Annotated in this window: 53 protein-coding genes and 2 tRNA genes (2 of these 55 only partly in view); 41 read left to right on the plus strand and 14 right to left on the minus strand. The window is 56.2% G+C overall.

Annotation, left to right across the window (positions count from 1 at the left end; all coding sequences use genetic code 11):
- The 8 genes from AOB54_04770 to AOB54_04805 form a co-directional block, all read left to right on the plus strand.
- A protein-coding gene (locus tag AOB54_04770) for a ribulose-bisphosphate carboxylase large subunit (GenBank protein ID WVN42688.1) crosses the window boundary here: on the plus strand, positions 1-825 show its 3' portion. Its footprint begins 657 nt before the window's first position; the window shows 825 of its 1,482 coding nt (coding positions 658-1,482); the start codon falls outside the window, past its left edge; its stop codon occupies positions 823-825.
- A 54-nt stretch (positions 826-879) separates the two neighbouring features.
- Positions 880-1,302, plus strand: a complete 423-nt coding sequence (locus tag AOB54_04775) for a ribulose bisphosphate carboxylase small subunit (protein WVN42689.1) — start codon at positions 880-882, stop codon at positions 1,300-1,302.
- A 100-nt stretch (positions 1,303-1,402) separates the two neighbouring features.
- Positions 1,403-2,332, plus strand: coding sequence for a CbbX protein (gene cbbX / locus AOB54_04780; GenBank protein ID WVN42690.1), 930 nt, complete (start codon positions 1,403-1,405; stop codon positions 2,330-2,332).
- A gap of 4 nt (positions 2,333-2,336) precedes the next feature.
- Positions 2,337-3,395, plus strand: a complete 1,059-nt coding sequence (locus AOB54_04785) for a class 1 fructose-bisphosphatase (GenBank protein WVN42691.1) — start codon at positions 2,337-2,339, stop codon at positions 3,393-3,395.
- A 14-nt stretch (positions 3,396-3,409) separates the two neighbouring features.
- Positions 3,410-4,282, plus strand: a complete 873-nt coding sequence (locus AOB54_04790; protein WVN42692.1) for a phosphoribulokinase — start codon at positions 3,410-3,412, stop codon at positions 4,280-4,282.
- 26 nt (positions 4,283-4,308) lie between these two features.
- A complete protein-coding gene (gph, locus tag AOB54_04795) occupies positions 4,309-4,971 on the plus strand; it encodes a phosphoglycolate phosphatase (protein WVN42693.1) in 663 nt (220 codons plus the stop codon).
- Positions 4,968-6,149: a phosphoglycerate kinase gene (locus tag AOB54_04800; GenBank protein WVN42694.1), complete on the plus strand. Its 1,182-nt coding sequence runs from the start codon at positions 4,968-4,970 to the stop codon at positions 6,147-6,149. The genes gph and AOB54_04800 overlap by 4 nt, the downstream gene beginning before the upstream one ends.
- A complete protein-coding gene (locus AOB54_04805; GenBank protein WVN42695.1) occupies positions 6,139-6,834 on the plus strand; it encodes an HAD-IA family hydrolase in 696 nt (231 codons plus the stop codon). Before AOB54_04800 ends, AOB54_04805 begins: the two co-directional genes overlap by 11 nt.
- Before the next feature lie 56 nt (positions 6,835-6,890).
- On the opposite strand, the gene AOB54_04810 is transcribed toward AOB54_04805, so the two are convergent.
- Both AOB54_04810 and AOB54_04815 read right to left on the minus strand, forming a co-directional pair.
- Positions 6,891-8,261 carry a DUF3422 domain-containing protein gene (locus AOB54_04810; GenBank protein ID WVN42696.1) on the minus strand — a complete coding sequence of 457 codons (1,371 nt, stop codon included), beginning with the start codon at positions 8,259-8,261 and terminating at the stop codon, positions 6,891-6,893.
- 2 nt (positions 8,262-8,263) lie between these two features.
- Entirely contained in the window at positions 8,264-8,680 is a 417-nt protein-coding gene (locus AOB54_04815; GenBank protein WVN42697.1) for a thioredoxin fold domain-containing protein, read from the minus strand.
- 186 nt (positions 8,681-8,866) lie between these two features.
- Between AOB54_04815 and AOB54_04820 the strand changes: the two genes are divergently transcribed.
- From AOB54_04820 to AOB54_04860, 9 genes are all read left to right on the plus strand, one after another.
- Positions 8,867-9,241, plus strand: a complete 375-nt coding sequence (locus tag AOB54_04820) for a metalloregulator ArsR/SmtB family transcription factor (GenBank protein ID WVN42698.1) — start codon at positions 8,867-8,869, stop codon at positions 9,239-9,241.
- Positions 9,242-9,316: 75 nt separating this feature from the next.
- Positions 9,317-10,672 (plus strand): sulfite dehydrogenase, encoded by a 1,356-nt coding sequence (soxC, locus tag AOB54_04825; protein WVN42699.1) that lies wholly within the window; start codon positions 9,317-9,319, stop codon positions 10,670-10,672.
- Positions 10,656-11,816, plus strand: a complete 1,161-nt coding sequence (locus AOB54_04830; GenBank protein WVN42700.1) for a c-type cytochrome — start codon at positions 10,656-10,658, stop codon at positions 11,814-11,816. Before soxC ends, AOB54_04830 begins: the two co-directional genes overlap by 17 nt.
- A 40-nt stretch (positions 11,817-11,856) precedes the next feature.
- Entirely contained in the window at positions 11,857-12,324 is a 468-nt protein-coding gene (gene soxY / locus AOB54_04835) for a thiosulfate oxidation carrier protein SoxY (protein WVN42701.1), read from the plus strand.
- 62 nt (positions 12,325-12,386) lie between these two features.
- Entirely contained in the window at positions 12,387-12,695 is a 309-nt protein-coding gene (gene soxZ, locus AOB54_04840; protein ID WVN42702.1) for a thiosulfate oxidation carrier complex protein SoxZ, read from the plus strand.
- Between the two features lie 180 nt (positions 12,696-12,875).
- Positions 12,876-13,610 (plus strand): sulfur oxidation c-type cytochrome SoxA, encoded by a 735-nt coding sequence (soxA, locus tag AOB54_04845; protein ID WVN42764.1) that lies wholly within the window; start codon positions 12,876-12,878, stop codon positions 13,608-13,610.
- Positions 13,611-13,626: 16 nt separating this feature from the next.
- A complete protein-coding gene (soxX, locus tag AOB54_04850) occupies positions 13,627-14,250 on the plus strand; it encodes a sulfur oxidation c-type cytochrome SoxX (GenBank protein WVN42703.1) in 624 nt (207 codons plus the stop codon).
- Between the two features lie 71 nt (positions 14,251-14,321).
- A complete protein-coding gene (soxB, locus tag AOB54_04855) occupies positions 14,322-16,040 on the plus strand; it encodes a thiosulfohydrolase SoxB (GenBank protein ID WVN42704.1) in 1,719 nt (572 codons plus the stop codon).
- A 49-nt stretch (positions 16,041-16,089) separates the two neighbouring features.
- Positions 16,090-16,431 carry a cytochrome c gene (locus tag AOB54_04860; protein WVN42705.1) on the plus strand — a complete coding sequence of 114 codons (342 nt, stop codon included), beginning with the start codon at positions 16,090-16,092 and terminating at the stop codon, positions 16,429-16,431.
- 79 nt (positions 16,432-16,510) lie between these two features.
- On the opposite strand, the gene AOB54_04865 is transcribed toward AOB54_04860, so the two are convergent.
- Positions 16,511-17,200, minus strand: a complete 690-nt coding sequence (locus tag AOB54_04865; GenBank protein WVN42706.1) for an arylesterase — start codon at positions 17,198-17,200, stop codon at positions 16,511-16,513.
- Between the two features lie 80 nt (positions 17,201-17,280).
- Between AOB54_04865 and AOB54_04870 the strand changes: the two genes are divergently transcribed.
- The 3 genes from AOB54_04870 (at position 17,281) to AOB54_04880 (ending at position 23,549) form a co-directional block, all read left to right on the plus strand.
- Positions 17,281-17,862: an ABC transporter ATP-binding protein gene (locus AOB54_04870; GenBank protein WVN42765.1), complete on the plus strand. Its 582-nt coding sequence runs from the start codon at positions 17,281-17,283 to the stop codon at positions 17,860-17,862.
- Between the two features lie 7 nt (positions 17,863-17,869).
- Positions 17,870-21,850: a phosphoribosylformylglycinamidine synthase gene (gene purL / locus AOB54_04875; GenBank protein WVN42707.1), complete on the plus strand. Its 3,981-nt coding sequence runs from the start codon at positions 17,870-17,872 to the stop codon at positions 21,848-21,850.
- A 76-nt stretch (positions 21,851-21,926) separates the two neighbouring features.
- Entirely contained in the window at positions 21,927-23,549 is a 1,623-nt protein-coding gene (locus tag AOB54_04880) for an ABC-F family ATPase (GenBank protein ID WVN42708.1), read from the plus strand.
- On the opposite strand, the gene AOB54_04885 is transcribed toward AOB54_04880, so the two are convergent.
- Genes AOB54_04885 through AOB54_04900 form a run of 4 tightly spaced genes read right to left on the minus strand, consistent with a single transcriptional unit; the run spans position 23,546 to position 25,656 of the window.
- Entirely contained in the window at positions 23,546-24,490 is a 945-nt protein-coding gene (locus tag AOB54_04885) for a prenyltransferase (GenBank protein WVN42709.1), read from the minus strand. The two genes, AOB54_04880 and AOB54_04885, sit on opposite strands and share 4 nt — an antisense overlap.
- Before the next feature lie 3 nt (positions 24,491-24,493).
- Positions 24,494-25,105: a molybdenum cofactor guanylyltransferase MobA gene (gene mobA / locus AOB54_04890; GenBank protein WVN42710.1), complete on the minus strand. Its 612-nt coding sequence runs from the start codon at positions 25,103-25,105 to the stop codon at positions 24,494-24,496.
- Between the two features lie 10 nt (positions 25,106-25,115).
- Positions 25,116-25,394, minus strand: a complete 279-nt coding sequence (locus tag AOB54_04895; GenBank protein WVN42711.1) for a (2Fe-2S) ferredoxin domain-containing protein — start codon at positions 25,392-25,394, stop codon at positions 25,116-25,118.
- 10 nt (positions 25,395-25,404) lie between these two features.
- On the minus strand, positions 25,405-25,656 hold the full coding sequence (locus AOB54_04900; protein WVN42712.1) for a hypothetical protein: 252 nt from the start codon (positions 25,654-25,656) through the stop codon (positions 25,405-25,407).
- Between the two features lie 118 nt (positions 25,657-25,774).
- Here AOB54_04900 and AOB54_04905 point away from each other — a divergent pair, with 118 nt between their 5' ends.
- From AOB54_04905 to phnE, 5 genes are all read left to right on the plus strand, one after another.
- A complete protein-coding gene (locus tag AOB54_04905; protein ID WVN42713.1) occupies positions 25,775-27,196 on the plus strand; it encodes a multicopper oxidase family protein in 1,422 nt (473 codons plus the stop codon).
- Between the two features lie 88 nt (positions 27,197-27,284).
- On the plus strand, positions 27,285-28,148 hold the full coding sequence (locus AOB54_04910) for a putative selenate ABC transporter substrate-binding protein (GenBank protein WVN42714.1): 864 nt from the start codon (positions 27,285-27,287) through the stop codon (positions 28,146-28,148).
- A gap of 10 nt (positions 28,149-28,158) precedes the next feature.
- Positions 28,159-29,013 carry an ATP-binding cassette domain-containing protein gene (locus tag AOB54_04915; GenBank protein WVN42766.1) on the plus strand — a complete coding sequence of 285 codons (855 nt, stop codon included), beginning with the start codon at positions 28,159-28,161 and terminating at the stop codon, positions 29,011-29,013.
- A gap of 2 nt (positions 29,014-29,015) precedes the next feature.
- Positions 29,016-29,849 carry an ABC transporter permease gene (locus AOB54_04920; protein WVN42767.1) on the plus strand — a complete coding sequence of 278 codons (834 nt, stop codon included), beginning with the start codon at positions 29,016-29,018 and terminating at the stop codon, positions 29,847-29,849.
- Between the two features lie 97 nt (positions 29,850-29,946).
- A complete protein-coding gene (phnE, locus tag AOB54_04925; GenBank protein WVN42768.1) occupies positions 29,947-30,723 on the plus strand; it encodes a phosphonate ABC transporter, permease protein PhnE in 777 nt (258 codons plus the stop codon).
- Positions 30,724-30,781: 58 nt separating this feature from the next.
- Here the strand turns inward: phnE and glp are convergent, their stop codons facing one another.
- On the minus strand, positions 30,782-32,059 hold the full coding sequence (glp, locus tag AOB54_04930; GenBank protein WVN42715.1) for a gephyrin-like molybdotransferase Glp: 1,278 nt from the start codon (positions 32,057-32,059) through the stop codon (positions 30,782-30,784).
- A 286-nt stretch (positions 32,060-32,345) separates the two neighbouring features.
- Here glp and fdnG point away from each other — a divergent pair, with 286 nt between their 5' ends.
- From fdnG to AOB54_04975, 9 genes are all read left to right on the plus strand, one after another.
- Complete coding sequence (fdnG, locus tag AOB54_04935; protein ID WVN42769.1) at positions 32,346-35,390, plus strand: formate dehydrogenase-N subunit alpha; 3,045 nt, start codon at positions 32,346-32,348, stop codon at positions 35,388-35,390.
- Between the two features lie 11 nt (positions 35,391-35,401).
- Positions 35,402-36,271 carry a formate dehydrogenase subunit beta gene (fdxH, locus tag AOB54_04940; protein WVN42716.1) on the plus strand — a complete coding sequence of 290 codons (870 nt, stop codon included), beginning with the start codon at positions 35,402-35,404 and terminating at the stop codon, positions 36,269-36,271.
- Positions 36,272-36,274: 3 nt separating this feature from the next.
- Positions 36,275-36,901, plus strand: a complete 627-nt coding sequence (locus tag AOB54_04945; GenBank protein ID WVN42717.1) for a formate dehydrogenase subunit gamma — start codon at positions 36,275-36,277, stop codon at positions 36,899-36,901.
- Between the two features lie 101 nt (positions 36,902-37,002).
- Positions 37,003-37,947, plus strand: coding sequence for a formate dehydrogenase accessory protein FdhE (gene fdhE, locus AOB54_04950; protein WVN42718.1), 945 nt, complete (start codon positions 37,003-37,005; stop codon positions 37,945-37,947).
- Positions 37,948-37,949: 2 nt separating this feature from the next.
- Positions 37,950-39,386, plus strand: coding sequence for an L-seryl-tRNA(Sec) selenium transferase (selA, locus tag AOB54_04955; protein ID WVN42719.1), 1,437 nt, complete (start codon positions 37,950-37,952; stop codon positions 39,384-39,386).
- Complete coding sequence (selB, locus tag AOB54_04960; protein ID WVN42720.1) at positions 39,383-41,287, plus strand: selenocysteine-specific translation elongation factor; 1,905 nt, start codon at positions 39,383-39,385, stop codon at positions 41,285-41,287. The genes selA and selB overlap by 4 nt, the downstream gene beginning before the upstream one ends.
- 1 nt (position 41,288) lies before the next feature.
- Positions 41,289-41,384, plus strand: a tRNA-Sec gene (locus AOB54_04965).
- Between the two features lie 20 nt (positions 41,385-41,404).
- On the plus strand, positions 41,405-41,887 hold the full coding sequence (locus tag AOB54_04970) for a hypothetical protein (protein WVN42721.1): 483 nt from the start codon (positions 41,405-41,407) through the stop codon (positions 41,885-41,887).
- A 50-nt stretch (positions 41,888-41,937) separates the two neighbouring features.
- On the plus strand, positions 41,938-42,315 hold the full coding sequence (locus tag AOB54_04975) for a DsrE family protein (GenBank protein ID WVN42722.1): 378 nt from the start codon (positions 41,938-41,940) through the stop codon (positions 42,313-42,315).
- 56 nt (positions 42,316-42,371) lie between these two features.
- Here AOB54_04975 and serB read toward each other — a convergent pair whose 3' ends face one another.
- Both serB and mfd read right to left on the minus strand, forming a co-directional pair.
- Entirely contained in the window at positions 42,372-43,256 is an 885-nt protein-coding gene (serB, locus tag AOB54_04980; GenBank protein ID WVN42723.1) for a phosphoserine phosphatase SerB, read from the minus strand.
- Between the two features lie 8 nt (positions 43,257-43,264).
- On the minus strand, positions 43,265-46,825 hold the full coding sequence (gene mfd, locus AOB54_04985; GenBank protein WVN42724.1) for a transcription-repair coupling factor: 3,561 nt from the start codon (positions 46,823-46,825) through the stop codon (positions 43,265-43,267).
- A 36-nt stretch (positions 46,826-46,861) separates the two neighbouring features.
- Between mfd and ispF the strand changes: the two genes are divergently transcribed.
- Genes ispF through AOB54_05000 form a run of 3 tightly spaced genes read left to right on the plus strand, consistent with a single transcriptional unit; the run spans position 46,862 to position 49,903 of the window.
- Complete coding sequence (ispF, locus tag AOB54_04990; protein WVN42725.1) at positions 46,862-48,193, plus strand: 2-C-methyl-D-erythritol 2,4-cyclodiphosphate synthase; 1,332 nt, start codon at positions 46,862-46,864, stop codon at positions 48,191-48,193.
- Positions 48,190-49,446: a tRNA (adenosine(37)-N6)-threonylcarbamoyltransferase complex dimerization subunit type 1 TsaB gene (gene tsaB / locus AOB54_04995; protein WVN42726.1), complete on the plus strand. Its 1,257-nt coding sequence runs from the start codon at positions 48,190-48,192 to the stop codon at positions 49,444-49,446. Before ispF ends, tsaB begins: the two co-directional genes overlap by 4 nt.
- Entirely contained in the window at positions 49,439-49,903 is a 465-nt protein-coding gene (locus tag AOB54_05000) for a hypothetical protein (GenBank protein WVN42727.1), read from the plus strand. Before tsaB ends, AOB54_05000 begins: the two co-directional genes overlap by 8 nt.
- A 50-nt stretch (positions 49,904-49,953) precedes the next feature.
- On the opposite strand, the gene lplT is transcribed toward AOB54_05000, so the two are convergent.
- Complete coding sequence (gene lplT, locus AOB54_05005; GenBank protein WVN42728.1) at positions 49,954-51,222, minus strand: lysophospholipid transporter LplT; 1,269 nt, start codon at positions 51,220-51,222, stop codon at positions 49,954-49,956.
- A gap of 57 nt (positions 51,223-51,279) precedes the next feature.
- Here lplT and alr point away from each other — a divergent pair, with 57 nt between their 5' ends.
- Both alr and radA read left to right on the plus strand, forming a co-directional pair.
- A complete protein-coding gene (gene alr / locus AOB54_05010) occupies positions 51,280-52,389 on the plus strand; it encodes an alanine racemase (protein WVN40880.1) in 1,110 nt (369 codons plus the stop codon).
- Positions 52,390-52,391: 2 nt separating this feature from the next.
- Entirely contained in the window at positions 52,392-53,771 is a 1,380-nt protein-coding gene (gene radA / locus AOB54_05015) for a DNA repair protein RadA (GenBank protein ID WVN40881.1), read from the plus strand.
- Here radA and AOB54_05020 read toward each other — a convergent pair.
- Genes AOB54_05020 through AOB54_05030 form a run of 3 tightly spaced genes read right to left on the minus strand, consistent with a single transcriptional unit; the run spans position 53,722 to position 56,855 of the window.
- Positions 53,722-55,113 (minus strand): FAD-dependent oxidoreductase, encoded by a 1,392-nt coding sequence (locus AOB54_05020; GenBank protein WVN40882.1) that lies wholly within the window; start codon positions 55,111-55,113, stop codon positions 53,722-53,724. The genes radA and AOB54_05020 overlap by 50 nt on opposite strands.
- Positions 55,110-55,961, minus strand: coding sequence for a presqualene diphosphate synthase HpnD (gene hpnD, locus AOB54_05025; GenBank protein ID WVN40883.1), 852 nt, complete (start codon positions 55,959-55,961; stop codon positions 55,110-55,112). Before hpnD ends, AOB54_05020 begins: the two co-directional genes overlap by 4 nt.
- Positions 55,962-55,976: 15 nt before the next feature.
- A complete protein-coding gene (locus AOB54_05030; protein ID WVN40884.1) occupies positions 55,977-56,855 on the minus strand; it encodes a squalene/phytoene synthase family protein in 879 nt (292 codons plus the stop codon).
- Between the two features lie 61 nt (positions 56,856-56,916).
- Between AOB54_05030 and AOB54_05035 the strand changes: the two genes are divergently transcribed.
- Both AOB54_05035 and tig read left to right on the plus strand, forming a co-directional pair.
- Positions 56,917-57,001: transfer RNA gene (locus AOB54_05035), tRNA-Leu, on the plus strand.
- An 81-nt stretch (positions 57,002-57,082) separates the two neighbouring features.
- Positions 57,083-57,384 carry the 5' end (the start) of a trigger factor gene (gene tig, locus AOB54_05040; GenBank protein ID WVN40885.1) on the plus strand. 1,027 nt of this gene lie beyond the right edge of the window, so only the first 302 of its 1,329 coding nucleotides appear in the window; the start codon lies at positions 57,083-57,085; its stop codon lies off the right edge, out of view.

Raw genomic sequence — 57,384 nt, forward strand, 5'->3', positions numbered from 1 at the left:
CCCTTTATGCATTGGCGTGATCGTTTTCTGTTTTGTATGGATGCGGTCAACAAATCCCAGGCCAACTCGGGCGAGGTCAAAGGTCACTATCTAAACGTAACAGCCGCCACCATGGAAGACATGTATGAGCGGGCAGAGTTTGCGAAGTCTTTGGGTTCGGTGGTGATCATGATCGACCTGATTGTGGGCTGGACCTGTATTCAGTCCATGAGCAACTGGTGCCGTAAAAACGACATGATTTTGCACCTGCACCGTGCTGGCCATGGCACGTATACCCGTCAGCGTAACCACGGCATTTCGTTCCGTGTGATTGCCAAGTGGCTGCGCTTGGCTGGAGTGGACCAAATGCACACCGGTACTGCCGTGGGTAAGCTCGAGGGCGACCCCAAAACCGTGCAGGGCTTTTACAACGTCTGCCGCGACACCTATACCAAGCAGGATCTCTCGCGGGGGCTCTTCTTCGATCAAGACTGGTGTGACCTGAAAAAAGTTATGCCGGTGGCATCGGGTGGTATTCACGTGGGCCAGATGCATCAGCTGATCTCGCTCTTTGGTGACGATGTGATTCTGCAGTTTGGCGGCGGCACGATTGGCCACCCAGCCGGCATTCAGGCGGGTGCAATTGCCAACCGTGTGGGCTTGGAAGCCATGATCAAGGCCCGCAACGAAGGCCGTGACATTGATAACGAGGGTCCTGAGATTCTTCGTGCTGCAGCGAAGTGGTGTAAGCCGCTTGAGCAAGCACTCGAGACTTGGAAGGGCGTGGAGTTTAACTACACGTCGACCGATGCGCCTGACTTTGCCACCACGCCAACCGCGTCGTGATGCAAGTCATGCACCGATCCTGGCTCACCTGACCAACCCTATTCGGAGAACACCATGAAAGTTACCCAAGGCCAATTTTCTTTTTTGCCCGATCTCACCGACGACGAAATTCGACTGCAAGTCGATTACGCCTTGAGCAAAGGTTGGGCCCTGTCCATTGAGTGGACCGACGACCCCCACCCACGTAATGTCTATTGGAATATGTGGGGCCTGCCCATGTTCACCATCAAAGACGGTGCCGCTGTGATTTATGAGCTCACCGCCTGCCGCAAGGCCAACCCAAACGTCTACATCAAGGTCAATGCCTTTGATAACACCCGTGGGGTTGAGTCGATGTGCATGAGTTTTATCGTTCAGCGCCCAGCAAATGAGCCAGGTTTTGGCCTGGTTCGACAGGAAACGGACTCCCGCGTGATTCGCTACACCACCCATTCTTATGCCACCGACAAGCCGGCAGGGGAGCGTTACCGCGGTTAACGAAGCGGGTGCCGGGGCCTGCGCGGTCAGCGCCCTGGTTTCTGTTCTAATGACTTGAATCGGTGACTGGCCAATAGCGTAGAGGATTCGCGGAGAGCTTATGTCGAACAATGAAGCGTCGTTGCAGGCGGACCAACCGGGTCAGCCGGTGGATTCTGTCGACCTAAACGCGATCCTGCAGCAGTCCAATGTCTTTGAAATTCTGGATCAGTTGGATTCAGAGTTAATTGGGCTGGCACCGGTAAAACGCCGGATTCGAGAAATTGCTTCGTTTTTGGTCATCTCCAAGGCCAGAGAACAAATGGGCATCGAGGCCGCATCGCCAAGTCTGCACATGTGCTTTACCGGAAACCCGGGCACCGGCAAAACAACGGTCGCCATGCGTATGGCCGAGATCTTGCACCGGCTTGGCTATGTGCGAAAAGGCCATGTGGTGAGCGTGACCCGCGACGATCTGGTGGGCCAGTACATTGGTCACACCGCACCCAAAACCAAGGAAGTGCTGAAAAAAGCGATGGGTGGGGTGCTCTTTATCGACGAGGCCTATTATCTGTATCGGCCAGAAAATGAGCGGGACTACGGCCAAGAAGCCATTGAGATTTTGCTCCAGGTCATGGAAAACAACCGAGACGATCTGGTGGTGATTCTGGCGGGTTACAAAGACCGCATGGACACATTCTTTAAATCCAATCCCGGCATGTCGTCACGCATTGCCCATCACATCGATTTCCCAGACTACACCGACGGCGAGTTGCTGCAGATCGCGGACAAGATGGTGGCGCAGATGCATTACCTGTTCGAGCCTGCCGCCCGTGACGCCATGGCGCGCTACATCGAGCTGCGCAAAACCCAGCCGCATTTTGCCAATGCCCGGTCAATTCGCAATGCATTGGATCGGGCACGTCTGCGTCAGGCCAATCGCGTCTTTGAGCTTGCCTCCAAGCCGGGCCATCTGGCCACTCGGCAAGAACTTTCCACCATCACAGCGGCAGATGTCTTGGCGTCCCGCGTTTTCAAAGGGGGTTTATAAAACCATGCATCTCGGTCGAACCACATTATCAAAATTCTTAATTCAGGAAACTGACGGCACCGAAGGCGCCCGCGATCTTGCCGCCTTGCTGATCGACGTAGCCGCTGCCGTAAAGGCGATCTCAGCCATGACGGCCAAGGGCGCCTTAGCTGGTGTTCTGGGCAGTCTTGAGAGTGAAAATGTCCAAGGCGAGGTCCAGAAAAAACTCGACGTCTTGTCAAACACCGCCTTTGTGAACACCTTTCAGATGGGCGGGCTGGTTGCTGGGCTTGCCTCGGAAGAGATGGACGATCCGATCACGGTCGCACGCAAAAGCGGCGGCTTTCTGACGGTGTTTGACCCATTGGACGGATCATCCAACATCGATGTCAATGTGTCGGTGGGCTCTATCTTTTCAATCCTGCGCGCACCGAAAGACCGCCCGCCGGAATTGACTGACTATCTTCAGCCGGGCTCGCAACAGTTGGCCGCTGGCTATGCCATTTATGGGCCATCAACCATGCTGGTCTTAACGGTGGGCAAGGGCACCCACGGGTTTACGCTCGACCGCGAGGTGGGCAATTTCATTTTGACCCATCCCAATATTCAAGTGCCACCAGACACCAGCGAATTCGCCATCAACACCAGCAATGAGCGTTTCTGGGAGCCCCCGGTGCAGCGTTATGTTGCCGAGTGCAAGGCCGGAAAGACCGATGTGCGCGGGCGGGATTTCAACATGCGTTGGATTGCCAGCATGGTGGCGGAAGTCCACCGCATCCTGATGCGCGGGGGCATCTTCATGTACCCCAAAGACACCAAAGACCCCGGCAAACCTGGCCGGCTGCGCCTGATGTACGAGGCCAACCCCATGGGCATGGTGATTGAGCATGCGGGTGGCTTTGCAAGCACGGGCCGCCAACGTATTTTGAGCGTGGTGCCTGACACCATTCACCAGCGGATTCCGGTCATTCTGGGGTCACGTAACGAAGTCGAACGTATCGAGCGTTATCACCAGGAATTCGATACGGGCACAGATAAAGCCTACACATCACCACTCTTTAAAGAGCGTTCACTGTTTCAGTAAAAAGGGAAAACAACATGTCCGTTAAGTACCCAATCGTTGCAATCACCGGATCGTCCGGTGCAGGCACCACCACGGTGATGAGCAGCTTCAAGCATATTTTCCGTCGCGATGGCATCTCTGCCCAGATTCTCGAGGGTGATTCGATGCATCGTTATGACCGCATGGCCATGCGGGCCGAGATGAAGCGGCAGACCGAATCGGGCAATAACAATTTCAGCCACTTTGGGCCCGAGGCCAATCTCTTGGCCGAGCTCGAAGAAATCTTCAAAGTCTTTGGTGCTACGGGCAAAGGCAAGGTTCGAAAATATATTCACGACGCGGCCGAGGGGGCCGAATACAAACAAGAGCCTGGCACCTTTACGCCATGGCAAGACATGATTCCCAACGCCGATGTGCTTTTTTATGAGGGCCTGCACGGCGGTTATGTGGGGCCCGAGGCCAATGTGGCCAAGCATGTTGATTTGTTGGTGGGTGTGGTGCCGATTATTAACCTGGAGTGGATCCAGAAACTGCATCGGGACAAAAACATGCGTGGCTATTCGCAAGAGGCCGTGGTTGACACCATTTTGCGCCGCATGCCCGATTACATTAATCACATCTGCCCACAGTTTTCCCGCACCCACGTCAATTTCCAGCGGGTGCCAACGGTGGACACCTCCAATCCATTTATCGCCAATGACATTCCCAGCCCCGATGAGAGCATGGTGGTGATTCGGTTTGCCAACCCCAAAGGCATTGATTTCCCTTACTTGCTGTCCATGCTGCACAACTCCATGATGACGCGGCCTAATACCCTGGTCATCCCAGGCGGCAAGATGGGCCTGGCCATGCAGTTGATCTTTACACCGATGATTCTGCGGCTGATGGATCGGAAACGCCGGGCATAATTGGGCTTTTCGACAGGAGTCTGCGCATGGCGTTGGTGATGTTTGATTTAGACGGCACGCTTTTGGATACGGCCGGTGAAATCGCGGAATCCACGAACAGAACACTTGCTGACTACAAAAAACCAACGGTCAGCGCCCAGCAGGTCCGCGACTGGATTGGCCATGGCACCGGCTGGCTGATGCGCCGGGCCTGGACAGAAGTGGCCGGCGAACCAGACGCTGCCCAGTGGCCGGTGGTGATGTCGACCTTCATTGCCCACTATTACGACTGCGCCGGCACCGACAGCCAGCCTTATCCCGATGTGCTCACTACCCTGGCCGAGCTAAAGCGCTTGGGGGTCAAACGGGCCATTGTGACCAACAAGGAAAGTCGCTTCACCACGCGAATCTTGGAGCGCCATGGTCTGGCCGATCTGTTTGATGCGGTGATCTCTGGGGATACCTATCCGGTGAAAAAGCCGGACCCCACGGTTATTTACAATTGCATTCATGATCTGGGTGAAAGCAGCGCAGAGAGTCTTTTTGTTGGCGACTCGTCGATTGACATCGCTACCGCCAAGGCTGCTGGCGTCACCTGTTGGGCGGTGCCTTATGGCTACAACATGGGTCAGCCGATAGAGAAGTCCGCGCCGGATCGCATCGTGCCAACGATTAAAGACGTACCGAATTACTTTAAGGGGCTTGCATGAAGTTTTTAAGAATGACCGATCTTCCCTTGGCAGGAAAAAAAGTATTTATTCGTGCCGATTTAAATGTGCCGCAAGACGATGCCGGCAACATTACCGACGACACACGTATTCGCGCTTCGGTGCCTGCGATTGAGCATGCGCTCAAGCAGGGCGCCGCCGTGATGGTGACCTCGCATCTGGGCCGGCCAACCGAGGGTGAATTCAAACCCGAAGATTCTCTGGCGCCGATTGCTGCGCGGCTTGCCCAGATTCTGAATCGCAAAGTGCCGTTGATCTCGAACTGGGTCGATGGTGGGTTTTCAGTTCAACCCGGTGAAGTGGTTCTGCTTGAAAACTGCCGGGTGAACAAAGGCGAGAAGAAAAACGACGAGACGCTGGCCAAAAAGATTGCGGCACTGTGTGACATTTATGTCAACGATGCCTTTGGCACCGCGCATCGCGCCGAGGCCACCACCCACGGCGTTGCGAAATTCGCACCAGTCGCCTGTGCAGGGCCACTGATGGCAGCAGAGCTCGATGCACTTGCTGCGGCATTGCACGCACCAAAGCGGCCGTTGGTCGCGATCGTGGCGGGCTCCAAGGTCTCCACCAAACTGACCATTCTCAAGTCGCTCGCTTCCAAGGTGGATCAACTGATTGTGGGGGGCGGGATTGCCAATACCTTCCTGTTGGCCAAGGGCTTTCCGATTGGTAAATCTTTGGCAGAACCAGATTTGGTCAACGAGGCAAAAGAGATTATCGCCATGATGGAGGTCCGTGGCGCCGAGGTGCCGATTCCTGAAGACGTGGTGGTGGCCAACGAATTCTCGGCCCAGGCCCGTGCAAACAAAGTGGCCGCCAATGCGGTAGCAGCCGATGACATGATTCTGGATATTGGTCCCAAAACAGCTTCCCGTCTTGCGACCATTATTTCTAATGCCGGCACGATTGTTTGGAATGGCCCAGTGGGTGTGTTTGAGATCCCGCAGTTTGCGGGCGGCACCAAAATGTTGGCCGCAGCCATTGCCCATTCGCCGGCCTTCTCGATTGCGGGCGGCGGCGACACCTTGGCCGCCATTTCGAAGTTTGATATTGCCGCGCAGATTGGTTACATCTCAACAGGTGGCGGTGCCTTCTTAGAGTTCCTCGAGGGCAAGGTGCTTCCTGCGGTGGAAGTGCTGGAGTCGCGTGGCGCTTGATTGGTCCCTGTATCGTGCCGTTTTATTTGATGTAGACGGCACGATCGCCGAGACCGAGGGCGAAGGCCATCTGCCGGCCTTTAATCAAGTCTTTCAAGAATTCGGTCTTTCCTGGCGCTGGAGTGCCAGCGATTACGCGCAGTTACTGTCGATTACGGGCGGTGCGGAGCGCATGCTGGCCTTTGCCCGCAGCATTAACGATCCAATGCTTCAGAGTGCGTCTGGGCAGGCCAAAATTTCGCAGATGCATCAGCGCAAAAATGTGCTTTATGCCGAGCGGCTGAATTCGGGGCTGCTGCGTCCACGGCCCGGCTTTGTCGAGCTTGTTCAAAAAATTCTTGCGGCCAATCTGGATTGGGCAGTGGTCACCACCACCAGCCGCGCCAACTGGGACTCCTTATGGACAAAGGTCATCTGCCCGGTTGCTACATTGCCGCCACCAAGCGTGGCGATTTGTGGTGAAGATGTGAGTCTGAAAAAACCGGACCCAGAGGCGTATCGTCTCGCGCTAACCAGGCTGGGCCTGCGCCCAGAGCAGGCTCTTGCCATCGAAGACTCACCGAACGGATTGATGGCGGCGCGTGGTGCTGGCATTGATACCGTGATGGTACGCAGTCAATTTTTTGCAGAGGCCGACGCCACCGGTGCAAAGCACGTTGTGAGCGAGCTTACCGAGCTGCTCTGATCCACTGAAGTGACAGCGCTTACAAGAGAACACAACCATGCAGTAAAACGGCTGACTTAAATGGGCGGCTGGCGCTTGCGTCGTGCTGTGAGATAGGCATAGAGGCCAATGGCAATCACCGGGACCGACACCAGGCCGACAATTTCGGGATCGGCTGCTGCAACGCCGACTTCCTTTAGACCCTTTGCTACATATTGCAGCAGGCTTGTGGCGTAATAGGTCATCACAATGATCGATAGGCCTTCCACCGTCTGCTGAAGCCGCAGTTGTAACTTGGCGCGACGGTCCATGCTGGCCAGCAGGGCCTGTTGTTGTGATTCGTTAACAAATTCAATGCGGGTTTTCAGGATCTGGGTGGTGCGCGAAATGCGATCCGACAGATTGCCCAAGCGACGCACGGTCCAGCGGCAGGTGCGCATGGCCGGCTCAAAGCGGCGATCCATAAAAGTGTTGAGCATCTGCACCCCTGGAATGGTGGTCTCGTGCATCTCGGCAAGCGAGCGCTTCACCAGTTCGTGGTAGGCCTCGGCTGCGGTAAACCGCAGGCCGTTGGCCGAGATCCAGCCTTCTACTTGTGCAGCAAGCGCTGAGACATCGCCCAGCAATTGCGCATCAATACTTAAATCAATCGCGGTGTTTTTCTGGGCGGCTGCGATTTTTTCCGAGACTTTGGCCAGCTCCATTTCGGCAGCCCGCAATGGTCCTGCAAGTGCCTTGGCGTTGGGCAGTGCGAGTAAGGCCATCATGCGATAGGTTTCTACATCGATCAGGCGTTGAATAGCGCGGCCGGCCTGACGGCTGCCGATATCCACACCACGCACAATCATCTGCACAAAACCGGCGTCGTCCAACATCAAATCGGTCCACAGCTGGGCGTTTTGGTTGGATGTGATCACGCTGCCCACCACGGTGTTGCCCCGAAAACGTTTGGCGACTTCATAGGCATCGGGGTAGGGCGGCGCATTTTCCAACACAATATCCACGGCCATGATGCGCTGGCCGGTGAGCTCATTTAGGCTTTGGCCGGCTGTTTTTTCCATCAATTGGCCGGCACGCTCGAGCACCTCGGTTCGGCTGGCAAATGATGTTGCGCTGGTCTGCTGTGCGAACAATGTGATAACCACAAACTCACCATGCATTTCCCACTTCAGCAGGATTCGGCTGGGCTCTGGCGCAAGCTCCAAGACACGGATGGATTGGTTATGGGCGGTTCCCTGGTGGACGACAAAGCCTGCGCTTGCTTTATCGATCCAGGTGGTGTGCTGACGGCGGCTAATCGCATCCAGCACAAAGACCTGGCTAATCACGCGTTCATTGGACCAAAGCGCAATTGGTGGGCGCGCATGGATCTCGTTGTGGAGGGCGTAACGCTGGGGGTGGTCCGAGCGAATGTCTTGGCTTGATCCGGTGGCTGGGGTAGTGGTCATGGTTAGGGTTTCAATTTAAGTCGAGTCTGCGCGGATTGAATCTTTTCTTCAAGGTAAACCGCGTAATAATCCCGCGATGCATAGCCCACCAAGGGCTCGCTGGTCGGTTTTGCGTCGAAGTCGAGCATGACTAAAGTGGGCGTGAGTTTTAACTGATATCGACTGCCCCATTCTTTAACGGTCAATCGGGTGCCGTTGGGAAAATCAATGGGAGCGCGGCTATCCACGTCAAATTCCACCACCATCAGCCGTGGCGTCGCGTTGGAACGCATCCTTGGGCTGAGCTGCTCTTTTTTAATCGCAATGCAAAAGGGGCAGTGCTCCGATGTGTAGAGTGCCGCGATCATGATCTGCTCGGTCTTGGCCTTGGTAATGGCCTTGCTGATGTCGGCTGCAGCGAAATAAATGTCTTGGGCCAAGCTTGCGTCCTTGGGTGGTCGAATTTGCGTGAATCTAATTGAGTCTAACGTGCGCGTTTTACGGGGCGATATCTAGCGCCCATTTGGGGCGCCCAAAGCTTACTGACTTTTTGGTCAAAAAGTCTTGTGCGCCGCGTCACGACTGGTTCTTGACTATATGCTTACATAAGCATATTGTCGCGAACCATGGGAGCTATTAAAACAACGCAGGGGTCGATCAACCCCTTTGATCCAGCCCGCGCGGCAATGCCGCCAATAGACGCTGCAGATCCTGCCTTATCTGCGGTTTTTGAAAAGGCATCGGCGTACTTTTCTTTGCTTTCAGAGCCTTCGCGACTGCGGATCATCCAGGCCATCTGTCACACCGAGTGTTCGGTCCAGGAAGTTGTCGAGCAGACCGGCCTGCCACAGCCCAATGTCTCGCGTCATTTGGCGCTGCTGCATCGTTCGGGTGTTTTGTCTCGCCGCCGTGCTGGCACATCGGTTTTTTACAAGGTCTCTGATTCGACATTGACTGATTTGTGTCGTCTGGTTTGTGTACGCATGGCAGGGGGGCAGTAATTGCCCGGAAACACGGTTTCATCAGGTTTTTAAAAGAGTTCAACAAGTCAACACCACAACTCTGGGGAGGGTTGGATGTCTAACGAAGTAAAAAAATCAGGCCGCCTGATCAAGGCTCCTGAAAACTTCCTGACCAAGGAAGATGTGAAAAACCCGGCGCTGATGCGGCGCAAGTTTCTGGCGGCATCGGTCTCTTCGGCGGCAGCCTCCATGGCAGCCCTGGGGCTGGCGAGTGGTTCACGCAGTGCCCAGGCCGCTGTCGGCCAGGGTGACCCCAATATTTTGAATCTGCCGGCGCATTCCACGGGCCTGGGGATGCCGGTTGCGGCCAACCCTTATGGCATGCCGTCGCAATACGAAAAAGGATTGCAGCGCCGCGAGAGCCCTGGTCTAACGCGTGTGTCAGCGGCATCAGTGGCCTTTACTCCCTTGCAAGGCACCTTTGGCATCATCACGCCAAGCGGTCTGCATTTTGAACGTCATCACCAAGGCTGGTGGGATATCGATCCCAGTAAACACCGGTTGATGGTGATGGGCATGGTGAAGAACCCCAAGGTCTACACCATGGATGACATCATGCGTCTGCCATCGGTCTCGCGTATTCATTTTATTGAGTGCGGCGCGAATACCGCCATGGAGTGGGGCAATGTGGCCGTGCCCACGGTGCAATATTCCCACGGCATGGTGTCGTGCAGTGAATTCACCGGCGTGCCGCTGAAAGTGTTGTTGGACGACTGTGGCATCGACATGAAGCAGGCCAAATTTATTTTGGCCGAGGGCGCCGACGGATCGGGCATGACCCGCACCATTCCATTGGATCGTGCCCTAGATGATGTCATCGTGGCCTATGGCATGAATGGCGAAATGCTGCGCCCAGAAAACGGTTATCCCTTGCGTCTTGTGGTGCCGGGTATTCAGGGGGTGTCGTGGGTGAAGTGGCTGCGTCGTATTGAAGTGGGTGACCAGAAGTGGGCCGCCAAAGACGAGGCCATTCATTACATTGATCTCATGCCCGACGGTCTGCATCGTCAATACACGGGAATCCAGGAAACCAAGTCGGTCATCACCACGCCATCGGGTGGGCAGACCCTGCTTGATAAGGGGTTCTACAACATCAGTGGCCTGGCATGGTCGGGCCGCGGCAAGATTAAGCGTGTTGATGTGTCGGTGGATGGTGGCCGAAACTGGCGCACCGCGCGGCTTGAGACGCCGGTGCTCACCAAGGCCTTTACTCGTTTCAATATCGACTGGGTCTGGGATGGCGGACCCGCCATTTTGCAATCCCGTGCGCAAGACGACACGGGTTACGTACAGCCCAAACTGAATCAATTACGTGAAGTCCGTGGCACACGTTCGATCTATCACCAGAACGCGATTCAGTCATGGAAAGTTGCCGAAAACGGGGAGGTGAGCAATGTTCAGGTTTACTAAATCAGCCAGGCTCATGTCGTCGTCGGCGCTTGCCGCAGTCATGGTGTCAGGCGCCCTGTTATCGGGTGCTGCATTGGCCCAGGGAAAGCCCAATCTGGCTGGTATTGGCCGCACCGCAACGCCTGCTGAGATCAAGGCATGGGATATTGATGTTCGTCCAGACTTTAAGGGCTTGCCTGCAGGCTCGGGGTCTGTGGCCAAGGGCCAAGATGTCTGGGAGGCCAAGTGCGCTTCCTGCCATGGCGTGTTTGGTGAGAGCACTGAAGTCTTCACGCCGATTATTGGCGGCACGACGAAAAAAGATATTGAGACTGGCCGTGTGGCCAATCTGACCCGGCTGGACTTTCCCCAGCGTACGACCATGATGAAAGTCGCCACTGTGTCGACGCTGTGGGACTACATCAACCGTGCCATGCCCTGGACGAACCCGAAGACCCTGACCACTGAAGAAGTCTATTCGGTGGTGGCCTACATTCTGAATTTGGCTGAAGTCGTGCCCGAGAATTTTGTCCTGTCGGATAAAAATATCGCGGAAGTCCAAAAACGAATGCCCAACCGCAATGGCATGACGGAAAAGCATGGGCTCTGGGATGTAAAAGGCAAGCCTGATGTGCAAAACACGTTGTGCATGAAGGACTGCCCAACCACGATGAAGGTCTCATCAAGTCTGCCAGCCTCGGCGCGTGACGCCCACGGCAACTTAATGGAGCAACATCGTCCGATTGGTCCGGCACGTGCGATTGACACCTCTAAACCAGGCGCCACGCCAGGGCCGACTTCGGCAGCACCCGCAGCACCCGCAGTCTCTGCAGCACCAGCTGCTACTGCCGTGGCTGCTGCACCGCCAGCAGCCACACCGGCTGCTGGCGGTGCAAAGCCCGCTGCGGGCCCAAGTGGTGCCGATATCGCTAAGCGTAATAACTGTGTGGCCTGTCATGCACCGGCGGCCAAACTAGTGGGCCCATCGTGGGCAGATATTTCGAAGAAGTACAAAGGGGATGCGAAAGCGCCCGCCATGCTGGCCCAAAAGGTTAAAAATGGTGGCGTGGGCACATGGGGACCAATACCAATGCCCGCCAACTCCGCAGTGAAGGACAATGAACTAGCTGCCGTTGTGCAGTGGGTTCTTGATGGTGCCAAGTAACCACTCGGCATTGATTTTTTAGACAAGAGGAGAAGTCACAATGAGTATTTCACGTCGTTCCGTGCTCAAGGCGGGTGGTGGTGCAGCGGTCTATACGGCCCTGGCATCGATGGGTTTTTTTGCAGCCAATCCCGCGCTGGCTGCCTGGAAAAAAGATTGGTTCGATACCAAGACCATGCCTGACACCTTAAAGGCCATGGGCATCGCATCGGCGCCCAACAGTGCCGATATCGTGATCACATCGCCGGATATCGCTGAAAACGGTGCCGTGGTGCCGGTTGGCATTGCATCAAAACTGCCCAAGACCGAAATGATTGCGCTCTTGGTGGAAAAGAACCCCACCATGATGGCTGGTTTTTATGAGTTCACTGCTGACTCTCTTCCTGATGTGTCCATGCGTGTGAAGATGGGCCAGAGCTCAGATGTGATTGCGATCGTGAAGGCCGACGGCAAGTTCTTCATGGCCAAGAAAGAAATCAAAGTCACCCTGGGTGGTTGCGGCGGCTAATTGGCCCCTTGCCCAACTCAGAATCACAGAACCGAACAAAGAAATAAGTTAAGGAGAATTAAATGGCAGATCCAATGCGTATCCGTGCCCGTGCTGCTGATGGTGTCGTTGACGCCCGTGTCTTGATGGCCCATGAAATGGAAACTGGTCAGCGTAAAGATTCCGCTGGCAAACTCATCCCCGCGTGGTTTATTCAGGAAGTCACCTGCCAGCTTAATGGCAAGACCGTGATGTCGGCCCAGTGGGGTGCTGCAATTTCTAAAAACCCCTTCCTGCAATTCAAGGCCAAGGGCAAAGCCGGTGACAAGATCACGGTGACCTGGGTTGACAACCGGGGTGAGAAGCGTACCGACGAGGCAACGGTTGCCTAATGTTGGGTGAATCCGTCGGTTGAATTCGACGGATGTGTGAAGGGTGCCTTGGCTGTGCCAGGCACCCGATGATTTTCTAAAACAGCTGTATCAAAAGTTTAGGAGACGAACATGTTTCAGTCAAAAGTGAAACGGCTCATGCTCGCATCTGTCCTTGGCGCATCTTTTGCCTTGCCTGCCATGGCCCAGACCGATGCTGAAAAAGCGATTGATCGCTACCGTGAGTTGGTGGCCGATGGCAACCCCGCAGAACTCTGGGAAGCCAAGGGGGAAGACCTGTGGAAGAAAAAGCGTGGGCCGAAAAATGCTTCGCTTGAAAAGTGTGACTTGGGCCTTGGGCCTGGTGTGGTGAAGGGTGCCTATGTCTCCTTACCCCGTTACTTCGAAGACACCAAAAAGGTGCAAGACCTTGAAACTCGACTGGTAACTTGCATGGACCAGCATCAGGGCATTAAAGCCAAAGCGGCAGTCTATGATCGTGATGATCACAAAGACATCATCTCGCTGGTGGCTTGGATTGCATCGGAATCCCGTGGTATGCCAGTCAATGTGCCGGTTTCTCATCCCGAGGAAAAGCGGATGTATGAAATGGGCAAGCGGATTTTCTTTTACCGTGCCGGCCCCTATGACTTTGCCTGCGCCACCTGCCACGCCGAAGATGGCAAGCGGATTCGCCTGCAGGGCCTGCCGAACTTGACTCAGAATGAGCCAGCAGGAAAAGCCTTCACATCATGGCCGGCCTATCGTGTGTCGAACTCCCAGCTCTGGCCCATGCAAAAACGATTGGAAGACTGCTTCCGTCAGCAGCGATTCCCCTATGTGGAGTTTGGCTCGGATGTGACCATCGCCCTGTCCAGCTACATGGGTGTCACTGGTAAAGGCCAAAAATCTCTGGCCCCCACCATCAAGCGCTAATCAGGGAGACCAACACATGAAAAAATCAACATTGATGATTGCGGGTCTTTCGGTCGTACTCGCAGGCTGCGCCACCGTGTATAGCACTGCTGAACTCGATAAGATGGCCAGCGATGCAGTCGCACGCTCGTTTTCCGAAAAAGGCATTGCTAAAAAAGATCGTATCAAGCAAGACGATCTGAACCTGGCCTGCTCTCAGGCCGATCTCACCAAGACACCGCTATCGGGGGACATGACCCGCAAACTTGAGCAGGCGGAATTCTCCACGATCAAGTACCCCGCAGACGGCAAGTTCTTGGGCGATTGGAAACAGGGGGAGCGACTTGCCCAAGATGGTCGCGGCAGCACCTATAGCGACAAGGCCGGCACGCCTAATGGGGGGAACTGTTACAACTGCCACCAGATCAGCAAGGAAGAAATTTCCCACGGCACACTCGGTCCAACGCTTTATAACTACGGCAAGCTGCGTGGCAACAGTGAAGCGGTGGTGAAGTACACCTGGGGCAAGATTTATAACGCCAAGGCGTTTAATGCCTGCACCAATATGCCCCGTTTTGGGCATCAGGGCATTTTGACCGAAGACCAGATGAAACATCTGATGGCGCTGCTCTTGGATCCAGAATCACCCGTCAACAAGTAATTTAATCGGGGGCTCGGCAGGGTGCCGGGCCCTTTTTTTAATTCGATTTATGCATCTATAGGATTAAGCACATGCAACTCGATCGTCGCGAATTTTTGAATGTCATGGCAGCAGGTTCGGCCTGTGGAATGTTTGGCTCTTGGGCGTCTGCTGCGAACGCCGCCACCAAAGGCGAAAAGATCTATGACATTCCAAAGTACGGCAACGTGAGTTTCTTGCACTTCACCGACTGCCACGCTCAGCTCACACCGATTTATTTTCGTGAGCCCAATGTCAACATTGGCCTGGGGGTGATGAATGGCCGCCCTCCGCATTTTGTTGGTGAAGAATTTTTAAAGTTCCACAAGGTTCCTGCGAACACCGCTTTGTCGCACGCCTTCACGTATCTTGATTTTGAAAAGTCTGCCAAGGCCTACGGCAAGGTGGGCGGCTTTGCCCACCTGGCCACCCTGGTGAAAAAAATGCGGTCAGACCGGCCCAATGCATTTTTGTTTGACGGCGGTGACACTTGGCAGGGATCGGCCACAGCGCTGTGGACCAATGGCCAAGACATGGTCGACGCCTGCAAATTGTTGGGCGTGAATATGATGAGTCCCCACTGGGAATTCACACTCGGCGCCAAGCGCGTTGAAGAGATTGTGAAAAAAGATTTCGCGGGCAATATTGAATTCCTGGCCCAAAACGTGAAAACCACCGATTTTGGTGATCAGGTATTCAAACCATATGTGATTCGTGAGCAAAACGGCATTCCGGTGGCGGTGATTGGCCAGGCCTTTCCCTACACTCCGATTGCCAACCCGCGTTACATGGTGCCGGATTGGACCTTTGGTATCCAAGACGACAACATGCAAAAGATCGTGGACGAAGTCCGTAAAAAAGGCGCCAAGGTGGTGGTGGTGATCTCCCACAACGGTATGGACGTGGATTTGAAAATGGCGTCTCGTGTGCGTGGTATTGATGCGATCTTTGGCGGCCATACCCACGACGGTGTGCCCCAGCCTGTGATTGTGGAAAACCCAGGCGGCAAGACCCTGGTGACCAATGCAGGTTCTAATTCCAAATTCTTGGGTGTGATGGATTTTGATGTGCGCGACGGAAAAGTGGCAGGCTTTAAGTACTCACTGCTGCCCGTGTTTGCCAACATGCTGCCCGCCGATAAAGACATGCAGGCCTTGATTGACAAAGTCCGTGCACCGTATAAGGCCAAGCTTGAAGAGAAGCTCGCCGTGACCGATGGACTGCTTTATCGCCGTGGCAACTTTAACGGCACCTTTGACCAATTGATCTGTGACGCACTGATGGAAGTGAAGGGCGCCGAAATCGCCTTCTCGCCAGGATTCCGTTGGGGAACCAGTATCTTGTCGGGCCAGGCCATTACCCGTGAGCACGTGATGGATCAAACCGCGATCACTTATCCCTACACCACGGTAACCGACATGACGGGTGAGTTCATTAAAACTGTCTTGGAAGACGTTTGCGATAACCTGTTTAACCCCGATCCCTATTATCAGCAGGGCGGCGACATGGTCCGTGTGGGTGGCCTGACCTATGCCTGCGAGCCGGGTGCCAAGCAGGGCAGCCGCATCACTGACATGCGCTTAAATGGCAAGCCGATTGATGCCAAGAAAACCTACAAGGTTGCGGGCTGGGCACCGGTTGCAGAAGGGGCCAAGGGCGAGCCGATTTGGGAAGTGGTCGAAACGTGGCTTAAAGCTAAAAAGCGGATTACACCGCGCAAACTCAATGTGCCGCGTTTGATTGGCGTTGAGAAGTATTCGGGCATTGCCTAAACCGCTGACTAGACCGATCATTGTCCAGAACCGCGAAAAAGGGGGGCGCATGAATAACGGTGTATTAAAACGCTTGGGGGCCGGTGGTCTGGCCGCAGCCTTGTGCCTGGGCAGTGCCATGGCGCAGGCCAATCCCTTTCCAAAGGGAAATGCAGCAACGGGTAAGGCACTGCATGATCCCCGTTGTGTGTCCTGCCACAACAGCATGTTTCCGGACAAAAACGGCACCCAACTCTATTCCGACGAGATGTTTCGCAAATCTACAAACATTGCCCAGCTGCGGGGCATGATTGAGTTTTGTAATAACCGCACCCAGGCGGGGTGGTTTGAAGAAGAAATTCAGCACGTGGGTCGTTATCTCAACGACAGCTACTACAAGTTCAAGCAGTAGATCGGCAGTAACAGCAGGGGGAGACATCAGCGGCCGTGAAAACGGCCGTTGGTGTTTTCAGGGCCGACTCAGGGCCGACTCAGGGTCGACTCAAGGCAGACTCACTGGCCATAGTGCCGTTAAGCACGGGTCTTAGGGCCAGCCAGACATTCTGAAAGAGCCGGGGCTGGGCTTTTTCGTTGGGGTGAATCTCATCGGCCTGAAACATGGCCCGATCCTCGGCGATTCCGTCGAGCAAGAAAGGCACCAGTGGTGCGTTACGGGACTTGGCCAGATCGGTAAAGAGGCCCTGGAACCGCTGGGTGTAATCACGGCCATAGTTTGGCGGAACCTGGATACCGACCAAGACCGTCTTGGCGCCGATGCTGCTTGCAGCCTGCATCATTTTGTCCAGATTGCCACGGGTCTCGCGAATCGGAAGCCCGCGCAGGCCGTCATTGGCGCCAAGCTCAAGAATCAAAATGCTGGGCTTGTATTTCTTTAGCAGCGTGGGAAGTCGGGTAAGGCCGCCCGCCGTGGTCTCACCCGAGATGCTGGCGTTCATGACGGTGTGGGGGAACCCTTCTTTTTTCAGTTGGTCTTCCATGAGTCTCACCCAGCCGCTACCGCGCTTTAGGCCATACTCTGCAGATAAGCTGTCGCCAAAGACCAAGATGCGCGGAGATTGTTCGGGGCTGGTCTGTTGGGCGAAGCTGGCTTGGGCCATGACTAGGCCAAGCAGCAGGGGCAACAGCGGGGCAACGATTTTTCGAAAGAAGGAAGAGTTCATTGATAGCGATTCAGGCGAAATCCATTACAAAGACGGTTTCTGACAGCGCAGGTTCCATTGATATTTTGCGAGATGTCTCGATGTCGCTTGACGCAGGCGGCTCACTGGCCATTTTAGGTGCTTCTGGCAGCGGTAAATCGACTTTATTGGGCATTCTGGCGGGCTTAGACACGCCAACTTCGGGCGAAGTCTTCTGGTTTGGTGAGCGTATTGATCAGTTGGCTGAAGATGTCAGGGCGGCCCGCCGAAATGGCGTCTTGGGTTTCGTCTTCCAATCGTTTCAGCTTCTGGGCCACCTGAATGCCCTTGAAAACGTGATGCTGCCGCTGGAGCTTGTTGGGGTGCGGGATGCCGCAAAGCGTGCCGCCGATATGCTGGACCAGGTGGGCATGGGCAGCCGCAAGACCCATTTCCCCAAGACACTGTCGGGCGGAGAGCAGCAGCGGGTGGCGCTGGCGCGGGCCTTTGTCACACAGCCCAAACTGATCTTTGCCGATGAGCCAACGGGCAGCCTGGATGCCGCCAATGGGGAACTCATCACCAAGCTGCTGTTTGAGCTGCGATCCCGTCATGGCACCACAGTGGTTCTGGTGACCCATGCGGCCGAGCTGGCCGAGCGCTGCGACCATATTCTGCGGCTGGCCGGGGGGCGCACCGTATAATCTAGGGATGGCCTCTTTGTTGTTGTTTGCGGGCGAAAACGCCCTGTCTCCCTTTCGTGTTTCCCGACTTCTCACCCGGATCCAGGCTCTCGCCCCGAAGGTCAAAAGTCTGACATCGCATTGGGTGTATCTTGTTCGCCCGGCAGACCCAAGCGCGGCTGCGGCGTTGTCGTCTGACAGCCGGCTTGGCGCGATTTTAAATACCAGTGGTCCGGTGCAACCAGCCGCAGCGGGCGCGTTGCGCATCTGGGTAGTGCCCCGCCGCGGAACGCTATCACCTTGGTCCACCAAGGCCACTGAGATTTTGTTTTCCTGTGGTCTGACCAATGTTGAGCGGGTCGAGCGCGGCATGGTGGTGGATATCGCCCTGGCCACCCAAGACACCGCGTTGATTGCCAAGATTGCAGACTGCCTGCATGACCGCATGACCGAATCCTGGTTTCACCAAGATCTTCCGCAAGACATCTTAGACCCCAAGCAGTCGTCGTCCTTAAACACAATCGCCTTGGGCGGTGATTTAGATAGTGCCCGTGCTGCACTTTCCCAGGCCAACACCAATCTGGGCCTGGCCTTATCCGACGACGAAGTGGAATACCTGGCGCTGGCCTATCGCGATTTGGGCCGAGACCCGACCGATGTTGAATTGCTCATGTTTGCCCAGGCGAATTCCGAGCATTGCCGGCACAAAATTTTTAATGCCGATTTCACGGTTGATGGTGTTGCGCAGACGGAATCACTCTTTAAGATGATTCGCCACACCCATGCGGTAACGCCACAGCACACCGTGATGGCCTATGCCGATAACGCCGCCATTTTGCATTCGGCCCAGGCCGCACGCTTTCGTCCTCAGGCCGGCAAACCATCGGCCTATCAGGGCCAGTCGCAGACCGTGCACACGGTGCTCAAAGCCGAGACTCATAATCACCCAACCGCGATCTCACCCTTTCCGGGAGCGGCCACAGGTTCGGGCGGCGAGATTCGAGACGAGGGCGCCACGGGCCGTGGGGCCGAGCCACGTGCGGGACTGACAGGCTTTACTGTTTCAAACTTAGATTTTTCTGAAGCCCCCCATCAACCATCGCGAATTGCATCACCACTGCAGATCATGATCGATGGTCCGCTGGGTGGTGCTGCGTTTAATAACGAATTTGGTCGGCCCAATATCCTGGGTTATTTCCGTAGCTTCGAGATGCAGGTCGGTGGACAGCGTTGGGGGTATCACAAGCCCATCATGCTGGCCGGTGGTGTTGGTGTCATCTCAAATGATCAGACTCAAAAGCTCGGCATTCCTGTGGGCAGTCTGTTGATTCAGCTTGGTGGCCCTGGCATGCGTATTGGCATGGGCGGTGGCGCAGCCTCGTCGATTCAAACGGGTGCTAATCAAGAAACCTTAGATTTCGACTCTGTGCAGCGGGGTAACCCCGAAATGCAGCGCCGCGCCCAAGAGGTGATCGATGCCTGTACTGCAATGGGTAGTCAGAATCCAATTCTCTCGATTCACGATGTCGGCGCAGGCGGCCTATCCAATGCATTTCCCGAACTCGTGCACGGCGCTGATCGTGGCGGTGAATTTGACTTGGCCAATGTTCTGTTAGATGAGACCGGCATGTCGCCTGCAGAGATCTGGTGCAATGAGTCTCAAGAGCGCTATGTGTTGGCGATTGCACCGGAATCCTTGCCGCTTTTTCAGGCGATTTGTGAGCGCGAGCGTTGTCCCTTTGCGGTGGTGGGCACGGCAACAGATGACGACCGTTTGCTGGTGTCCGACACGCGTGCGGAGTCGGCCTTATCCAGCACAGCGCCAGTGGATATGCCCCTGTCAACGCTTTTGGGCAAGCCCCCCAAGATGCATCGTCTGGCGCAGCGTAAAACAATCGCGGCATCGGAATTTGATTTTTCAGGCTGCCAACTTGCCGATTTGATTGAGCGTGTCATCGCTCATCCAACGGTGGCCAACAAGCAGTTTCTCATTACCATTGGTGATCGCACGGTGGGCGGCATGACGGCCCGTGACCAGATGGTGGGGCCCTGGCAGACACCGGTTGCCGATGTGGGCGTCACGCTCTGGGATTTTGATGGGCTTGGTGGGCAGGCCATCGCCATGGGTGAGCGTTCCCCGCTGGCCGTGATCAATGCCAAGGCTGCCTCGCGCATGGCGGTGGGTGAAGCCCTGACCAATCTAAGTGCTGCCGCCTTAGGGCCGCTGGAAACAGTCAAGCTTTCGGCCAACTGGATGGCCGCCTGTGGTGAGCCTGGCCAGGATGCAGCGCTCTTTGATGCGGTCCATGCGCTGGCCAAGGAAATTTGCCCGGATCTATCACTCTCAATACCCGTGGGTAAAGATTCCCTGTCCATGCGCACGGTCTGGCAAGACGCCCAGGGCACACAGTCAGTGATCTCACCCGTGTCGTTGAATTTGACAGCGGTGGCCCCAGTAGACGATGTCCGCAAGACCTGGACACCGGAACTAAACCGTGATGCCAGCGACACCGTTTTGATTCTGATCGACTTGGGGCAGGGCAGGAATCGCCTGGCCGGATCTGTCTTGGCGCAGACCGTCGACCAATATGGCCAACAGACCCCCGATGTGGATTCAACTGATTTGTTGGCGGGTTTCTATCAGGCCATGCGTGATTTGCATGCGACCGATTATGTGTTGGCCTACCATGACCGCTCTGATGGCGGGTTGATGGCCGCGGTGGCCGAGATGGCTTTTGCCGCCCGGTGTGGGGTCACACTCAATATCGATTTGCTTACCATTGACCCAGTGGCAGCAGATTGGGGCGATTTTAAAATTCGGCCCGAACAAGTCTCGGTTCAGCGTGACGAGCTAACGATTGCCGCACTCTTTTCAGAAGAGCTGGGTGCCGTGATTCAGGTTGAAAAATCGAATCGATCGGCGGTGATGGATATCTTGCGCCAGCATGGGCTTGCAAAAACATCGTTTGAAATCGGCACGGTGAATCCGCGCGACAACATTGAAATTTATCGTGACGCCAGATGCATTTATCAGCAGTCACGAAAGGCCCTGCAACGGACCTGGTCCCAGGTCAGCTTTGAGATCGCCAAGCGCAGAGACGACCCTGAGTCAGTTGCCCAAGAGTTTGAGGCAATTGATTCTGCAGCAGCGCCTGTGACGCGATTGCCTGCTGGCTTTGATGCCTTGGTGCGATCGAGTCAGTCAGCACCCAGGGTTGGGGCAAGGCCAAAGATTGCCGTGATTCGCGAGCAGGGCGTGAACGGCCAAGTGGAAATGGCGGCCGCGTTTGATCGTGCCGGGTTTGAGGCCTGGGATGTGCACATGAGCGATTTGCTGTCGGGCCGGGTGCGTCTGGCGGATTTTGCCGGCCTTGCTGCCTGTGGCGGTTTCTCTTTTGGTGATGTGCTGGGGGCAGGCCAGGGGTGGGCAAAATCGATTTTGTTTCATGCTGAGTTGCGCGAACAGTTCGAGAAGTTTTTCGCCGATCCCACACGGTTTGCTCTTGGCGTCTGTAACGGCTGCCAGATGATGAGTAGCCTAAAAGAAATTGTGCCGGGCGCTACCCACTGGCCTGCCTTTATGCGTAATCGGTCAGAGCAGTTTGAAGCCCGGCTGTCCCAGGTCGAGATCCTGGATTCCAATTCGATCTTCTTTGATGGCATGTCGGGCGCAGTGTTGCCAGTGGTGGTCTCGCATGGCGAAGGCCGTGCGGTTTTTGCTCACTCGCAAACAGCACCAAACCCATCTGCCGTGAATGCCGTGATGCGTTATGTGGATACCGCAGCCCAGGCGACAGAGCGCTATCCCGCCAATCCGAACGGTTCGGCCGGTGGGCTTACCGGCTTTACCAATCACGATGGGCGGATCACGCTCATGATGCCGCACCCAGAGCGCGTGTTTCGTTCGGTGCAGATGTCGTGGGCCCCAGATTCACTGCGGTCGTTTGGCGATGATTCGCCCTGGATGCAGATGTTCCGTAACGCCTATCGCTGGTCAAAGGCATCCTGATTCTTGAACCTTGCTGGCCCACTTAATGGGCCAGCGTTTCACTCTTTAACGTTGTTACTCGGAGTTTCGTCTGACCATGTTGTCTACTGCCAATATCACCATGCAATTCGGCGCCAAGCCGCTTTTCGAAAACGTTTCGGCCAAATTCGATAACGGCAACCGTTATGGTTTGATCGGTGCCAACGGCTGCGGCAAGTCGACCTTTATGAAAATTCTTGGTGGTGATCTTGAGCCGTCGGGCGGCAATGTCATGAAAGAGCCCCATGTTCGGCTGGGTAAACTGCGCCAGGACCAGTTCGCCTATGAAGATGTCCGTGTGTTGGATGTCGTCATGATGGGCCATGAGGAGATGTGGGCCGCCATGACCGAGCGTGATGCGATTTACGCCAACCCCGAGGCCACGGAAGACGACTACATGAAGGCGGCCGATCTGGAAGCCAAGTTTGCCGAATATGATGGCTACACGGCAGAGGCTCGCGCCGGTGAATTGCTCTTGGGTGTGGGTATTCCCATTGAGCAGCACAATGGCCCCATGCGCGACGTTGCCCCAGGCTGGAAGCTTCGGGTCTTGTTGGCGCAGGCACTCTTTTCAAACCCAGATGTGCTGTTGTTAGACGAGCCCACCAACAACTTGGACATCCACTCGATTCAGTGGCTTGAAGACATTCTGAACGAGCGTGACAGCACCATGATTATTATTTCCCACGACCGGCACTTTCTGAATTCGGTCTGTACCCACATGGCGGACCTGGACTACGGCGAGCTGCGGATTTACCCCGGCAACTACGACGACTTCATGCTGGCGGCCACCGAGTCCCGTGCCCGGCTCATGGCGGCCAATGCCAAGAGCAAAGAGCGGGTCGCTGACCTGCAAGACTTTGTGCGCCGTTTTTCGGCCAACAAATCCAAGGCCAAGCAGGCCACCTCACGCCGTAAGCTGATTGAAAAACTCCAGGGCGAGGCTGTGGAAGTCCGCCCATCGTCGCGTCAAAACCCATTTATTCGATTTGAGCAGGCCAAGCAGCTCTATCGACTCGCCGTGCATGTGCAGAGCATTTCTAAGACATTTGAGGGCCGAGATAAACCGGTGATCGATAAGTTCTCCATGATGGTCGAGGCGGGCGAGAAGATTGCCATTGTGGGGGCCAATGGTGCCGGTAAATCCACCTTGCTGCGTTGTATCGCAGGGGCCGCTGTGAGCGGCATGGACCCCGACAGTGGTGAGAACAAGTGGGCAGAAAACGCCAACATCGGCTACATGCAGCAAGACGTGTATTCTGATTTTGAAACCCAGATGACACTCACTGACTGGATCAGTCAGTTCAAAAAAGAAGAAGATGACGATCAGTCGGTGCGATCAGTTCTTGGCCGGCTTTTATTTTCTGGCGACGATGTGGGCAAACAGGTGAGCGTGCTATCCGGTGGTGAGAAGCACCGCATGACCTTTGGCCGCCTGATGTTTGGCCGGCACAACGTGTTAATGCTCGATGAGCCCACCAATCACCTGGACATGGAATCGATTGAGTCACTGCAGATGGCGCTTGAAAAATATCAGGGCACGCTCTTTGTGGTCTCCCATGACCGTGAGTTTGTGAATGCCGTGGCCACCCGTATTCTGGAAGTGCGCGGTGACGGCACGATCACCGACTTCAAGGGCACTTACGACGAATACCTGACGAGCCAGGGCCTAGATACTTAAGCGCCCAGCACTAGCCCAACCGATACGCCCAGTCCATACAGGTGGGCGGCAAGAATGGTCTGCTTGATGGCAGCGGTCATGCGTTGACGATGCCGCGATGTTGGGTTGCCAATCTGTTCAGGGACAATGCCCATCAGGTTTTTAATCGCCTGCGTGGAGACCGGCAGGGCGATAAATCCGATCAGGCAGAAAACACTTAATTGATTGGTCGAAATGCCGATCAAAATCAGCGCATGGGCCGATAAGGCCATGCCGGCATACCACCACCAGAGTTGATGGGCGGGCGTGGTCACGGCAAGGGTCATTTTGCCCACGCTCTGATCCGCTGCGATGTCTGGAATCTGATTGGCATAAAGAATATTGGCCACCATCAGGCCATAGGCCAGGCCAAGCAGCCAGGCTGGCGTAGAGATGGTGGTGTTCTCTAACAAGGTGGTGCCAATCACAATCAGTGCCCAGGCTGCAGCAATGGCCACTTCCCCCAGGGCCCCACGGCTCATCAGTGCCAATGGTTTTACCGAATAGGCCCAGCCAATCAATAAACCGACAATGCCGATCCAAGTTAGATGCCAGGCCTGCAGGATGGAAAGCAACAGCGCACCCGCCGCGACGCATAGTCCGATGGTGATCAGGCTGAGTGTTTTAACTTGTTCCAGACTAAGCACTTGATTTTGAATGATGCGGCTGCCACCAGTAAAGGGCGATATTCGGCTGGTGTTGCGTTCATCTGTGCCGCTAATGGCATCCACCGCATCGTTAATGATGTTGGCACTGGCCTGGCCCACGACGGCGATGACGATGGCAATCACCACCGCCCAAAGCTTAACGTTGCCAGAGCCGGCATAGGTGATGGCCGCGCCCACGATGCAGCCAAGCGCAGAGACAGATAAAAAAGCCGGGCGGGATGCTTGAATGTAACGAGAAAGAAGCGATGCAGACATGCGTTAGTGGGTATTGGAGAGGTCGTGAGGGGTGTTGATGTTTTGAAAGGCAAGCGCATGGTCAACGGCCACGGCAGTAGCGCCAATCTGGTCGAACCAGTGATTTAGTTTGCGTTGGCCACTTCGCAGGTAGTCTTCCAACATGGGTTTTGCGGTTTTTGGAAGCAGCGTAAACACTGGGTGGCCCTGGACATAGGCCGCACCGCAGGCCCGTTGCGCGCGAGCACTGTCGGGTTGTTGGGTTGATTTGACGAGTGTGCTGACGATGTCCGTGGGAAAGTGGGGGCAGTCGCAGGGCACCACCATGAGCCAATCGGTTTGCATGGCACCCAATCCAGCCAGAATTCCGGCAAGGGGGCCTTCGAAATTGGGCTGATGTTCCCGAAAACCCATGTCTTGAATGATCTTAAGCCCACGGTTCGCATAGTGCTGAGTATTGCGGTTCGCGCTGATGATCACTGTATGCACCTGGGGCCGTAATCGCTCTACTGCAATATCGACCAAGGCTCGGCCCTGAAAGTCGATCAGTCCCTTGTCTGCGCCGCCCATGCGCTGGCCAGCACCGCCACACAAAATCAGGCCTGAGATATTTTCTTTCGAGCGCGGTGCCAGCATGGAATGAGCACTAAGCCCCTAATTGCAGTTCATCAATCAGCGCGACCGCATCGGCTGCGGTGTTGAGCACATGCCAGCTGCCCCTGGGATAGACCACGACATTGGGCCCCTGATCGCACTTAGCGAAGCAGCCCGCCTTGGTGGCCATGATGCCGCCCTCATGGTCGAGGCCCCGATCGCGGAGTTCGTTTTTTAGGGTTTTCAGAAGCCCAAAGGAACCGCGCTTGGCACAGCAGTCGCCGTCCTCGCGTTCATTGGTGCAGATAAAAATATGATGTTGATAGCGCATGAGGGCGGCGTTAGTCGATTTTTAGGATTTTTTTAGCCGAGCCCAACACCAGCATGGCCTCGCCGTGTTTTTCCTCTTTGTGCAGCTGCTCGGCCTCTTGGCGAAGTGCGCGGACTTTTGCCAGGCTTGCTGGGTCTAGCTTTGGTTTGGCCGCCAGGGCCTGGTCAATCTTATACATCTCGAGCGGGCAGCTATGCGCTGCAGCAAATGACGGGGCGATAACCAGCAGGGCTGCCAGGGAAAGTCGCGCTAGCGGTTGCATTTGTTGCGGGTCTCCGGAAATATTACGGCTGTGTTGATGATACCCGCTGCCCCAAGCGTTCTGGTCTGCACCGGTTAGTCTTGGCCCATATCAGTTGAACCCGTCACCCGCCGACCTTATGAACCGTCGTGGTCTTATCAAAACAGGTTTAACAATCGCCGCTGCGGCGACTGTTCCGCCATTGGCCTGGTCGGCACGCCCGGCGGGCCGAATACGTGAGCACACCTTTATTGCCCAGCCAGCAAGGCTTCAATTGCTGGGAAGTGACTACCCCTACACCGATGTCTGGGCCTTTAATAATTTATTGCCCGGCCCAGTCTTGCGCGCAACGCAAGGCGACACCGTACGGGTGAAATTTCGCAATCGCCTGGCCCAACCGTCGACCATTCACTGGCATGGCATTCGTCTTCCCAACGCCATGGATGGGGTGCCTGGCATTACACAGGCCGCAGTTAAATCGGGCGAAGACTTTCTTTACGAATTTGCGCTGCCCGATGCCGGTACATTTTGGTACCACCCGCATGTGTCCACCTATGAACAAGTGGGCCGGGGTCTGTTCGGCACGATCATTGTGGATGAGAAGATCCCGCCCGATGTGGATCAAGACGTCACCTGGGTCATCTCGGATGTAAAACTCACCAAAGAGGCCGCGATTGCGCCGGGTTTTCAAAGCCTGCACGATGCCGCCCACGCAGGCCGGCTTGGCAATATTGTGTTGGTCAATGGTCAGCGATCTCCAGCGGATCTGAGTGTGCGTGCTGGTGAGCGCGTGCGTCTGCGGATTTTAAATGCGGCAAGCGCCCGCATTTTCCGCCTGAAGTTTCATGGTCACCAGCCGCTGGTCGTTGCCTTTGATGGCCATCCATGCCCACCGTTTCCGCTGACAGAATCAATTCTGTTTTCACCGGGCAATCGTCTGGATTTAATCCTCGACTGCAGCGCTGCACCCAACACTGTCTTTGAAGTGGAAGATGAATTCTTTCCGGCCATGCGCAATAAGATTGCGCGCATTCAGTACAGCAGCCGCTCACCGCAGGCTCTGCGTGCGCCGTTTCAGGGGCTGCCGCCGAATCTGCTCTACGAGCCTGTATTGGCGGGTGCCGAGTCGGTAAAGCTGGTGCTTGAGGGCGGGGCGTTGTCGAACAAGGCCACCCGTGAAAATATCTGGCTGGTCAATGGCAAGGGCAATGATCATGGCTCCCACATGGATGCCCATGGTGCTGCGCCAAAGCCGCTGTATGTCTTTGAGAGGGGTTGCACAGTCCGTTGCTTGATTGATAACAAGACCGCCTGGTTTCATCCCATGCACTTTCATGGGGTCGTGCTGCGTGAGCGGCTTGCCAATGGCCAGTGGGGCCCGTTTAAGGATTCCACCCTGGTCTGGCCATTCAAAACCCAGGAAATCGCCTTTGTGGCCGAGAGCCCTGGCGACTGGATGATTCACTGCCATGTGTCGGAGCATCATCATGCAGGCTTGATGGGCACATTCCGGGTGGCGGATCTCTGCAAGACCCCTGCGTCGACCCAGCCTTCCGCCTAAATATTCTGTGGTAAGGTTTGGCCCGTGTTTGCGATCGCGACACGTCTATGGTGCCCCGTGCGGGCCTTCTTTCACATAAGGATTCACCATGTTTCGTCGTCAGATGATGAAGGGCGCTGTGGCGCTTGCAGCGACTTTGGTTTTTTCTTCAGCGTTTGCTCAGCAGACCTTGCGGGTCACGACTATTCCCGAAGAGGCCGCTTCGGAGCAGATTCGTAAGTTTGCCCCCATGACCAAGTATCTTGAAAAGGCCCTTGGCATGAAGGTGGAGTTCACACCGGTGAATGATTACCCCGCAGCCGTCGAAGCACTGGTGAACAAGCAAGTCGACCTGGTCTGGTTTGGTGGCTTTACCCATGTTCAGGCCCAGATTCGATCGGGCGGCAAGGTGATAGCCATCGCACAGCGTGAGGAAGACAACAATAAGTTTCAGTCTGTGTTTATCACGCAGAAAACTTCTGGAATCACCAAGCTCTCTGACTTAAAAGGCAAGGAATTTAGTTTTGGCTCTCAATCCAGTACCTCGGGTCATTTGATGCCGCGATTTAACTTGCTCAAAGCTGGTGTTGACCCTGACAAAGACTTTAAGCGCCTGGCCTACTCAGGTGCCCATGATGCAACCATAGCGTCTGTAGTAAGTGGAAGGGTCGCCGCTGCCGCGCTTGATATCACGGTTTGGCGAAAGTTTGTGTCTGAGAAAAAAGTGGACACCAGCAAGGTGGATGTATTTTTTACGACCCCAACATTTTTTAACTACAACTGGTCGGTGCATGCGGATATGCCAGCAGCTTTGCGTGAGCGCATCACTAAAGCCATTTTGTCGATCGACCCTAACACTCAAGAGGGTAAGGAGATATTGACGCTAGCTCGTGCAAGTAAATTCGTCTCGACCAAAAACGAGAACTACAAGCAGTTCGAAGAGGCCGGACGCTTGATGGGATTGATTAAGTAAGTCAATGGCCATTGGCATTACTCTGGCCGCTGTCAGTGCGCGGCATCCTGCGGCTGCAAAGTCTGCTGCTGCGGCTATTCAATCCATCGACCTGAGCATCGCGCCCGGCGAGCAGGTCGCCTTGATTGGGCCGTCTGGCGCAGGCAAGACCACACTGCTGCAGGTGCTGGGGCTGTCCATGCCGCCAGAGTCAGGCCGCCTTCAATTTGCTGGCCAAGACCCCTGGGCACTTTCGACCAGCGCTTTGCAGGCACAACGGCGGCAGATTTTCTACGCACCACAGACGCCACCCTTGCCGCCGCGGCAGCGGGTGGTCACGGCTTTGTTGGCGGCACGCTTGCCGGAACAGTCGCTGTTTCAAAGTCTGTTGACCCTGCTGTATCCGCGTGACGCGCACATCGCCCAGGCGGCCCTGGCCGAGTTTGATTTAGCAGACAAACTCTGGGAGCGAGTGGATCGACTCTCGGGGGGTGAGCGGCAGCGGGTAGGTCTTGCCCGTGCGCTTATTTGCTCTGCAAAGCTATGGCTGGTGGATGAACCCCTGTCCGCCCTGGACCCAACCCGATCCCGCCAGGCGATCTCGGTGCTGACACGGGCTGCAAAAGAGCGTGGGGTGACACTGATCACCACATTGCATCAGGTTGATGTGGCCACCCGCGAGTTTGCGCGTGTGGTGGGACTGCGCGATGGGCGCGTGGTCTTTGACTTGCCCTCTGGCCAGGTGACGCCGCAACGGTTGGTCGAGCTTTATGCGCAACATGAGCATGAGCTTGCCCAGGTGTCAGGCACGGTGTCAGACACCTACAGCAAGGTGTCTGACACCTCGCCGTCACCAGAGCCCGCCAAAATCATTCATTGCCGCTAACGATGGGAGTGGCGGCAGTGCGTCCAGAGTTGCGTGACCCGGCTTGGATGGGCCGGGTCTTTTGGTCGCTTGCCGCACTGGTGATTCTGGGGCCGGTCTTGGTGGCAACAGAATTCAAACCCTGGGTCTTGGTCGAGCCTGACAATCTCAAAGTCACCCTCAAATTTCTGGGGGATTTCTTTCCGCCAGTCATTACGCCAGACTTTCTTTGGATGGTGGCCAAGGAGTCGTGGCGCACGATTGCCATTGCCACTGCCGGAACTTTTCTTGCCTTGGTCTTGGCCATACCGCTGACGATTGCATCGACCAGTGTCTTGTCGGTCTCATCAATTTCCGGCCGCATGAAGGCCCTGCCATTTTTGGTGCGTCAAATCATTCGTTGGGTGCTGATCGTGCTGCGCAGTATTCCCGAACTCATCTGGGCGTTGGTATTTGTTCGGGTAGTGGGCCTGGGGCCAGCGGCAGGGGTATTGGCCATTGGGCTCACCTATGCCGGCATGCTGGGCAAGGTCTATGGCGAGATTTTAGAAAGTGGTGATGCCCATGCCACCAAGACCTTGCTGCGAAACGGTAGCGGCCGGCTACAGGCGTTTTTCTTTGGCCTGCTGCCACAAAATGCCACGGAATTGACGAGTTACACCGTTTATCGTTGGGAGTGTGCGATTCGTTCATCTGCCGTTCTTGGATTTGTGGGAGCAGGGGGCCTGGGCCAGCAGATGGATAACTCCATGAAAATGTTTAATGGCGGTGAAGTCGCCACCATGCTGATCGTATTCATGCTGCTCGTTGGCCTTGCTGATTTACTGAGCAGTTGGCTGCGCCGCGTTATGAATTAAGTCTGGTGTGAAATTGAATCAACCTTACTGATCAGCCCAACACTTCGCTATGACCCCACCCACCCATTCGCCAACCAAGCCTGGCCCAAACCCCTGGATGCGCTGGGACTGCTCGGTCTGCTGGGTGGTCACGGGGCTATTGCTTTTAACAGTTGCAAGCTTTTGGTCGCTTGATCTTCAGTTGTCTCGCCTGCTGTCGTGGGACAGTGCCGCGCGCATGGGCAAGTTCCTGGGGGAGCTGCTGACACCCACCACCGACAGTAAATTTCTAAGCAAGCTTTTTATCGCAGGTCTTGAGACCCTGGCCATGTCCGCGCTTGGCACTCTGATTGCAGCGATCTTTGGGCTCTTGTTGGCGCTGCCCGCAAGCAAGACCCACGCCGATGATCCGGCCCGTTGGAAGTTCTTGGTGCGCTTGGTTTTAAATGCGTTGCGATCAATTCCAGAGCTGGTCTGGGCAGCTTTACTTATTATCTCGGCGGGTCTTGGCCCATTTGCAGGAACCTTGGCACTGGCATTTCACACCACAGGGGTGTTGGGCCGACTGTTTGCGGAGTCGATTGAAAATGCGCCACAAGATTCCGCAAAGGCATTACGGCTCTCGGGCGTGCCAGAGGGCCGGGTATTTATTTTTGCCACGCTCCCGACAGTGCTGCCACAACTGATGTCCTACACGCTCTATCGTTGGGAAAATAATATTCGTGCGGCTGCCGTGCTGGGTGTGGTGGGCGGCGGTGGTCTTGGCCAGATGCTGGCCTTTCATATGGGCTTATTTCAAATGAGTGAGACCAGCAGCATCTTGCTGGCCATGATCGCACTTGTGGTCTTGGTGGATCTTTTGTCTTATTTCTCGCGACGGATAATGTCGCGGTAGTTCAAGCGCTGTATTTCCAGAAGGCGCCTTGACGTTGGATCCGCGGATTGGCATGTCGTTATCGAAGCACAATGACGTCAACTGGCGTGCCTGCGGCTAGTGGGCCTGCATCATGGGGCAACACCACCAGACCATCTGCGTCGACCAATGATTTCAGGCTGGCGGCACCTTGTGATGCGGATATCTCTGCAATCCATTCATTGTCGGCATCGCGCGTGAGTGTGCAGCGCAGATACTCCGTTCGGCCCGCCACTTTTTTGGCATCTTTGGCAAGTTTGGCGCGAATCGGGGGGCGGGCTTGCGGGGTGACACCAGCAAGCTGCTGCAGGCAGGGCTCGACAATGCCCTTGAAGGTAACAAACGCTGCAACCGGGTTGCCCGGCAGGCCAAAAAAAGGCACTCGCCCGCCTGTTTCGTTTGCCCCGACTGATGCCATCTGTCGTTTGATCATGCCTGCCGCGAGTGGCCGGCCAGGCTTAATCGCAAGCTTCCAAAACGAAATATCACCAAGCGACTGCATCACGGTTTTGGTGTGATCGGCCTCGCCCACGCTGACGCCGCCAGATGTAATCACCGCGTCGGCAATCGTGGCCGCATGTGTGATGGCCTGCTGCAAACTTTCCGCATCGTCATTCACAATGCCCAAATCAATCGCCTCTGCGCCGCAGCCGCGGATCATTTCCAAGAGCATGGGCCGGTTGGCATCAAAGGTTTTTCCAGCCGGCAGCGGCCGGCCCGGTTCGGTGACCTCATCGCCGGTAGACAACACCGCTACGCGAATTCTCCGTGTCACTTCCACACTCGCAATCCCCATTGAGGCGAGCAGAGCGATCTCGCGCGGACCAATAATGGTGCCCGCAAGCAGGGCGGCTGCACCTGTTTCAAGATCTTCACCGCGACGCCGGACATTGGCCCCGGCACGAATTGCTGTTGTATCGAAGCGGATGGTCTGTGTGGCGTCGTCTAATTCCACGAGTTCCTGGGCAATGACGGTGTCGTGTTCCGGTGGCACGACCGCTCCGGTAAAGATTCGTACCGCAGTCTCCGCACTGGCCTGTCCTTGCAGGCCATGGCCGGCTAAGGATTTCCCTGATACTTGAACGCGAAAGTCGGGAACTGGGGACATTTTGTTAAACACCGAACTTGCAAAGGAAAAGCCATCCATGGCCGAGAGTGGGGCGGCCGGAATGTCTTTCGGACTCAGAATTGTTTTGGCCAAGGCCCGACCGCCAATCTCCTGTATCCCTAAGAACTGCGTCTGTTGGATCGGCGAAATTGATCGGGAAATGGCGTCTAGAGCCGAACGAATACTCTGGGGTTTAAAGTTTTCTGGCACAAGAATTCCGTTTTTGGGTTGGCCACACGTATGTGAATGTTGCCAATCTTAGCGTGCAGCAAGATTCGCCTTGTCCAAGCAGGAAGCTTGATGACCCAAGAGTTACAAATGTTTGTCTAGGTCGGACGCTCGACGAAGGGCTCTGTCATTGACCCATCAATGTTGCGGCGCACATTGCATGTCGCTTGATAAGGATCAAAATCCAGTGAGCGAAATTCCGTACAGGTTTTTCGTGAAGCGGTATCCGATTAACGTTCGTTCTGGAGGGACACTAATGAACGCACCGATGAATCGTCGGCAGTTCTTTAAGATCTGCTCGGCCGGTGTCGCGACTTCCTCTGCAGTGGGCCTGGGGCTTTCCCCTGGCGTTGCTGTTGCAGAAGTCCGGGCTTTTAAACTTGCCCGCACCACTGAAACCCGTGGTACTTGCCCGTACTGCTCTGTGAGCTGCGGCGTCTTGATGTATTCCAAGACCGATGAGGCCACCAAGAAAACTAAAATCATTCACATCGAGGGTGACCCCGATCACCCGGTGAACAAGGGATCGTTGTGCCCCAAAGGCGCCGGTCTTTTGGACATGGTTCACTCGCCCAACCGGCTGCTGCACCCCGAGGTGCGTGAGCCCGGTTCAAAAGAGTGGAAAAAGATTTCATGGGAAGACGCATTGAATCGTGTTGCCCGCCATATGAAGGCGGACCGCGATGCAAACTTTGTCGAGAAAAACGACAAAGGCGTTCCTGTTAATCGTTGGAACACAACCGCATTACTAGTCTCGAGTGCATCCTCGAACGAGTCCGGCTACGCCATGGTGAAAATGGCGCGCGGCCTCGGCATGGTGGCACTCGACACGCAAGCACGTATCTGACACGCCCCCACGGTATCCAGTCTGGGTCCGACGTTTGGGCGTGGCGCCATGACAAATGGCTGGCCAGATATCCAGCATGCTGACTTAATTTTGGTGATGGGCGGAAACGCCGCCGAGGCACACCCTTGTGGTTTCAAATGGGTGACCGAGGCGATGGAGCACCGCAAGGCCAAGTTCGTGGTGGTGGATCCGCGGTTTACCCGCTCGGCCGCCATTGCGGATTACTACGCGCCGATTCGCGTGGGAACCGATATTGCGTTCCTGGGCGGTGTCATCAACTACCTGCTGGCAAAAGGCAAGATTCACGAAGACTACGTTCGCAACTACACGAATGCACCGTTCTTGATTAATGGAGATTTCAGCTTCAAAGACGGTCTGTTCAGCGGTTACGACGACAGCAAGCGTGCCTACGACAAGAAGTCTTGGTCCTATCAGATGGGTGACGACGGATTTGTCAAAGTTGACATGTCCATGAAAGACCCCCGCTGTGTGTACCAGCTGATGAAGTCCCACTTCAGCCGATACACCCCAGAGAAGGTCTCATCGATTTGCGGTACACCCAAAGACCAATTCCTGAAGGTCTGTGAATACATTGCCGAGACATCACGTCCCGACAAGGTGATGACCATCATGTACGCCTTGGGCTGGACGCAGCATTCGACGGGTTCGCAAAACATCCGCACCATGGCCATGATCCAGATGCTTCTGGGTAACGTTGGCCGCCCCGGTGGCGGTGTGAACGCGCTTCGCGGTCACGCCAACGTGCAGGGCATCACCGACATGTGTGCTTACTCGGAAGTCTTGTCGGGCTATCAGCTCTCGCCGACGGATGCCGATGAGACGCGTGAGATGTATCTGAAGGCCCGCACGCCCAAGGCCACACGCCCGAATTCGATGAACTTCCCGCAGAACTTCCCCAAATGGAACACCAGCCTGATGAAGGCTTATTACGGGGACAATGCGACGAAGGAAAACGACTTCGGCTATCACTATCTGCCCAAACGAGATGGCGCCTATGACGTGCTGGCGAACTTTGAACGTATGGCGCAGGGCAAGATAAATGGCCTGATCTGCCAGGGCTTTAATCCACTGGCTGCTTTGCCGAATAAGGCCAAGCTCAACAAGGCACTTGCCAACCTGAAGTTCATGGTGGTGATTGATCCGTTGAAAACCGAGTCGGCTGAGTTCTGGAAAAACTTTGGTGAGTTGAATAACGCCAAGCCCGAGGACATCAAGACCGAGGTGATCCGCCTGCCGTCCACCTGCTTTGCCGAGGACCCAGGTACCTTCACCAGTTCGGGCCGTGTGGTTCACTGGCACTACAAGGCGGCAGATGCACCAGGCGAGGCCAAGACCGATCGCGAGATCGTTGGCACGTTGTTTACCAAACTGCGCGACATGTATCGCAAAGAGGGTGGTAAGGGCCGTGAGCCGTTGATGGCCATTAAGTGGAATTACTCCAACCCCAGCAATCCTCCCGCAGAAGAGCTGCTCAAGGAAATTTCGGGCCGCGCTGTGGTGGACATCAAGGACCCGAAGACTGGTGCCGTGCTCTTTAAGGCAGGCGAACAGTTGCCAGGCTTTGGTGTGCTGCGTGACGATGGTTCGACCGAATGTGGCAACTGGATTTACGGTGGTGTCTGGTCGCAAGCGGGTAACCTCTCGGCGCGTCGTAACAACGCCGACGAGGGTGGCATGGGTATCCACCAGCAGTGGGGCTACTCTTGGCCTGCCAACCGTCGCGTGCTCTACAACCGTGCGGGTGCTGACCCATCCGGTAAGGCCTGGGATGCCAAGCGGCCCACGATTCAGTGGGATGGCAGCAAGTGGGCAGGGGTGGACATTCCGGATATCGCGCCGGCACTACCGCCTGCAACGGGTCCCTTCATCATGAACCCGGAAGGCGTCGGCCGACTCTTCGCACCGGGTATGGCGGAAGGTCCGTTCCCTGAGCACTATGAGCCGTTTGAGACACCATTGGGCCGCAACCCAATGCATCCGAACAATGCGAAGGTCGTTAGCAACCCTTGTGCACGTGTGTTCAAGGCCGATGCACCGACGTTTGGTAAGTCGGATGAGTTTCCTTATGCCGCAACGACCTACCGTCTCACCGAACACTTCCACTTCTGGACCAAGAACGTGGAGTCCAACGCCATCGTGCAGCCCCAGCCGTTTGTTGAAATCGGCGAGGCGCTGGCCAAGGAAAAGGGCATTAAGAACGGTGACATGGTCCGGGTCTGGAGTAATCGGGGCCAGGTGAAGGCGGTTGCCTCCGTGACCAAGCGGATTCGTCCGCTAACGGTTGACGGAAAGACTGTGCATCACGTGGGTATTCCGATTCACTTCGGATTTGTGGGCGTTGCCAAGAACGGTTTCTTGGCCAACGAACTCACGCCATTCGTGGGGGATGCGAACTCTCAAACACCAGAGTTCAAAGCCTTCTTGGTCAACATTGCTAAGGTATAAGGAGACGATTCATGGCTACTGCTCAAACAATGAATGTCGTCAATCGCTCCGCTACCACCGCGCCCATGCCGGTGAAGTCCAATCCGGACATCGCGGTTGCTAAGTTGATCGACGAATCAAAATGTATTGGCTGTAAAGCATGTCAGGTGGCATGTATGCAGTGGAACGACAACCGTGACGAGATTGGCTCAACGGTCGGTGTGTATGACAACCCGGCCGACCTGACCACCAAGTCATGGACGGTGATGCGGTTTAACGAAGTTGAGCGCGCTGATGGCGGGCTGGACTGGTTGATTCGCAAAGACGGCTGCATGCACTGCGAAGACCCTGGCTGCTTAAAGGCATGTCCTGCACCTGGTGCGATTGTCAAATACGAAAACGGCATTGTTGATTTCGTTAAAGACAACTGCATTGGCTGCGGCTACTGCGTGGCCGGCTGCCCCTTTAACATTCCGCGGATCAGTAAGGAAGATCACAAGGCCTATAAGTGCTCTTTGTGTTCAGACCGTGTTGCTGTGGGTGAGGGCGCTGCTTGTGCCAAGGCCTGTCCGACCAAAGCCATTCGTTTTGGCAAGAAGAAAGACCTGGTGCAGTGGGCCGATAACCGCGTGAAAGATTTGAAAGAGCGCGGCTATCAAAACGCAGCCCTGTATAACCCCCAGGGTGTCGGTGGTACGCACGTGATGTATGTGCTTCGCCACGGCGATAAGCCCGAGGCCTATAACGGTCTTCCAAGCGATCCGCAGATCAGCCCAACGGTGAATCTGTGGAAGGGCATGACGAAGACGGTGCTGGCGTGGGGTATGGGTGCAGCCGTGTTGGTGGGCATTGCACACTACTTCATCAAAGGGCCTAAAGAGGTCGACGAGAAGGAGGTATAAGAAATGAGTCAGACTTCTTCTGGAGAAATCCAGCGTTACGCCGCCAATGAACGTTGGAACCACTGGTTTACAGCGGTCGTGTTTGTGCTGCTGGCGGCCTCGGGTCTAGCGTTCTTTCACCCGGCGTTTTGGTCGCTGTCAGCGGTGTTGGGCGGGGGAGAGTTATCGCGCTTCCTGCATCCAATCCTGGGCGTGCTGATGTTCCTGTCGTTTTTCATCTTTGCCATTCAGAAATTGGGTGACAACGTGATGAAATCTTACGACTGGCAATGGATGGCGCGCTTTGGTGATGTGTTGGCCAACCGCGATCACGACATGCCTGAGATTGGCAAATACAACGCGGCCCAGAAACTGATGTATTGGGTCACCTTGTTGGCCATGATCATGCTGTTGGCCAGTGGCATCGTGATGTGGCGCCAGTTCTTCTCACACCTCTTCACGATCGACTTGCTGCGGCTTGCCGCACTGGTGCACGCCGTATCAGGGGTTGTGCTGATTATCACCATCATCGTGCACGTCTATGCTGCTATCTGGGTTAAGGGAACCATCAGTGCCATGACAAAGGGCACGGTCACCCGGGCCTGGGCCAAGCATCATCACCCGCTGTGGTATCGCTCCATGAGCAAATAACCCCACGGAAAAGTAGTCCAAACAAAGGAAGTTGCAGGAGACACCCGGCCCCGATTGTAAGATTGGGGCCGGTTTTTATTTCGACTTAGGAAACGTAAAGAATGCCAACTCCCATCATTACCGATGGCACCATGGACCGCATGGTCAAGGCGCCTCGGGTGTTGCTGCCCCAAGGTGCTGGCCTATTTCGTGATCGGGCAAACCGGTTTGATGCGATCGCCACCCGCGACGAGACAGGCGCGTATATGCGTTTTCTGGCCCATGTCTGCCGTGGCCAGTGCAAGTCCTATGATGCGCGCCCCGCCCAGCGTGTGTCAGAGCGCGCGATCTCCAATAGCCGTGAACATGGCATGCCACCGCTGTCGGCCCATGTCTTTCCCCGCGATGCCGCCTGGCGAGACGATCTCTCAGACATCGCGAACCACGTCAAAGCGGCCCTCGCGGGAACGAATTCCCAGGCCGAAAAAGTCATGTCTGACTTAATCACCGATGTGAAATCCAACCCGGCAGAACTCGAAGCCATCGCGGATCGATTGATCGCCGGCATGTCCTTGCCAGAAGATGGGCCCAAGGTCCCGTTTGTGGGTGCGGCGCTTCAGGTGTATTTCACGCGGATGGCGGCGACATTGTCACCGGAAGATGTTGGCGCCTGTGATGTGGCCACCGTCTGCCCCTGCTGCGGCATGCGGCCCACCATTAGCATGGTGCGCATCGATCCCGAGCGTCAGAACTATCGGTATCTTGTTTGTTCTCTTTGTATGACCGAGTGGAACCTGGAGCGTGTGAAGTGCAGTTCGTGTGAAGAAGAAAAGGGCGTCGGCTATCTGACGATTGATACAGAGGGTCAAAAGCCAGCAGATGCCCTGGTGCGGGCCGAGACCTGCGATGAATGCAAGACTTACCTGAAGATCATTGTGCAAGAAAAAGACCCAAACGCTGATGCGCTGGCAGACGATTTAAATAGCCTGGCCTTGGATGTCTTGGTGGATGAAAAAGGGTATGCTCGGACCGGTCCCAACTTGCTTTTCTATCCAGGCCACGAATAGTCATGAACACCAAGGTTCTGCCCGGTCCGGGCGAATCCAAAACAAACCAGCCAGGCGAAACTCTCGCTGGCCCCCGTCTGCAACTACCGTCAGTCGATCGCCTGCTGGGCGATCCGGGACTTGCAGACATCATTGCCTCGATCGGCCGACCATTGGTGAAACGGGCCGTTCAGGAAACACTTGAACACTTCAGGCAAGCCCCCAATTCGCAGGGGCCATCGCAAGAGCGCTTCATCTCAGAGATTCACGAGCGATCCTGTCAGAGTGTGGCGTCTCGGCTGTCCAACGTCATTAATCTTACGGGCACGGTGATTCACACCAATCTTGGCCGGGCCCTGCTGGCCCAAGAGGCCATCGATGCCGTGGCTAAGTCGATGCGGGCCTACAACGCCTTGGAGTTTGATCTCTCAACAGGTGAGCGGGGTGATCGCGATAGTGTCGTGGAGGCATTGATCTGCCGTCTTACGGGTGCAGAGGCGGCCACGGTCGTGAACAACTGTGCAGCGGCTGTGTTGCTGTCTTTGGTCGCCCTTGGTGCCCGCAAGGAAGTCATTATTTCGCGTGGTGAGCAGATTGAAATTGGCGGTGCCTTTCGCATGCCCGACATTATGCGTGCGGCCAATTGCCGCCTAGTGGAAGTCGGCACCACTAATCGTACCCATCTTCGAGATTTTGAAGAGGCCATCACGGAAAAATCGGGTCTGATTGTGAAGGCCCATCGTTCCAATTACGCCGTGACCGGATTTACATCGGAAGTGGGCGATGAGGCACTTGCCAAGCTCGCCCATGACCACGGCCTTTTTTATATGGTCGATCTCGGTTCTGGTGCGCTAGTGGACATGAGCCGTTGGGGCCTGCCGCGTGAGCCATTGCCATCGGACAGTCTGGCCAAAGGCGCCGATGTTGTGATGTTCTCGGGGGATAAATTATTGGGTGGCCCGCAGGCCGGGCTGATTGTGGGTTCCAAGGCCGCGATTGCGAAGATTAAAAAACATCCATTAAAGCGTGCACTGCGTGTTTCTAAAGTGGTGTTGTCCGCCCTGGAGGCAACCCTGCGTGTGTATGACTCGGAACATGCTCTAGAGAATCGGCTTCCCGTGCTGGCGTTACTTACGCGAAGCCGCGATGACATTCGTGCAGCGGCCACCCGAATCGCCCCAGCGTTGCACAAGATCGCAGGCGAAGGGTTTGAGTGCAGCATCATGGATTGCGCCAGTCAAATTGGCAGCGGGGCGCTCCCAGAAGAGCGGCTGCCCTCGGCAGCAGTGTGTCTGACACCAATCGCGGGTCGAAAAGGCGTGGGTCGATTGTTACAGCAGACGTTAGCGAAGTTTCGCGCACTACCCACCCCGGTAATTGGCCGCATCAAAGACGACTGCCTGATTTTCGATTGCCGCTGTCTCTTGCCCGCCGACGAAGCGCTACTCACGTCACGATGATCATTGGCACTGCAGGCCATATCGATCACGGAAAAACATCCCTGATCGCACGACTCACTGGCAAGAACACCGACCGACTGCCCGAAGAGAAGCGCCGGGGCATTTCGATTGAGTTGGGCTATGCCTACTGGTCGGATGGCCAAGAGCAGATCGGTTTTGTCGATGTTCCCGGGCACGAGAAATTCGTGCATGCCATGGTCTCGGGTGCAAGTGGGATTGACTATGCGCTTTTGGTGATTGCAGCCGACGACGGACCAATGCCCCAGACCCGCGAGCATCTGGATATTCTGCGGTTACTGGGGGTTGATCGTGGGGCCGTGGTGCTCACCAAAATTGATGCGGTGGAGTCGAGTGTTGCGGAGATCGCAGTTGCTGCAATTGCTGAACTACTTGCTGGACAGCCCGCAGAGCACTGGCCCTTGTTTCCTGTATCGAGTCTGACCGGCGAGGGTATTGATGGCCTGCGTGCGCATCTGCTAAACGAGTCGCGCCAGTATCAGGAACGTGCGAAAGATGGCCAGTTTCGACTGGCCGTGGATCGGGCCTTTACGCTGCCAGGGATCGGAACCGTGGTGACGGGTACGGCCCATGCCGGCGAAGTGGGGGTGGGAGATGACGTTGGAATCTTTACCCCAGGTACGGCAAATGGCGCCATGCGATCAGCCCGTGTGCGATCACTGCATGCCCAAGATCAGCCCGCAGAGGTCGGCCGGGCAGGCCAGCGGTTGGCGCTCAATCTGGTGGGTCTATCCCTAGACCAGGTGCCGCGCGGCAGCTGGGTCAACGGGGTGGGACTAGATAACGCCGCCACGCGCTGCGATGTGGTGATGCAGATTTCAAACGCGCATGATCGTGTCATCGGCCAGGGCCTTCAGGTCCACCTGCATCATGGGGCCTTTCATGGTCTGGCCAAGATTTATCCGCTGGATCGCGACCGGGCGGCCCCTGGTGAGGCATGTCTTGCGTCGGTTGTCGTGCCTGAATCGATTGCCATGTGTGTGGGGGATCGGCTGATTCTGCGCGATAGTCAGGCCCAGACTACCTTGGGTGGTGCACAGGTGTTAGACACCCATCCGCCAAGCCGTGGCAAACGCACGCCCGCACGGCTGGCCATGTTGGCCACGTTGCCTGGCCGGTCTCTGGAGCAGGCATTGGCTGATTTATTGTCTTATTCACCGCTGCCAATTACACGGGTTGCGTCTTCTTGGAATTGGCGCAGCAGCGATGTGGTGGCGCTTGCGCAGCGTTTGAATTTCCCGGTGGCGGGAGATGTGATTTTTCATCCGGTGCAGTGGGAGGCCTTTTGCGAAAAGGTCTTGCTCTCGATTGATGAGACCCATGTTCGTGAGCCCGAGATGCCCGGCATGGAATTAAATCGTTGCCGTCGGGTGGCAGCGCCACAGCTGGACGCCGATGCCTTTTCAGAATTGACTGCATCTTTGGTGGGGCAGGGCCTGATTGTGCAAAAGGGTGCATTTTTGGCCAGGCCCACCCATAAGGCTGAGTTGAGCGATGCTGAAAAAAATCTCTGGCGATCCATTGCCCCGCTTCTTGATGAATCTCCCTACAATCCGCCTCGGGTTAGGGATATTGCCAATCTGGTCAACATCCCGGAAACAGAGATTCGTGCGAATCTACGGCGTGTAGCGCGAATCGGGGAGGTCACGCTGATCGCCCTGGATCACTTCTTTCTGGCCCATCGGGTGGCAGAGATGGCCCAGATAGTTCAAGAAATTTTTGATCAAAAAGGGGTGATTCGGGCGGCAGACTTTCGGGATCGTATTGGTGGTGGCCGAAAGGTTGCCATACAGATTCTTGAATTTTTTGATCGAATTGGATACACGCGACGTGTTCGGGATGACCATCTGATTCGTCGATCTAACCCGTTTGTGTTGAATTAATGGAAGGGTGTCGCGGCCCGGTGGTCCGGTCAGACTTCAAATCTGATAGGGGTTGCCAGCAATCCCTGGTGGGTTCGACTCCCATACCCTTCCGCCAATTTTTTGAGGGTGATGAACATGGAACTAGCACAAATCCTTGCTGAACTGCCGGAAGATTATCTCTACGCAGCTGAACAAGATCTGTGGGTTCGGCCCGAGGGCGAGGAGGTCGTCGTTGGGGCCAACCGCTTCGTGGTCACCCACGGCCAGTTCATGTTGTTTTATCCCAGGCCCTGTGAAATTCCCGTCATGCGTGATCGCTCGCTTGGGGTGATGGAGACTGCCAAAACGGCAGTGGCCATTTCTTGTCCCTTGAGCTGCACGATTGTGGAAACGAACCAGGCGGTGCAAAACAATATCGAGGTGGTAACGCAAGACCCTTATGGCGCGGGCTGGCTCTACCGTCTGCGCCCAATCGCATGGGAAGAAGAGTCCCCGTTACTGATGGATGTGCACCGTTATCGTCAGTGGCTTACCGACAATGTCGGCAGCCGGCTTCGTGCCCCTGATCCCCAGAAATACGAGCTGCCAAGTATTGATCCGCAAAATATTAGTTACTAGGGTGCTCTGCGTGTTGCTGCTGCCATGTCATTCATCAACCATGAAGCATCATGGCGGTTAACCGTTTAGTGATTGTTATGTGGCAGGCCGACCCGGATGCGCCCGCAAAGGCGGCAGCACCACTGGTCTATGCCTTGTGTGCCCGTGCCATGGATATGGAAGTCGAGATTCATCTCACATCAAAGGCGGTCTGTTGGGCCTTTGATGGCGTTGCCGCCCGGGCCTATTCAGACCAGAACAATTCCCAAACGATTCTGGACTATATGCAGCGGGCTGCCGCAATGGGCGTAAAAATATATATGTGCGGCATGGCGCTTACCGAACATCATCGCGGCGAAGCGATCATTGCCGAGGTGACTGGGCAGACCGGCGCCACCGCCGTGATTGGTCAGTTGCAGCGAGATGACACTCGGGTACTCGTGTTCTAAAGATCGAACCGGTGGTTCAATTTCGCAGCATACCCGCCTTGGTTGCTACAGAAGCGTTACTCGAACCAATCCAGCACATTATCTAAGCCACCGAAACGAATCGCCTGCATGGCCTGCGCGGAAACCGCAGGCTTGGCCCGGTGGGCAATCGATAAACCACTGGCGGTCATCATCTTCAGATCATTGGCGCCATCGCCAACGGTAATTGCCTTTTTGCTGGTGACGCCAAGTCTTCGGCAGGCCGCCGCAACGGTTTTCTGTTTGACCGTTGCATCCACGATTTCGCCGAGCACCTTGCCGGTGAGTTTGCCGTCACGGATTTCCAGTGTGTTGGAGCGGGTCTGCGCAAAGCCAATTTTCTCAGACACAAAATCAGTGAATTGGGTAAAGCCACCAGACACAAGCAGTGTGTGGAGTCCAGCCCGGTTAGCTGCATCCACCAGCTCTTTCACGCCAGGGGTGAATTTCAGTCGATACCGAATCACCTCTTGCAATACGGTTTCGGATAGGCCCTGTAAAAGTGCGACACGGCGGCGCAGGCTATCCGCATAGTCTTTGATTTCGCCACGCATGGCGGCTTCAGTGATTGCGGCGACTTCTGCTTTCTTGCCGCAGTAATCCGCAATCTCGTCAATGCATTCAATGGTGATGACCGTGGAATCCATGTCCATGGCCAGCACTGAAAAATCAGACCAGCGATAGGGCTGGTGTAACAAGGCCAGATCCACTTGGTGGGCATCCCGAAGGGCGTCGAGATCCGCCTGCATTGCTTTTTGTTCGACGGCGGTTTGTGTGGGCAGTTGCCAGACAGCAGCATGGCTTTCCCGCATGCGGCGCGGGGCATGATTAACTGCCTGATCAAAGGCGTACAGGGTGGATTGGGCGAGCCGATTGCGGCGGCTATTAGGGGCAAGACCGGGGGAGAGCACAAGGAAACTCATAATTAAATTTAAACGGTGAGCGTTGATGTAGAAGTGGGGTTGGGTGCTGCGGCAATGCCAGCCAGAATCTCTCGAATAGTACGCGCCCTCTGGGAAATATCGGCAATGGCAGTGTCACAGCGGAGTTTTTCATTGCCTAGCAGTCGATAGCGTTTGTCGGTCTGTATCAAGCGAATCACCTTGGCGGGGTCGACCTGGGCGTGTTGATCAAAGGTGATGGTGATGGCTTCTTCCGTGGCGTCGATTTTCAGAACACCAACCGGCTTGGCAAAGAGTCTAAGCCGATGGGTCTCCAGCAGTGCTTTTGCTGCATCAGGGGGGCTGCCAAAGCGATCAACCAATTCTTCTTCTAAGACTTCGAGCGCTTCTAAATCGTTGGCGTTGGCAAGCCGCTTATAGAGCGTGAGCCGCTCGTGTATATCGCCGCAGTAGCTGTTGGGTAAAAGCGCAGGCGTGTGCAGGTTAATTTCGGTCACTGCCGCTAATGGTGCATCCAAATCGGGCTCGCGACCGGCCTTGAGCGCATTGACCGCCTGGGTCAGCATATCGGCATACATCTGGAAACCCACTTCGGTAATGTCGCCGGACTGGTTATCGCCGAGTACTTCACCCGCGCCACGAATTTCCAGGTCGTGCATGGCCAGAAAGAATCCGCTGCCAAGCTCTTCCATGGCCTGAATCGCCTCTAAGCGTTTGACGGCATCTTTGGTCATGGCGGCCTCGCCCGGGGTGAGCAGGTAGGCATAGGCCTGGTGGTGGGAGCGGCCCACCCGGCCCCGCAGCTGATGGAGCTGGGCTAAGCCAAAGCGATCTGCACGGTAGATCACGATCGTGTTGGCACTGGGCACATCAATGCCGGTCTCGATAATGGTGGTGCAGAGTAAAACGTTGATGCGTTGGGAATGAAAGTCTCGCATCACGCGCTCAAGATCCCGCTCATGCATCTGTCCATGGGCAATCTCAATGCGGGCCTCGGGCACGAGTTTTTGCAGGGCATCGCGCCGGTTGTTAATCGTTTCGACCTGGTTGTGCAGCACATAGCATTGGCCGCCGCGTTTTAATTCTCGAAGCAGTGCCTCGCGCACCACGCCATCGTTTTCTTGGCGCACAAAGGTCTTAATCGCCAGGCGCTTTTGTGGGGCCGTGGCAATCACGGAAAAATCACGAATCCCTTCCATGCTCATGGCCAGTGTTCTGGGGATGGGCGTTGCGGTCAGTGTGAGCACATCCACTTCCGATCGCAGGGCTTTCAGTGCCTCTTTTTGCCGAACACCGAAGCGGTGCTCTTCATCAATAATGACCAGGCCCAGGCGATCAAACTTTACCCCTGCAGATAAGAGCTTGTGGGTGCCAATCACAATATCGACCTTGCCGTGCGCCAAGCCGTCAATCGCAGTCTGAATTTCTTTCCCACTTCTAAACCGCGAGAGCTCGCTGATTTTTACAGGCCAATCGGCAAACCGATCTTGAAAGGTCTGGAAGTGTTGTTCGGCCAACAGAGTCGTTGGGGTGAGCACGGCCACCTGTTTGCCATCCATTACCGCCAAGAAGGCTGCCCGCAGCGCGACTTCGGTCTTGCCAAAGCCCACGTCCCCACAGACCAGCCGATCCATCGGTTTTCCCGAGACCATGTCTTGCACTACCGCGTGGATGGCCGCGAGCTGATCTGGGGTTTCTTCGAAACCAAAACCATCGGCAAAGCGTTCGTAATCAATCGCATCAAACTTAAACGCATGGCCCTGACGGGCGGCGCGGCGGGCATAGATGTTGAGTAATTCTGCAGCGGTATCACGGGCCCGTTTGGCGGCTTTTTTCTTCAGTTTGTCCCACTGGCCAGAGCCCAGGGTGTGCAGCATGGCATTCTCCGGGTTAGCACCGCTGTAGCGGCCAATCACGTGCAGTTGCGACACTGGGATGTAGAGCTTGGCATCGTCGGCGTATTCCAGCTGTAAAAACTCGGTGTCGCCTTCGCCCATATCCAAATGCACCAGGCCCAGATAGCGGCCAATGCCGTGTTGAATATGCACGACCGGGTCACCAATTCGCAGTTCAGAAAGATCGCGAACAATCGAATCGATATTGGTTTCGGATTGCCGTTTGCCGTGTCGTTGGCGCCGAGCCACCTGGGCAAAGAGTTCACCTTCGGTAGCGATATAGAGTCGGGCCCATGGTGCGGCAAAGCCGGCATGCAGTGGTGCCACCATCAATTGAATCTCAGGTGTGTTGTGCTGACGTGCTGCTTCTAGCGTGTCGATGAGCCGGTGGGCAATGCCGTGTTCGCTTAAGTAATGCGACAGCGTTTCGCGGCGGCCTGGACTTTCAGCCGTCATCAGGAATCGATTCTGGGTGTCGGTCTTGAGTTGATCGCTAAATTGCCGCAGTTTTTCAACGGGGTCTGCCGCCCTGCGATCGGCCGCAATATCGGCCAAGGCAGCAAAGGGCTGGTCTTGGTTCTGATCATCGGCGTTGGCCGTGGCGTGATGTGCCCGATTGATGGATGGTGTGGTGTCGGCACGAAGACTGAGCCGTGCAAGGGGTTTGGTCTGGGTGAAAAATGTTTCGCTACTGAGATACAAGGCATCAGGGGCAAGCACGGGCCGCTCGATGTCGGCCTTTAGAAACGTGTAGCGTGAGAGCAGATCCCGATGAAACTCTTCAAAGGCCTGATCCACCTGGCCAATGGTGGCAATGGCCCCGCCTTCTTGTGGCAGGTAATCGAAGATGTTCGCCACCTGATCGAATAGCAGCGGCAGGTAATACTCAATGCCGGCGCCGAACAGGCCTTTTCCGGCGTCTTTATACAGACTGCAACGCGATGGGTCGCCCTCGAAAACTTCGCGCCAGCGGGCACGGAATGCTTGTGCCGCCTGCTCGTTGCTTGGGAATTCGCGGCCCGGTAGAAGGCGAATTTCTTGAACCGGATGAATGGTGCGCTGACTGTCGGGATCAAAAACACGCAGGGTGTCGACTTCATCGTCGAGCAGCTCAATGCGATAGGGCAGATTGCTGCCTGTTGGGTAAAGGTCAATCAGGCCACCACGCCAGGCATACTCACCGGGGGTGACGACCTGTGAGACTGGGCTGTAGCCGGCGGTCTGCAGTTGCTGTCGTAATCCATCCGCAGAGATACGCTGGCCTTTTCTAAAGAAAAAAGTCTGCGATGCGAGAAACGAGGGTGGTGCAATCCGTTGCAAGGCCGTGGATGCCGAGACCACCAAGACATCCAGCTGGCCGGTCGATGCCTGGTAGAGCGTGAGTAGCCTTTCCGAGACCAAATCCTGATGTGGAGAGAAGGCCTCGTAGGGCAGGGTCTCCCAATCGGGCAGCAGACGAACCTGTAGCGATGGCTCAAAAAACCGAATCTCGTCAGCAAGTCGCTGGGCATCTAGTGCGGCTTCACAGACCACCAATAGCCGCGCCCCTGCCGTGTTGGCCTTGGCCTGCTGGGCAAGCTTGGCCGCCCAGTCGGCGAGCAGCCAGGCGTCTGCGCTGCCGCAAGGCCGGGCAAGAGACAGGTGATGGCCCGCACTGGGCGGGGTTCGCCCATAGGCGGAAAAAGGACTCGGCATGAAGAGAACGATCGAAAACGGTAAATTGTAGGTTCTATGGAAATAAAAAGTCGGCTTTACGCCACTCGGTCTGACGCCCTTGCACGATTGGTGGACCTGCTTGGGACATCTTGCCAGGCTGTTGCGGTGATCCCTGCAGCGGGCCGCGGTGAGCGCAGCGGTCTGTCTCAGCCCAAGCAATACCATCGCCTTTCGGGGGTCACGATGTTGGCCAGAAGTATTCAGGCGCTGGCCAAGTTTGAGCCATGTGCGGCGGTGGTGGTGGTACTGCACCCCGAGGACTCGCTTTGGGCCGCGATGGATGTTGATGGGGAACTGGCCAACTGTCCCCGAGTGGTTGCGGTGCGAATCGGTGGTGCGTCACGCCGTGATTCCGTTGTGGCGGGCTGTGCGCTCGTTGCGGATGCACTGTCCCAGTTACAGGCATCGTCTGGCTCTGCTCAGCTTGGCGGTACGAAGGCCTCAGACCCGTGGGTCTTGGTCCACGATGCGGCCCGACCTGGCCTTGGAATCACTAGTCTGGAGCGGCTCTGGCAGGCGGTGGCTGGTGGGTCTGCCCAGGATCAAGACGGGAGACCGCAGGGCGGCATTCTGGCCATGCCGGTTGCCGACACCATGAAGCGTGCAAGACAAGATGCGCGCGGCCATGCGGTGGTCGATCAGACTCTAGATCGCAGCACGCTGTGGGCGGCCCAGACGCCCCAGATGTTTTCTCTGAAGTCACTGATGGCCGCGTATGCCAATTCACCCCAGGCCACCGACGAGGCCAGTGCGGTTGAAGCCGCAGGTGGACAGGTCGTGTTGGTGAAGGGAGAGGCGAATAATTTCAAACTCACCCAGCCGGATGATTTTCGATTGATGGAGGCCGTCATGGCACAAGAAATTCCTTTTGCAGTGGGGCAGGGCTTTGATGTCCATGCCCTGGTGTCTGGCCGGCCACTGATTATTGGTGGGGTCACCATTCCGTATGAGAAGGGCTTAGATGGCCACTCCGATGCCGATGTGTTGCTGCACGCCGTCACCGATGCTATTTTGGGTGCCGCAGGTATGGGCGACATTGGGCGCCACTTTCCCGATACCGACCCTGCGTTTAAAGGTGCAGACAGCAAAGTCTTGCTCACTGAGGCCGTGCAAAGAGTTCGTGCCAAGGGATGGCGTGTGGCGCAGATCGATGCCACAGTGATTGCACAGGCGCCCAAGATTTCGCCCTACGCCCCCCAGATGCAGGCAGCGATTGCTACCTGCTGTGACCTGCCTGTGGAATCCATCAACATCAAAGGAAAAACGACAGAGCGGCTGGGCTTTACTGGCCGCGGTGAGGGCATTGCGGCCCAGGCCATTGCCATGTTGGTGCGCGCTGGCCAATGACATCGACTGTTTTGGCGATTGAGTCTGGCGGCATCAGGGCCTCTGTGGCCCTGCGCAAGGCAGACGGCACCTTAACTTACGCCGTGGCCGACTCTGGCCAATCACACTCGAGTCGACTCTTACCCCTTGCCCAAGCGCTTTTGCAAAAGGCTGGCATGGATTGGCAGGATCTTGATGGGATTGCGGTGGGCATTGGCCCGGGGTCGTTTACGGGGTTGCGTGTGGCCTGCGGCATTGCCCAGGGCTTGGCACTGGGCTCTGGGAAACCGCTTCTTGGCGTGAATGGGTTTGAGGCAACGGCCTATGCCTGGTGGTCGTCGTTATCAGAAGAGCTGCGCCGTGACTATGCCGCCCACCAACCAATTCCGGTTCGGATTTCATTTGATGCGCGGCTGGGCGAGCGATTTGCGGCAACGGTGGGTCTGACGCAACAGGGCTCGGGAATTGCGCTTGCGTTTCAAGAACCGCCGGCGGTGGTGCTAGCGGAATCCGCCCACACGAGCGATCGTGATGCTGCACGGTCTGGGGTTGATCTCGTGGACCCTGATGTGCAGGCCTTTGGGCAAGTGTCTTTGCCCTTGGCGGCATGGATTGCGCGCTTTGCTGTGGATGCCAATCTTGCTCAGCCCCGTGAGTGGGTTGGCCCATCGGAATTGCGTCCGCTGTATGTGCGCGACAAGGTGGCCCAGACGATTGCAGAGCGGCAAGAGTCACCAGATCTGGTCTGGGCCGATATGACGGCTGCCGATCTGGCCTCGGTGATGGTGATTGAACGGCAGGCCTATCCCTTTCCCTGGACATCTGGAAATTTTCAAGATTCTTTGAACGCAGGCTACACCATGCGTGTGCTGAAAGAGCGTGGCGTAATGATTGGCTACGTGGTGTGGATGCGCGTGGTGGATGAAGTGCACCTGCTGAACATTGCGCTATCGCCTGCCCGTCAGGGCCGTGGCCTTGGGGCGTGGATGATGCGCCAATTCATGGCGCAGGTCCGTGATGCCGGCATAGATCAAATTTTGTTAGAAGTGCGGCCCAGTAACACTGCCGCGATTGGTCTTTACCGCAAACTCGGTTTCAAAGACATTGGCCTTCGCAAGGGCTACTACCCCAATCATGCGGCACCAGCGTCTGTGGCCAGCGCAAGTCAGTTGAACTCGCCCCAGAATTCGCCGATGCGTGAAGATGCGATTGTGATGCGCCTTTCTGGCCTGGACACTGGTCAAGCAGTCTCAACGGAAAAGACATATGGCTGAGCTATCCAAAGAGGCCATGCAGCTTTTAGAGCTCACGCCCCGATGGGAGTTGCGGCCCGAGTATCGGCCTGCTGCATCGATTTCAGCATCCCCGCGAGAGTCGATGGTGGTGGTTGGGCTTGCGGCCTCTTCTGCTGGGCAGATGTTGTGGACAGCCATTTCCAGGGCGATGATCGAGATGGGGTATCCACGGCCAATCATTGAGAGCGCGGTGATCCTGAGTTCGCCACAGGTGGATCGTGTGGTGCAGGTGTTGCTGTCAAAGCGGCCGGCATCGCTCTTGGTGTTTGGTGAGGCTTTTTTAAGTGAGATTGAGTCTGCCCATGCGGCGGCCCTGCAAGATTGCCGAGTGATCAGTGTCACGCCATTAGAAGGCCTGACGCAGGAGCCGGCCCGCAAAGCCCAGCTCTGGTCTGTGTTGCATCAGCTTCGTGTTGAGATGGCGTTTGAACGCTAGGTCTGGGTGTCAGACACCTTGTCAGACAAACCTCGGTGTCAGACACCTGCTTAGTGCGGATTCTTATGAATTCCAATTAAGGAATCTAAGTCGTAGCGGGCCTTGTTTTGCCGATAGCGCTTGATCACCAGCCACATGGTGCCTGCCACAAATAGGCCAAACACGATAATCACAGTGTTGACGTGCAGATCAAACTTGATCAGTAAGGTGTAAAGGCCAAGCATCAGCAGCACATTTAAATTCTCGTTGAAATTCTGAACGGCGATGGAGTGGCCAGCCGAGAGCAGCACATGGCCACGGTGTTGCAGCAACGCATTCATGGGCACCACAAAGTAGCCGGCCAATCCGCCAATGATGACGAGCAGGGGAATGGATGCCCCCAGCGAGGTGACCAGGGTCATCAGCGGCACTACTAGGCCCATGATCACCCCCAGCTTTAAAACCGATGGGGTTTGTTTGAGCGGCACAAAACGGGCGGCGAGCACTGCCCCCAAGGCAATGCCAATCGCAACAATGCCCTGCAAAATCGCTGCTTTATTGAGTGGCATGCCCAGTTGCACTTCCGCCCATTTCAACACGATGAATTGCAGCGTGGCCCCAGCCCCCCAAAACAGGGTCGTTACCGCCAGTGAGATTTGGCCAAGCTTGTCATTCCACAGTGTTTTATTGCAGTACCAAAAATCGGCAATCAATTTGAATGGGTTGCGATGTTGTTTGTCATACCGGGCACCCGTGTCGGGAATGCGCAAATTGAACCCGGCCGCCAAGAGATAAATACAGGCAATCACCAAGATGGCGCTCTCTGCTGGGCTATCAATCCCGGTGTCCACCATCGGGAAATCAAACCCCAGGAAAAAGCCACTGATGGTGGGGCTAATCAGCGCACCGCCCACCATGGTGCCCAGAATAATCGAGCTCACGGTGGTGCCTTCGATCCAACCATTGGCCGCCACAAGTTTTTCAGGCGGCAGCAGTTCGGTCAGGATGCCGTACTTTGCTGGCGAGTAAGCGGCTGCGCCAAAGCCCACCATGGCATAAGCCAGAAGCGGATGCACCGAGAAAAAGAGCAGCGCACAGCCCACGACCTTGATGGTGTTGGTAATGAACATGACCTTGCCTTTGGGCATGGAGTCTGCAAAGGCACCCACAAAGGGGGCGAGCACCACATAGGACACGGTAAAAAAGAGTTTGAGCAGCGGGCGCATCCATTCGGGCGCAGCAAGCTCAATGAGCAGGGCGATCGCGGCGATGAGTAATGCGTTATCGGCAAGCGAGGAGAAAAACTGCGCTGCCATGATGGTGTAAAAACCGCGTTTCATGATCCCTTTTTTTGTGTTGCATCATGATTAGAGCATGAACGCATAAAATCTCTGTGTATGCCCCGACCAATTCGCCTTACTGTTCATATTGACGCAATGCGTCATAATTTGTCTTGTATCCGCCAGCGCGTGGGCCAGTCCCGCATCTGGGCGGTGGCCAAGGCCAACGCCTATGGCCAGGGCATAGCCCAGGCGGTGCGTGCCTTTGCATCGGCCGATGGCCTGGCGGTCCTGGACTTGTCCGAAGCACAGGCCGCCCGAGAGTCTGGCTGGGCCAAACCAATCCTGATGATCGAAGGGGCTTTTTCAGCTGAAGATCTCTCGGTGATGGCGCAGCTTGATCTCACCACGGTGATTTCAACGCCAGAGCAGGCCCAGTGTTTTATCCAGGCTAGCCAAACGCCAAGTTCGGCTTGGGTGAAACTGAACACCGGCATGAATCGGCTTGGTTTGAATCCCCAGCTAAGCGATACGGAAATTGCCGATCTACTTCTGCCAATTCAACAAAAGCTTCGCCAGCCCTTGGGCTGGATGACCCACTTCGCCAATGCTGACACCGATGATGGCTGGCAGGCGCAGCTGTCTTGTTTTCAAGGCTGGCAGCCCAGGCTTGCGCGGGCCATCGGCGGGGCGGTTGGCCCAGTATCCCTGGCGAACTCTGCGGCGAGTCTGTCAATTCCCCAGGCCTATGCCGACTGGGTGCGGCCGGGCATTGCGCTCTACGGCGCAACCCCCTGGGCCGATGGGGTGGCGGCACATACGGCGGCGGGCCTGGGTCTGCGCCCTGTGCAGCAGCTCACCAGTGAAATCATTGCGATACAGCAGGTCAAGCGCGGCGAGGCCGTGGGCTATGGCGCACGCTTTGTGGCCGATCGCGACCGGCGAATTGGTGTGGTGGCAGTGGGGTATGCCGATGGTTATCCGCGTTTGGCACCCGACGGCACACCAGTATGGGTAGCAGGTCGCATCGTGCCGCTTGCCGGCCGGGTGTCGATGGACATGATTACCGTCGATCTCACCGATCACCCAGGGGCGGTGGTGGGGAGCCCTTGTGAGCTCTGGGGTGAGCATGTGGCGATCGATGATGTGGCCAATCGATCGGGCACGATTGGCTATGAATTGATGACCAAGATCACGGCCCGCGTGCCGCGTATGGTGGTGGAGTAAAAGTGGCCAAAGAAAAATCGCAGTTTGTCTGCCGAGAGTGTGGGAGTGCCTTTCCCAAGTGGGCCGGCCAGTGTGATGGCTGCGGCTCTTGGAATACCTTGGAAGAGATTCGTGCAGCGGCGGTATCGCGCCGTGGCCAGGCGCCAGTATCGATTGCGCCAACCACCCAGGCGGTCAGGCTCTCAGATGTTCAGGCCCAAGAGTTGCCACGTATTCCAACCGGTAGCGAAGAGTTTGATCGGGTGCTCGGTGGTGGGTTTGTTCCGGGCGGTGTGGTGCTGATCGGCGGCGACCCGGGTATTGGCAAATCCACACTCTTGTTGCAGGCCCTGGCCCATTTGAGTCAGAACGCATCCACGCTCTATGTCAGTGGCGAAGAATCGGTCGAGCAGGTGGCGCTGCGTGCCAAACGTCTCGCGTTATCTTCGAATGCGCTTACGGTATTGGCCGAAATTCAGCTTGAAGAAATCCTGGCCCAGTTGATGGCGCAAAAGCCACAGCTGGTGGTGATCGATTCAATCCAGACCTTGTTCAGTGATGCATTGACCGCTGCACCGGGGTCGGTCTCTCAAGTACGCGAGTGTTCGTCGCGCTTAACCCGTTGGGCCAAAGAAAGTGGTTGCACCGTGATTCTGGTGGGCCATGTCACCAAAGAGGGGACGCTCGCTGGCCCACGTGTTCTGGAACACATTGTGGACACCGTCTTGTATTTCGAGGGCGATTCACAGGCGTCTTACCGTGTGATTCGTGCCATCAAGAATCGCTTTGGCACGGTCAACGAGATTGGTGTCTTTGCCATGACGGATCGCGGACTCAAAGCCGTGAGCAATCCATCGGCACTCTTTTTATCGCCCGGCCATCTGGGCATGCAGGGCGAGCAGACCGTGCCGGGCTCTTGTGTCTTGGTGACGCAAGAGGGCTCTCGGCCTTTGCTGGTAGAAATACAGGCGCTGGTGGACACCGCCCATGTGCCCAATCCGCGGCGGCTATCGGTGGGGCTAGAGCCACAGCGGTTGGCCATGTTGTTGGCGGTGCTACACCGTCATGCGGGCATTGCCTGCTTTGATCAAGATGTGTTTATCAATGCCGTGGGTGGTGTGCGCATTAACGAGCCTGCGGCAGATCTTGCAGTGATTTTATCGATCGTGTCATCCATGCGTAACAAGGCCCTGCCCAAGGGCATGGTGGCCTTTGGTGAAGTGGGGTTGGCCGGTGAGATTCGTCCTGCACCACGTGGCCAAGAGCGATTGAAAGAGGCCGCCAAGCTTGGCTTTTCGCGGGCGCTCGTGCCGGCTGCCAATGCCCCCAAAAAACCTATCGAGGGGCTTGAAGTCATTGCGGTGTCGCGTCTGGATGATGCGATTGCAAAGATGCGCGACTGATCGTCTCTGCGGTGCGCTTGCCTGATCGCACGGCGCTTTCAATCGTTGCCGGGTAGCCGGGCTCGCAATCATCGGCACAGCGATAGATATTGGGTAGGCCAGTTAGCCCGCGCGTTTCCTCTTCGCTTGCAATGGGTGCGTTGGGTGTGGCGGCCCATGTCGCATGCTTTTCGGTAATCCATTTCTGTGGGCTGTCTTGGCAGGCAATACCAAGCTGCACGACAAGCTGTTGGTTCAGCAAGTCTCTCGCCTGATCGGCGTTTCCAATGCCATGGGCACTCACGACCACACCAATGGCACCATTGCGCTTCACTACCACCTGGCCAATGTGTGGCGCGTCTTTGTGTGGGTTCAAGACAAACCAATCGGGAAGATGCGCGAGTTGTTGCGACTGTGCGGCGTTCAGCGCAATCCACACCGTGGTGATCGGCCGAAAATCAAGGCCTGCCCAACGTTGCCGTGCCGGGGTCATGGGCAGTGCCGAGTCGTCCCATAAGCGGATGGATGGCCGCGCCGGCATGGCCAAGACCACGTGCTGATAGACCTGCGGCACAGGCTGATCGCGACAATGCAGTCGGGTGCCTGTTGATGTCTGCTCTAGTCGGGTGACCAGATGCCTGGCCGCAAGGTTCACGCCTTGTTGTGCAAGCCAATTCGTGATTGGGTCCACACCATCAACACTAAGATTGGTGGGGGGTGTGAGCACATTGGTGCTGCCTTTCGGGCCTGCCAGAGAATCCCGTAACACCGCGGCCAAGATGTCGGCGCTGGCCAATTCCAATTCGGTGTTCAGGGCGCCTTCGCACAATGGCCGCCAGAAATGGTCGACAAAGTCTTTTGGCATGTCTTGTGTTGCCAACCATTGGTGGGCGGTGATGGGGCCGACGCGCCAGTTGCTGGCCACAAGCTGTAGGATGGTTTTGCCAATGGCCCATTTCCAGGCCAAGGGCCAGCCAATGGGCCCACGGCCCGGAATCAGGCCTGATAAAACCCGCCAGGGCCATGCCGCCTCTGACACCTGCCAGTGTTGGGCAACCACCGCGTGCGAGGTCACACCCGCCCACTGCAGGGGCCGTGACTGCCAGCGGGGCGCACCCACCATGCGCAGCAATGCAAAGGTGTCGGTGTAGGCACCGATGGTCAGGTGCTGGCCATTGTCAATGGCCAATGTTGTGTCGCGATCTGGGATTTCCCAATTGAGTCCGCGGGCGCGGCCACCAAAATGTGGCGAGGCTTCAAAGACAGTGATCTTGCTGTCGGGTGCCACACGGGTTAGCCAAGCGGCGCAAGACAGACCGGCCCAACCGCCACCAATGATGGCAATGCGGCCGCCTAAACTCATGTGGGAAGCAGGCCCAGAGATGCCCGCCAGGCAAGCCAGAGTTTGCGCGCTGGCGCAACAGAGATGCGTTGATTTAAGACCTGATACGACTCGGAAGCGACCAGTGTTAAGAGCTCTCGATAAATCGCCGCCATGATGAGGCCTGGCCGCTGCGCGCTGCGTTCATTGCCCGGTAACGCGGCAAAGGCCTGCTGATACAAGGCATCGGCACGCTGATGCATGTCACGCAGCAGCGACTCCAGTGCCGGTGTGTGCTCAAACCGCAGAATTGAGGCGGCTTCAAGACCATGCGCCTGCATGGCTTCAAGTGGCAGATAGATGCGGCCTTTGCGGGCATCGTCACCGACATCGCGCATGATGTTGGTGTATTGCAGGGCCCGGCCAAGTGCAATCGCATAGTCGAGTGTGGCCTGGCTGATCTGACCATTCTTAGCAAAAATTCGAACTGACAACAGGCCAACGGCACCAGCAACACGATCACAGTAAAGATCCAGATCGGCCCAGCTCATGTAACGGTTCTGGTTCAGATCCATCGCACAGCCCGCCACAATCTCATCAAAGGGGTCGCGTGGCAGATTGAATTGAGAAAGCCTGGGGAGCAGGGCCTTGGTCACGGGGTGGGTGGGGTCGCCTTCGAACAGGCGATCGAGCTCGGTCTTCCACCAGCTCAGTTTGATGGCGGCGAGTTGTGGTTCGGAACACTCATCCACCACATCGTCGACTTCTCGGCAAAACGCATAGAGTGCAGTGATTGCGGTGCGCGGTGCGGCGGGCAAAATTTTGAAGGCTGCGACAAGATTAGAGCCGCTCTCGCTCACTTTAGATTCGCAGTACTGGTCGGGCGTCATTGCGTGGGTGTCGAATTAGATCAATCGGAAGGCACGAAACACTACCACTGCTAGCCTGGCCTTGGAGAGGCTTGGCGATTTGGTCCAGACTGCGCTGGGGTTTGCTAAGACCATGCGGCAGATCTCTCGGCCGCCTTCAATCGTGATGGCAATCTCCATAGCGAGCCGCAGGCTGCCCGGGCATTTGCTGTGACGAATGGTTCTTGGAAGCCCAGCGCCTTGGGCTAGATGGTTCAAGGCCCAGCGGGCCATTCGGCTCGCCAGCTCGGCACGACTGGTCGGGCTAAGCGCGGTAAGACCCAGATCGGCTGTCCAGCCCGCAGGCCACCAGGTCTGGGGAAAATAGAGGCGTCCCCGGCTGAAGTCTTCCCCCATGTCTTGGGCGAAATTGGCCAGCTGAAGGCCAATACAGACCGCATCAGAGGCGTTCTGTATTGATCTGGGCTGGCCAGCCTGATCGAGCAGGCCCGATAGCCCCAAGACTAGTCGGCCAACCGGTGCCGCTGAATATCGGCAATACGCCAACACGGCCTCTTCGGTGGCCATTGGGCGGTGGCCCACATCTTGCAAGAAAGCCTCTAATAAATCGTCGGCCCAGGCCGTTGGAACACCGTGTTGGTCAAGGGCTCGTTTGAGTTCGCCCCCAATGGCCGCCAACTCTGGCGCCTGGGCGTTTGGCTGGCCGGCCAGGCCGTCTCGAAGTGCTGCCAGGCCAGCGCGCCGATCGGCAGGGGGGCTAGACCCCTCATCGGCCAGATCGTCGCCAGTTCGTGCAAAGCGATACAGGCTCAGGATTGCGGGCCGGATCTTTTCAGGTACCAGCCAGGAGCCCACGGGGAAGTTTTCGTAGTGCTCGCCGCCATGAAAAGCCTTGCCGTGGTGTGCCGTGGTCATGCCGCGATTCTAAGTACAATGTGGGCTTCGCGTCGGGTGCAAGGCATTTGAACCGCATTGCGCGAAGGTGGCGAAATTGGTAGACGCACCAGGTTTAGGTCCTGACGCCGCAAGGTGTGGGGGTTCGAGTCCCCCCCTTCGCACCAGTCAATGGTTTGACCGTGTTCCCGACTCAGCATGTGCGCACATGAGTGCGCTTTTTTGATTTCTTAATTCTTAAAACGCTTATGACATCCACAACTCCCGCAGCCGCAGCCGCCTCATCCTTGGAGCGTCGCATTCCTCTATCGGTATCTATGGCTGAAGTCCAGCAAGAGGCCCAAAAGCGTCTGGTCCGTTTGAGCAAAACGGTCAAGATGGCTGGCTTTCGTCCAGGCAAGGTGCCCATGAAGGTGGTGGCCCAGACCTATGGTCCGCAGGCCCACTCAGATGCCATCAACGACGTGGTTGGCCGCGCCTACACCCTGGCCCTGGTGGAGAAAAAACTTCGGGTGGCCGGCATGCCCGCGATTGAACCCGTGGCCAGCGA

Source organism: beta proteobacterium MWH-UniP1 (assembly GCA_036362785.1).
Taxonomy (GTDB): Bacteria; Pseudomonadota; Gammaproteobacteria; order Burkholderiales; family Burkholderiaceae_A; genus Lacustribacter.

Excerpts from the sequence above, each read along its gene's own strand:
- AOB54_04775 (WVN42689.1), top strand. The coding sequence starts at position 880 with ATGAAAGTTACCCAAGGCCAATTTTCTTTTTTGCCCGATCTCACCGAC.
- cbbX (WVN42690.1), top strand. The coding sequence starts at position 1,403 with ATGTCGAACAATGAAGCGTCGTTGCAGGCGGACCAACCGGGTCAGCCG.
- AOB54_04785 (WVN42691.1), top strand. The coding sequence starts at position 2,337 with ATGCATCTCGGTCGAACCACATTATCAAAATTCTTAATTCAGGAAACT.
- AOB54_04790 (WVN42692.1), top strand. The coding sequence starts at position 3,410 with ATGTCCGTTAAGTACCCAATCGTTGCAATCACCGGATCGTCCGGTGCA.
- gph (WVN42693.1), top strand. The coding sequence starts at position 4,309 with ATGGCGTTGGTGATGTTTGATTTAGACGGCACGCTTTTGGATACGGCC.
- AOB54_04800 (WVN42694.1), top strand. The coding sequence starts at position 4,968 with ATGAAGTTTTTAAGAATGACCGATCTTCCCTTGGCAGGAAAAAAAGTA.
- AOB54_04810 (WVN42696.1), bottom strand. The coding sequence starts at position 8,261 with ATGACCACTACCCCAGCCACCGGATCAAGCCAAGACATTCGCTCGGAC.
- AOB54_04820 (WVN42698.1), top strand. The coding sequence starts at position 8,867 with ATGGGAGCTATTAAAACAACGCAGGGGTCGATCAACCCCTTTGATCCA.
- soxC (WVN42699.1), top strand. The coding sequence starts at position 9,317 with ATGTCTAACGAAGTAAAAAAATCAGGCCGCCTGATCAAGGCTCCTGAA.
- AOB54_04830 (WVN42700.1), top strand. The coding sequence starts at position 10,656 with ATGTTCAGGTTTACTAAATCAGCCAGGCTCATGTCGTCGTCGGCGCTT.
- soxY (WVN42701.1), top strand. The coding sequence starts at position 11,857 with ATGAGTATTTCACGTCGTTCCGTGCTCAAGGCGGGTGGTGGTGCAGCG.
- soxZ (WVN42702.1), top strand. The coding sequence starts at position 12,387 with ATGGCAGATCCAATGCGTATCCGTGCCCGTGCTGCTGATGGTGTCGTT.
- soxA (WVN42764.1), top strand. The coding sequence starts at position 12,876 with ATGGCCCAGACCGATGCTGAAAAAGCGATTGATCGCTACCGTGAGTTG.
- soxX (WVN42703.1), top strand. The coding sequence starts at position 13,627 with ATGAAAAAATCAACATTGATGATTGCGGGTCTTTCGGTCGTACTCGCA.
- soxB (WVN42704.1), top strand. The coding sequence starts at position 14,322 with ATGCAACTCGATCGTCGCGAATTTTTGAATGTCATGGCAGCAGGTTCG.
- AOB54_04860 (WVN42705.1), top strand. The coding sequence starts at position 16,090 with ATGAATAACGGTGTATTAAAACGCTTGGGGGCCGGTGGTCTGGCCGCA.
- AOB54_04865 (WVN42706.1), bottom strand. The coding sequence starts at position 17,200 with ATGAACTCTTCCTTCTTTCGAAAAATCGTTGCCCCGCTGTTGCCCCTG.
- AOB54_04870 (WVN42765.1), top strand. The coding sequence starts at position 17,281 with ATGTCGCTTGACGCAGGCGGCTCACTGGCCATTTTAGGTGCTTCTGGC.
- purL (WVN42707.1), top strand. The coding sequence starts at position 17,870 with ATGGCCTCTTTGTTGTTGTTTGCGGGCGAAAACGCCCTGTCTCCCTTT.
- AOB54_04880 (WVN42708.1), top strand. The coding sequence starts at position 21,927 with ATGTTGTCTACTGCCAATATCACCATGCAATTCGGCGCCAAGCCGCTT.
- AOB54_04885 (WVN42709.1), bottom strand. The coding sequence starts at position 24,490 with ATGTCTGCATCGCTTCTTTCTCGTTACATTCAAGCATCCCGCCCGGCT.
- mobA (WVN42710.1), bottom strand. The coding sequence starts at position 25,105 with ATGCTGGCACCGCGCTCGAAAGAAAATATCTCAGGCCTGATTTTGTGT.
- AOB54_04895 (WVN42711.1), bottom strand. The coding sequence starts at position 25,394 with ATGCGCTATCAACATCATATTTTTATCTGCACCAATGAACGCGAGGAC.
- AOB54_04900 (WVN42712.1), bottom strand. The coding sequence starts at position 25,656 with ATGCAACCGCTAGCGCGACTTTCCCTGGCAGCCCTGCTGGTTATCGCC.
- AOB54_04905 (WVN42713.1), top strand. The coding sequence starts at position 25,775 with ATGAACCGTCGTGGTCTTATCAAAACAGGTTTAACAATCGCCGCTGCG.
- AOB54_04910 (WVN42714.1), top strand. The coding sequence starts at position 27,285 with ATGTTTCGTCGTCAGATGATGAAGGGCGCTGTGGCGCTTGCAGCGACT.
- AOB54_04920 (WVN42767.1), top strand. The coding sequence starts at position 29,016 with ATGGGAGTGGCGGCAGTGCGTCCAGAGTTGCGTGACCCGGCTTGGATG.
- phnE (WVN42768.1), top strand. The coding sequence starts at position 29,947 with ATGCGCTGGGACTGCTCGGTCTGCTGGGTGGTCACGGGGCTATTGCTT.
- fdxH (WVN42716.1), top strand. The coding sequence starts at position 35,402 with ATGGCTACTGCTCAAACAATGAATGTCGTCAATCGCTCCGCTACCACC.
- AOB54_04945 (WVN42717.1), top strand. The coding sequence starts at position 36,275 with ATGAGTCAGACTTCTTCTGGAGAAATCCAGCGTTACGCCGCCAATGAA.
- fdhE (WVN42718.1), top strand. The coding sequence starts at position 37,003 with ATGCCAACTCCCATCATTACCGATGGCACCATGGACCGCATGGTCAAG.
- selA (WVN42719.1), top strand. The coding sequence starts at position 37,950 with ATGAACACCAAGGTTCTGCCCGGTCCGGGCGAATCCAAAACAAACCAG.
- selB (WVN42720.1), top strand. The coding sequence starts at position 39,383 with ATGATCATTGGCACTGCAGGCCATATCGATCACGGAAAAACATCCCTG.
- AOB54_04970 (WVN42721.1), top strand. The coding sequence starts at position 41,405 with ATGGAACTAGCACAAATCCTTGCTGAACTGCCGGAAGATTATCTCTAC.
- AOB54_04975 (WVN42722.1), top strand. The coding sequence starts at position 41,938 with ATGGCGGTTAACCGTTTAGTGATTGTTATGTGGCAGGCCGACCCGGAT.
- serB (WVN42723.1), bottom strand. The coding sequence starts at position 43,256 with ATGAGTTTCCTTGTGCTCTCCCCCGGTCTTGCCCCTAATAGCCGCCGC.
- mfd (WVN42724.1), bottom strand. The coding sequence starts at position 46,825 with ATGCCGAGTCCTTTTTCCGCCTATGGGCGAACCCCGCCCAGTGCGGGC.
- ispF (WVN42725.1), top strand. The coding sequence starts at position 46,862 with ATGGAAATAAAAAGTCGGCTTTACGCCACTCGGTCTGACGCCCTTGCA.
- tsaB (WVN42726.1), top strand. The coding sequence starts at position 48,190 with ATGACATCGACTGTTTTGGCGATTGAGTCTGGCGGCATCAGGGCCTCT.
- AOB54_05000 (WVN42727.1), top strand. The coding sequence starts at position 49,439 with ATGGCTGAGCTATCCAAAGAGGCCATGCAGCTTTTAGAGCTCACGCCC.
- lplT (WVN42728.1), bottom strand. The coding sequence starts at position 51,222 with ATGAAACGCGGTTTTTACACCATCATGGCAGCGCAGTTTTTCTCCTCG.
- alr (WVN40880.1), top strand. The coding sequence starts at position 51,280 with ATGCCCCGACCAATTCGCCTTACTGTTCATATTGACGCAATGCGTCAT.
- AOB54_05020 (WVN40882.1), bottom strand. The coding sequence starts at position 55,113 with ATGAGTTTAGGCGGCCGCATTGCCATCATTGGTGGCGGTTGGGCCGGT.
- hpnD (WVN40883.1), bottom strand. The coding sequence starts at position 55,961 with ATGACGCCCGACCAGTACTGCGAATCTAAAGTGAGCGAGAGCGGCTCT.
- AOB54_05030 (WVN40884.1), bottom strand. The coding sequence starts at position 56,855 with ATGACCACGGCACACCACGGCAAGGCTTTTCATGGCGGCGAGCACTAC.